Below are 56,675 nucleotides of genomic sequence, written 5' to 3' on the forward strand. Positions count from 1 at the left end.
GGTGATCAGAACGGCAAGAGCCGTGTAACGGGAGACTGTTACGCACGGATCTGTGAGAGCCGAGGGGTGAGATCCCCCTCGGCTACTCGGCGGTGTTTGCCCTGGCTGATCTTCTTGTCGTAGTAGGCCCGGGAGACCGGGTCGGCCAGGGCCGCGAACGCGGAGAGGAAGAAGGCCCGTTTGAGCTGCTTGTTTCCGCGTCTGGAGGGTTGTTCGCCGCGGATCGAGGTGCCCGAGTTGCGGGTCGCCGGGGCGAGGCCGGCATAGGCAGCGAGGTGGGCGGCGGACGGGAAGCTGGATCCGTCGCCGACGTCGATGAGGATGCGTGCTCCGGTCCTGACGCCGATCCCCGGCATGGACGTCAGGACCTTGGAAAGAGGGTGGGACTCCAGCAGTTCCTCGATCCTCGTGGCGAGGAGCTTGCGCTGGTCAAGCACTGCTTGGAGCGATCCGGCGAGGCTGGGAACGATCAGGGCGGCCGCGTCCGTGCCCGGGACGACGACGGTCTGCTCGTCCAGTGCGGTGAAGATGTCCTCGACCAGCCGTTCGGCCATCCGCGGTGCCTTCGGACGTATCAGCGTCACGAGCCGGCGCCGTCCGGCCTTGCGGATCTGGGCGGGCGAGCCGAACTGCTCGAGGAGCTTGAGCACGGCCGGATGCTGCACTCGCGGACCCAGGACGCGTTCCAGCGACGGATGGATCTGCGTCAGCAGGCCGCGCAGGCGGTTGCTGATGCGGGTGGCCTCCCCGGCCAGGTCGTCGTCGAAGCCGACGATCATCTCCAGCTCGGCGATGGTCTCGTCCTCGAGATCGACCGAGCGGAGGGTGTGCGGCATGACGCGGGCTGCGTCGGCGATGACGAACGCGTCGCGAGCATCGGTCTTGGCCTCACCGGGATAGAGATCGGCGATGCGCCGCATCGTGAGTCCGGGCAGATAGGCGACCGGGCAGCCCATGTCCCTCGCGACTGCCAGCGGCAGGGCGCCGATCGAGGCCGGCTGGTCGACCACGACGAGCACGTTCCCGTGCTTGGCCTGCAGTTTTCCGAAGACCTCGCGGAGCTTCGGTTCGCTGTTGGGCAGCCGTTTGTCGAAGGCTTTCTTCCCGGCCGGGGTGACGGCGGTGGCGTGGTGTTCGCCCTTGCCGACGTCCAGGCCGAGGAAGACGGCGATGTCGCTGACGTCGATCACGTGCTTCCTCCGGTTGTCCCCGCCCGGCCGTCCCACGGCACCGATCGCCACATCCACATTACGAAGAGCCTCCCGACCTGCGGAAAGGCCGGTGGTCATGCCCCTAATCAGCGGTCTGTCGATGCCTCCGGAGCCGGTGACACCACCCCCCAGGCCATACGTTCGACAGGGGGAGAAAGTCATGCCAACTCCGAAGGCCAGGCGCCCCATTGCGGGGCCACCAAGAAGGTAATGGGGGGGCGACGGCCTGCGGCTCGAATCCCTGTGGGGGCAGGCTGCACTGGCCTACGGTGAACTTTCCAGGATTCACCCGGAGACGTATCCGTATCCGGTTCATCCCGCGCCCGGGGGATGTGTCGCCGTTGCGCGATCGATCTCAGGCAATCATGTGTTCCTCATGCCCCCGTCGGACGGTGTGCCGGAGTGGCGGGTCGTGGTGGAGATGGGCCAGTGGTTCGTGCTGGACATGCAGTTCACGGAATTCCTCCGACAGGCGTTGAACGGTGAACTGTTCCTGCCCGTGATCGAGGGCGACCCCTCGTTCGAGTCCCTCGGCTCCGTGGAACTGTGAACATGACTGGTTATACGGCACGCCTCTTGACGGTGCTGGGCGAGCCGCCCATGCGCTACCGCAATGAGGTGGCCTGGAGTCGGTTGGAGCGCGACCTCGGGGTGGCCCTCCCGACGGAGTACAAGGAGATCGTCGACGGCTATGCGCCCGTGGAGATCAACGGGCACCTGCATCTGATGCACCCGGCGACGAGGCGATGGAACCTCGCGGAGAAGATCTGCAGCACGTCGGAGGCTTGGTCTCAGGTCGAATGGGACGAGGACGAACCCGAAGGGGACCCCCGCGAGTCTCTTGGAGTGTCCGAGTTGCGCTTCGGTGATGCGGACGGATTGATTCCGATCGCCTCCACCAATCGAGGAGAGACGATCTTCTATGCGCCCAAGGGCGGGCAGGGGGCGGGAACCCTGTTCGTCGAGAACGGGGAGGGCGAGTTCTTCGAGTACTCCATGGGGTTCGCCGAGTGGCTGTGGCGCTGGCTCAACGGTGAGGAGGTCACAGGGCCGGGCGGTGCTGCCTACTATCCCGGTCCCGTGGCACTTCGGGATCTCCCCATGACTCCGGAGGAGAGGCCGGAGGTGCGGTACGGGCCCTCACGTGACGTGTGACGTAGGTCAAGACCAGGGGGCTGTCGGTCCCCGGCTGTACGGTCCTCCCTCGCAACGGAGTATGGGACGTGGCCGAGATGGTGGCTGTGATGAACGAAGCGTTTGGTCCGGCGGAGAGATTCCGGCCGGCGAAGGCTGAGTCCTGGCGCGAGATCGAGGAGTGGGCCGGGCTTGAGCTTCCTCGTGACTACAAGCAGTTCGTCGACGGGTACGGGGACGCCGTGGTCTTCAGGCATCTCTGCATCGCGCATCCCGAGGGGAGCGAACCTCTACTCAAGGTCATGCAGGAGGAGCGCCAGATCTTCCTCGCACATGTGGAAGGCGTATTCGACAAGGCGCCCAGCGAGAGCTCCGGACTCGGCAGGTTTCTGCCGTGGGCCTATCACAACTTCAATGGCGACTTCTGTCTGCTTGTTCCACCGTCGGCCGACGAGCCTGAGTGGACTGTAGCCGTCGCGTTCCGGCAATGCCCGGAGGTGCAGATCTTCCCGGGCGGAGTCGTTGACTTCCTGCGGGCCCTCACCAGGCGGGAGTTCCCCCGTGGATGGCCACAGGTGGGGTTTGAGTGGGAGAGCGTTGAAGGGTCGCCCTTGATCTGAGCCCTGTGTCGGCGGTGGCGATTGGAGCGTTTCTCCAGGTTTCGGCCCTTGTTCGTGGCCGTGTTGGTGGAGAAACGCTCCAAACAGTCATGCCGACGCCGCGCGCTCCGACGGTACGGGCAGGAAGGCCGCCCAGACCCTCGGGGTGACGGTGAGGTGGGGGGCGTCCGGGGTCTTGGAGTCGCGGATGTGGATGGCGGTGGGGCGAGTGGCGACTTCGAGGCAGTTGCCGCCTTCGTCGCCGCTGTAGCTCGACTTGAACCACCGAAGTGCGGTGCTGCTCATTGCTCTCCCAGGAGACGGTCCAGTAAATCCCTCGTGTCCTCGGGCGTGAGGGCCTGTGACCGCAGCATCGCACACTTCTGCGTGAGGATCGCCACCTCATCGGGGTCGGCGATCAGTTGGCTGCCGCGTTGGTTCTCCGTGTAGGCGAGCCGTTGATGTTCGGGGGTCTCCAGCAGCACGAATGGGCCGTTGAGCCCTGCGTGACTGGCTCGGCTCAGAGGCAACACCTGGAGCATGAGGCCCGGTAGCTCGGAGCACTCGCGTAGGTGCTGGAGCTGCTCGGCCCAGACTTCGTTACCGCCGATGGGTGCCCGTACCACCGGCTCCCAGACCACGAAACAGGTGATGGGCGCTTCTTTGTCGTGCAAGATCTTCTGGCGCTGGATGCGTGCTGCCGTCAGCCGGGCGATCGTGTCCCCGTCGTACACCGGTACACGACTTCGGAACACTGCCCTCGCGTACGCCTCCGTCTGAAGCAATCCGGGCAGCACCTGGTTCTCGTACGACGAGATCGCGATGGCCTCCCGCTCCCTGTCCAGGAACTCCTCCGCCCACAGCGGAATCAGATCCACCTCCGGCATCCGGCTCAGCGCGACCGACAACGCACCCTTGGTGCAGAGGAGTTCGTCGAGCTGCTCGGCGAGGTCCGGCTTCAACGGGCGTCTGCCCTGTTCGATCGACGCGATCTGCTGTTCACTGATGACGAACCGTTCGCCCAGCGACCTCTGTGTGTGACCGGCGGCCTGGCGGTACAGGGCGAGCAGCGCGCCCACCATCTTCATCGCGGAGGCGTTCCGCCGTGTCGTGGTGCTCATGAGGTCGAACTCCCCACCCGTGCGCGTACGTTCACCGTCGCGTACGCGTACGGTCGAGCCGTACGGGTGCGCGGACTGTTCCATGGTGGGTACGGAGCGTCACTCTCGTCCCGTGAATCAGGAAACTTCACCCCCGACCTCAGCCCCCTCCCCCCGTGAGCGTTTCTTCGGTCGTGAGCGTCGTTCCGTGCCCGGTGCACGGGTGTTCGCGCGCCGGGCGCTGGAGGACTGGGGTGTGCGCGGACGCACGGACGATGTGCTGCTGTGCGTCAGTGAATTGGCGACCAATGCGCTGCTGCACGGCGTGCCGCCCGGCCGTGGATTCCTCCTGCGTCTCCTGCCGTATGCCGACGGCGTGCGCGTCGAGGTGCACGACAGTGGGGGTGGCGTACCCGCCGTGCCGCAGGACGAGCCCGACGAGAGTGGGCGCGGGCTGCTGCTCGTGGCCGGGCTGGCGGACAAGTGGGGCGTGGGGGAGCGGGACCCCGGCAAAGTCGTGTGGTGCGAGTTCGCTACGGGGCCCGCAGCGCCGACGCCACCGACGCGATCGTCTCCGGTCCCACCCGGCAGCACCCTCCGATCAGCCGGGCCCCCGAGTCACGCCAGCCCTTCACCCGCCCGGCACTGAACGTCGACCGCCCGGTCCACGCCCGCGCCCCGGCGTCCCACGTCTCGCCGCTGTTGGGGTAGACCACGACCGGTTTGCCGGTGGCCCGGGTCGCGAGGGTCACCGCGCGGTCCGCGTCCTCCGGGGTGCAGCAGTTCACGCCGACCGCGATCACCTCGTCCGCCCGCGCCGCCAGTGCGAAGGCTTCTTCCAGCGGCTGGCCGGCGCGGGTGCGGTCGCCGGACGCCGAGTACGACAGCCAGGCCGGTACACCCAGGCCGCGCAGCGCGCGCAGCAGGGCCCGGGCCTCGTCCGTGTCGGGGACCGTCTCCAGGGCGAGGATGTCCGGGGCGGCCCCCGCCAGGACCTCCATGCGCGGGCGGTGGAATCGCTCCAGTTCCGCCACGCTCAGCCCGTACCGGCCCCGGTACTCCGAGCCGTCCGCGAGCATCGCGCCGTACGGGCCGACCGAGGCCGCGACCCAGAGGGGGCGGGACGCCCGGGCCCGCCGGGCCGCCGTACGGGCGCACTCCACGCCCAGGGCCAGCAGCCGGCCCGCCTCCTCCCGCTCGATCCCGCGCCGCGCGAACCCCTCGAACGTCGCCTGGTAGCTCGCCGTGATCGCCACATCCGCGCCCGCCTCGAAGTACGCGAGGTGGGCCGCCGTCACCGCTTCGGGGTCCTCGGCGAGCAGCCGGGCCGACCACAGCTCGTCGCTCAGGTCGTGTCCGGCCGCCGCGAGCTGGTTGGACATGCCGCCGTCGAGTACGACCGTGCCGTCCGCGAGTGCCTCTGCGAGGGCGGGATGGGTGCTCATACCGACGAGGCTAGAGGGCGCTCGCACCGGGTCCGCCGAGCCTCGCCTGTCCTCGACGTGGACGATGTGGAGTCCGGTGCCCGCTGGAAAGCGGGGCCGGTCCTCGACGGACCCGGCCCCGCCGACCCGGCGGCGTGTCAGCCCGCCCAGACCTCGGCCTCGTCGGCCGGGACGGTGGTGGCCAGGCCCAGTTCCTTGCGGGCGGCGACCGACTTGTTCGGGTCGATGTCGGTGAACGCCGGGTCGTAGGCGACGTAGAACGCGTCGGCGTCGGCGGCGTTCGCGGCCTTCTTCCAGTTCCCGGCCGCCTTCGTCAGCGTCGCGCGGAGCTTGCCGACCTCGGTGCCCTCGATGCCGTCCAGGCCCTTGAGGTGTCCGTCGAGGGCGGCGGCGACGGCCTTGGCCTGTGCCTTGTAGCCGGCCAGGTCGGCCTCGACGGTGTCCTGCTCGGGCTGGTTCGCCCACAGTGCGTTGTAGACCGCGTTCGAACCCGTGAGGTACGTGGTCTGCTCGGGCTCGAGGGACTTCGTGGTGTCCAGCGAGCCGTTGAGCTTGTCACCCTCCGCGGTGTAGGTGCAGCTCACCGAGCGGTCGCCGGTCGCCCAGCTCTCCTGGGTCGGGGTGTAGTAGAAGAGGGCGGCACCCTTGGGGAGCGCCCAGGTGTCCGGGACGTACTTCTGTGCCTCGACCGGGCAGCGCTCGTCCGCGATCGCCGAGATCTCGTCGTCGCCGGGGTACTCCGCGCCCTTCTTCTGGATCGCGAACTCGCCGATGACCTGGCCCTCGTGCGCCTCGTCGCAGGGGACGATCTCGACGGAGTACGCCTCCCCCTCGGCCTTGCCGTTCGGGTTGTAGCAGTCACCGGTGTCCAGCGAGAACACCGAGCGCTGGCGGGCGACCTTCTTCGCGCCGTCCTTGGCGCTGTCGACGGCGTCGGAGACCTCCGAGCATCCCACCGCGCCGATCGCGAGCAGGGCGACGACGGCGGATATGCCGCGAAGGGAACGATGGGGGGCACGGATTGCCATGGCGTGTGCATCCTCTTATGTGATCTTTATGAGGGTCGCGCGCATCGTATGCCATTCCTGTGGCCCGGTCGCGCGGAGGCCCTCACCCCGTTGTGACGTCTACGACCAGCGAGGGGCCGTAACGGTTGTATCCGGGCCGCTCGCAGGTGGGAACCGGCACGGTCACCGAGGCAGCGGTCACAGCGCGCTCTCCGCCCCCGGTGCTGGGATGCTGAGAGGAAGCCACAGCCGAACAGGGGCGGTGAGCGCCATGACCGGGCTTGAAGGGGACGATTCGTCCGCCGTGGAACCCCTCGCCGACCCGCACGGGGATCCCTTCCTGCGGACCAGGTTCGCCGTGCCGGCGAGACCGGTGACGTACCTGCGGCGGGAGCGGCTGACCAGGCGTCTCGACCAGGGGCTGGAGACTCCGCTGACCATGGTCAACGGCGCGGCGGGCGCGGGGAAGACCCTGCTCGTCGCGGACTGGGCGGAGCGTCTGGACGGGCTGCCCGTCGCCTGGTTCACCACCGAGGCGGCCGGGACCGGGCCCGGGATGTTCTGGGCGTACCTGCTGCGCGCGCTGCACGCCGTCGGTGTCCCGCCGCCCGCCGGCGTCGGGTTCCCGGCGGACGCGAACCGTGTGAGCCCCACCCTGGGAGCCCGGCTCGCCGCCGAGCTGAGCGCCCGGGAACGGCCCGTGGTGCTGGTGCTCGACGAGTTCGACCGGGTCACCTCCCCGGAGATCGCCGAGCAGCTGGAGTTCGTGCTGCGTCACGCCGGGCCGGGGCTGCGGCTGGTCCTCGTCACCCGTACCGAGCCGCTGCTGCCCCTGCACCGCTACCGGGCCGCGGGCGAGCTGACGGAGATCAGGGGCGCCGAGCTGGCCCTCACCCCGGACGAGGCCGCCGAGCTGCTGGAGCTGCACGGGCTGCGGCTGCCCCCGGCCGCGGTGTCCGCCCTGGTGGAGCGCACCCGGGGGTGGGCCGCCGGGCTGCGGCTGTGCGCGCTGGCGGCGGGGGAGAGCCCGGATCCGGAGGTGTACCTCAAGGAGTTCGAGGCGGACCGCAGCACGATCGCCGACTTCCTGCTGGCGGAGGTGCTCAAGCGGCAGAACGCCGAGACCCAGGACCTGCTGCTGCGGGTGAGCGTGCTCGACCGGTTCTGTCCCGGCCTGGCGAACGCGGTCACGGGGCGTGACGACGCCGAGGCCATCCTGGCCCGGCTGAGCCGGGACAACGCCTTCGTCGAGCACCTCGGGCACGGTCTGTACCGGCTCCACCCCCTGTTCGCCGAGATCCTCCGCGCCCATCTGCGGACGCGTCTGCCCGGACTGGAACCCGAGCTGCACCGGCGGGCCGCCGAGTGGCTGCGGCGGTCCGGGCGCCTTCCGGAGGCGCTCGGGCACGGGGCCGCCGCCGACGACTGGGAGTTCACCGCGAACGCCCTGGTCGACGATCTCGCCATCGGCCAGTTCTTCACCGGGCCGCGCTCCGACGCGGTGGCCGGGCTGTTCTCCCGTATGGGGCGGGAGGGCACGGGAGCGGCCCCGGAGCTGGTGCGGGCGGCCGGCCGGCTGGCCCGGTGCGAGATCGACGGCGGGCTGACCCATCTGCACCGCGCACGGCACGAGCTGGCGGAGTACGACGGCACGGCGGACGAGGCGGCGGCCCGGCTGAGCTGCGCCCTGCTGGAGGCGCTGGCCGCCCGGCTGGCCGGCGCGCCGGAGCGGGCGGAGGACGCGGCGCGGGCGGCCGGGAGGCTGCGGGAGGCGGTCCCCGCCGAACTGCTGGACCGGCATCCCGAACTCACCGCGCTGCTGCTGGACCACCTCGGCTCCGCACGGCTGTGGGCCGGGCGCTTCGAGGAGGCGCGGGCCGCCCTGTCCACCGTGGCGAACTCCGCCCCGGGAGCGGCCACGGCCCTCCCGCGCGAGGACTCGCTCGGCCGGCTCGCCCTGATCGACTATCTGGACGGCTGGCTCGGCAGGGCCGAACGCAGGGCCCGCGAGGCCCTCGCCGAGACGGAGAGGTTCGGGCTGCCCCGGCCGTCCGGCTCCGGTGTCGAACGGCTCGTCCTGGCCGCCGTCGCCGTGGACCGCGACGAGCTGGAGCAGGCCCAGGCCCTGCTCGACACGTCGGCCGAGGCGCACCCCGCGATGCGGGACCCCGTACTGGAGGCCGGACGCGCCCTGACGGCCGCGCGCCTGCATCTGGCGCGCGGCGATCCGGGGGCCGCGCTGGAGGCGGTGGGACCGGAGGTGCCCGCCGACGCCGTCTCGCCGTGGGCGCGCGGGCAGACGGCGCTCGTCGCGGCCGACGCCCACCTCGCCGAGGGACGTCCGGAGACGGCCGCCGGGCTGCTGCGGGAGGTGCCCGACGAACAGCCGGCCTGCGCGGTGGGGGCCGCGCGGGTCCGGCTCGCCACCGGCGGGGCCGCCGAGGCCGTACGACTGCTCGACCGGGCGCGCCCGGAGGGGCGCGCCGGTCCTGCCGTGACCGTCCGGGCCGTGCTGGTGCGGGCGCAGGCCGCGGACGAGGAGGGGGACGCGGTGGCCGCGCGCGTGCTCGTGGCGCGGGCGCTGGCGGAGGCGCGCCGGGAGCGGCTGAGGCGGCCCTTCACCGAGGCCGGGCCGTGGATCCGGCGCTACCTGGGCGCGGGCCGGCCGCCCCGGCCGGTGACCGGCCGGCCCGTGCCCGGCAACGGCGCGTCCCCGCGCGGGCAGGAGCCGCCCCCCGTCGTCGAGGAGCTGAGCGGACGCGAGTGCGACGTGCTGCGGCGCCTGGCCCTGATGATGTCCACCGAGGAGATCGCCGCCGACCTGTACGTGTCCGTGAACACGGTCAAGACCCACCTCAAGAGCGTCTACCGGAAGCTGTCCGTCAACCGCCGCAACGAGGCGGTACGCCGCGCCCGCGAGCTGGACCTGCTGTGACGAGGGAGAAGCCATGGCCCACTGGCGGCCGCTGATCGTCCTGGGGACCGCGCAGTTCCTGATGGTCCTCGACACGTCGGTCATGAACGTCTCCATCAGCCGGCTGGTCGACGACTTCGACACCGAGGTCACCGCCATCCAGGCCGTCATCACCCTGTACGCGCTGGTCATGGCGGCCTTCATGATCATCGGGGGGCGGCTGGGGGACATCCTCGGACGGCGGCGCGTCTTCCTCGGCGGCCTCGTCGTCTACGCCACGGGCTCGGCCCTGACCGCCGTGGCGCCCACCCTGTGGGTGCTGGTCCTCGGCTGGTCGGTGATCGAGGGCCTCGGCGCCGCGCTGGTGCTGCCCGCCATGGCGGCCCTCGTCGCCGAGTCCTACCGGGGCCGCGACCGGGCCGTCGCGTACGGCGTCGTCGGCGGACTCGCCGGTGCCGGGATCGCCGTCGGCCCCCTGCTGGGCGGCTGGGTGACGACGTACCTCACGTGGCGGCTGGTCTTCGCGGGCGAGGTCGTGGTCGTCCTGGCCGTCCTCCTCCTGCGCCGCGCGATCACCGAGGCACCGAGGACCGGGGCGCGGCCCCGGCTGGACGGCGTCGGCGCCGTCCTCTCCGCGGCGGGCCTGGCCCTCGGGGTGCTCGGTGTGCTGCAGAGCGGCAGTTGGGGCTGGGTCCAGCCGCGCAACCCGCCCTTCACCGTCCTCGGGTTCGCGCCGACGCTGTTCGTGATCGGCGCCGGGGTGGCCGTCCTCGCGGCCTTCCACCGGTGGGAACGGCGCCGGGACGAGCACGGCGACGAGCCGCTCGTGCACCTGTCCCTGCTGCGCCGGCCCGCCCTGGGCTCCGGCCTGATGTCGCTGGTGAGCCAGAACCTGATCCTGCTGGGACTGTTCTTCACCATCCCGCTGTACCTCCAGGTCGTGCAGGGCTTCGACGCCTTCGAGACGGGGCTCAGGCTGCTGCCGGTGTCCGCGACGATGCTGGTGACCTCGCTGGGCGCGGCCCGGCTGGGGCGCACGGCCGGGCCCCGACGGGTCGTCCGGCTGGCCCTGGTCACCGTCGCGGCGGCCGTCCTGTGGCTGCTGGCCACCATCGAGCCGGTCATCGACGACGCGAACTTCGCCGGGGCGATGGCCCTGCTCGGCGTGGGCATGGGCCTGTTCGCCTCCCAGCTCGGCAACGTCGTCCAGTCCGGCGCGGGCGAGGACGAACGCAGTGAGGCCGGCGGGCTCCAGTACACCGCGCAGAACCTGGGCTCGGCCCTGGGCACCGCGCTCATCGGCTCCCTGCTCATCGGCTCCCTGGCACACGCCTTCACCGCGCACGTGGAGGACGATCCCCGGCTGTCTCAGGAGGCCCGGCAGCAGGTCGGTGTCGCCCTGGAGGCCGGGGTCACCTTCGTGCCCACCGACCAGGTGCGCGCGGCGGCCACCCGCGCCGGGCTTCCGCCGTCCGAGGTGGACGCCGTGACGGACTCCTACGCGTCCGCGCAGCTCGACGGCCTGAGAGCGGCGATCCTCGCCACCGGCGGCATCACCCTCGCGAGCTTCCTGGTCACACCCCGGCTTCCGGGCCCGCCGCCCGGGCACGCCAGGACCGGCGGGCGGGACGGGGCCGGCCGGAGGAGGCCGTGATGTCCGGCACCGGGCACGCCACCGGGCGCAGGGCGCACGCCGACTACACGGGCGGCGTCTACGGATCCATGCTCGCGGCCTCGGTGATCGTCGGGGCCGGCACGCTCGGCTCGTTCCCGCGGCTGGAGATGGTGCTGCTCCTGCTGCTCACCGGCGGGGTGTTCTGGATCGCGCACGTGCACGCGCAGCTGTTCGGGGCGCGGCTGGCGCAGCACCGCCCGGACCGGCACGTCGTACTGCGGGCGTGCCGCGAGGAGTGGACGATCGTCAAGGCCGCCGTGCCGCCGGCGGCCGCCGTGGCCGTCAGCCCCGTGCTCGGCCTCGGTGTGCAGGGCACCCAGTGGTTCGCGCTGTCCGTCGCCGTGGCGGGGCAGGTGGGCTGGTCGGTGGCGGCGGCCCGCAGGGCCGGTGCCGGCCGGCGCCTGATGGCCCTGTCGGCGGCGGTGAACCTCGTGCTCGGCCTGGTGATCCTCTCGTGCAAGCTCTGGCTGAAGCACTGAGCCGGACGGCCTCTCACCTGTACGGGGTGAGCCGGGCCGCCGCCCGGCGGGGGAGGATCGCAGGGTACGGGCACGGCCCGCCTGTCCCAGGCCACCCGGGGAGCGGCTCATGCGCTACGAGATCCGTGTCGACGGACATCTCTCGGAACCGCTGATCAAGGTTTTTCCGGAACTCGACCACGTGACGATGTCCGGCCAGACCCTGCTGTTCGGGCACGTCGTCGACGAAGCACACCTGTACGGACTACTGGCCCGCTGCCAGTCGCTGGGCCTGCGCGTCCTGGAGATGCGCCAGGTGCCGGAGTAGCGCCCCGGCCGGCGGGTCACGGGCTCCCGGCGCGCACCCTGCCGGACCGCACGGCCTCGCCCAGCGCCTCGAAGTCCCGCTGGTTCCGGTCGGCGTAGACCTGCGCGAACCCGGCGAGCGCCCGGTCGAAGCGGTCGCCGCGCCCCAGGTAGGCGGCGATGGCGACCGGATCGCCGGACCGGGCGTGGGCCCGCGCCAGGCTCGCCCCGCACAGCCGCGCGAACAGCCGCAGCAGTCCCGGGTCCATGGTCTCCGGGCGGGCGATGCCCTTCCAGTCGCGCAGCTGCCGTACGTAGAAGTCCCGGGGGCGTCCGTCGAGGCCCACGGCGTGCGTCCAGCCGAGCAGGATGTCGCTGGTCGTCTGGATCAGCCGCTGACCCGCCACGACCCGGCGGCCCTGGTTGTCGTACCGCTCGCCGTCCGTGTGCGGCGCGAGCACCGACTCCTGCGCCTCCTTGGCCTGCAGCAGCAGGGGGTCGTCGTCGTCCCGGCCGAGCAGGAGCACGATCCAGCAGCGGGTGCCGACACTGCCGACGCCCACCACCTTCCGGGCCACGTCGGCCAGGTGGTAGCGCCCCAGCAGATGCCGGCGCTCCGACGACAGCGAGCGCGCGTAGCCGTCCAGGACCCCGCGCAGGGCCTCCTCCTCGGTGGAGGGGTCGTCCATCAGGTCGCGCAGCGGCGTGATCAGCGGCGGGTCCGGGGTGATGCGCCGTCCGTCCGCCGACAGGCGGGTGAGCTTCGCGAAGGCCTGGAGATGCGTGCGGGTCCGGGCGCGTTCCGTCGCCCCGGCGGTACGGCGCCGGGCCTCACGGCTCATCGACGAGGCCATGAGCTCCCGCAGCCGGTCGGCGTCGTCCTGCGCGTACCAGACGTCCAGGGTGCGCATCCCGGCGAACTCCCGCATGCGCAGGCGGTACGCCTCCACGCAGGCGCGCACCGCGCCGTTCTGCTTCTCGACCGGGAAGCCGTTCGCCCGGCCGGCGATGGCGAAGCTCGCCGCCAGCCGCTTGACGTCCCACTCGAAGGGACCGGTGTGCGTCTCGTCGAAGTCGTTGATGTCGAAGACGAGATGGCGCTCCGGGGAGGCCAGCAGACGAAAGTTGAGCAGGTGGGCGTCGCCGCACAGCTGCACGGTCAGACCGGTGTCCGGGGCCGGCCCGAGGTCCGCCGCCATGATCGCCGCCGCACCCCGGTAGAACCGGAAGGGGGATTCGAGCATGCGGCCGTGGCGGATCGGTACCAGCTCGGGCAGCCGGGTCGCCGACTGCCGCTCGATCACGTCGACGGGGTCGGGCCGGTCCCCGGCCGCCTCGAACCGGCCGTGGGACGAGCGCGGCGCACGGCCGCGCGCCTCCTTCCCGTACGCGGCCCGCTCGGCCGGGGAGAGGGGGGCGCTGAACGGACTCGGTACGGCCATCGCTGTCTCCCGCCTGCACCGTGGACGACGACTGCCCGCCGGACGACGACTGGCCGCCGGACGACGACTGTTCGCCGCCATCCCACCGTGCCCGCGCCCCGACCGGATCACCCGCCGTGGGTGACCCGTCGGCGGCGGCCGGGCGGAAGGCTGGTCCTGCGCTCGCGCCGCGGTCCGAGCGCGCTTCGCGGGAGGAGGAGCCATGAACGCGACACCCGGTCCGGCACCCGGCCCCGGACGGACGCACACGCCCGACGGCGCGGCCCCCGGCCTGCCGGACGGCCCCGCCGAGATCCTGGGGGCACTCGGGCGCTCGTGGCAGTGGATCCTCGCCTCCGCGGTCGCCACCCTCGTGCCGGGCGTCATCGTGCTGGTGTGGCCGGACACCACACTGCACGTCCTCGCGGTGCTCATCGGCCTGTACCTGCTGGTGGCCGGGGTGTTCCGGTTCGTCGGCGTCCTCGGCCGGGAGGAGCAGGGCGCACGGCTGCCCGAACTCCTGCTGGCGGTGCTGTACGTCCTGGCCGGAGTGCTCTGTCTGCGCAACCCGCTGCAGACCATCGCCGCCCTCTCCCTGATCGTCGGAGTGGTCTGGCTGGTGTCGGGGATGCTCACCCTCTTCACGGCGATCGCCTCACGGGACCTGCCGCACCGCGGTGTCGTCCTCGGTGCGGCGCTGCTCGCCGTCGTCGCGGGGATCGTCGTCCTGGCCCTCCCCGCGGAATCGGCCCGGGCGCTGACCCGGCTCCTCGGCCTGTGGCTCGTCCTCCTCGGCCTGGTAGAGGCCGCCGTCGCCCTGGCCTGGCGGGCCGCGCTGCGCAGGTCGGGCATCACGGGGGCGCCCCGCCGTACCGCGGGGACCGGCTGAGACGCCCGGCCGGGGCGGCGTTTCACCCGTCCCGGGTGAGGCGGACGGTCCTTCGTCGCGGACACGCTGAAGTCGGCACACAACGGCATGTCGGGCACGGGCGGCCCGGAACGGAGGACCGAGATGAGTGGTGCGACGTACCTCGCGTACGACTATCCGCTGCTGAGCGCCTTCTGGACCATGCTGGTCTTCTTCCTGTGGATCATGTGGTTCGTCCTGCTTTTCCGGGTCGTCATGGACATCTTCCGCGACGACGACCTGAGCGGCTGGGCCAAGGCCGGCTGGCTGGTGTTCACGGTCGTCCTGCCCTTCCTGGGCGTCTTCGTCTACGTGATCGCCCGCGGCAAGAACATGGGGCGCCGCGAGGTCGCCCAGGCGCGCGCACAGCAGGACGCCTTCGACAGCTACGTCCGCGAGACCGCCAAGGGCGCCGGCGGCCGCACCAGCAGCGTCGACGAACTCGCCCGGCTGTCCGAGATCAAGGCCCGCGGCGACATCTCGGACGACGAGTTCCGCAGGGCGAAGGAACTGGTCCTGAGCGGCCACGGCCCGGCGGAACACGCGGGCCGGTTCGCTTCGCCCGCCGGGCGCTGACCGCACGACACCGAATCGAGGCATCGGAATGACAGCGACACACCCGACGCACGGCGCACGTGGCGCCACCGGCGCGCACGCGCCGTCGGCCAAGCGGCAGTGGGCCGAAGGCCTGACGGTCTTCGCCGCCGTCTCCCTCATGATCGTGTCGGTGCTCGACATCCTCCGGGGCATCATGGGCATCGCCGAGGACGACGTGTTCGTCACCACGCAGGACTACGTCTTCCAGTTCGACCTCAGCGCGTGGGGCTGGACCCACCTGGTGCTCGGCGCCATCGGGGTGCTCGTCAGCCTCGGCCTGGTCCGGGGGGCCATGTGGGCCCGCGTCGCCGGCGTGGTGATCGCCGGTCTCCTCATCATCGCCAACTTCCTGTCCCTGCCCTACTACCCGGTCTGGTCCGTCGTGATGATCGCCTTCTCCGGGTTCATCATCTGGGCGCTGTGCGTGTCGCGTGCGCACGCCGGCGCGGACCGCTGAGCCGGGTTCCGTGCGGACCGCCGGCCGCCGGGGTACCGGGTGGGCGCGACTGGCGCTCCTCGCCCTCGCGGCCGGCGTCCTGGTCCCGCTCGTGGCCGTCGGCCTGCGCGGCGTGCTCTGGGTGCTGCTCGGTCTCGCCGGACTGGCCCTGGCGGCCGTGGGACTGTGGTGGACGCTCGCCCACTTCGGGGTGGTGCGGATCGTCGGCGCGGTGCTGTGCGTGACGGCACCGCTGACGGTCCTCGCCCTGTACGCCGCGGGCGGGATGCTGGCGCCGGCCGCGGTGTCCCTGGCGCTGTGGGCGCTGGCCGTGGGCGCGGCGCGGAACGCGGTGGCGCCCGAGACCGCCGAGCCGGTGCCCGCCCCGCCGCCGCGCCGTCCCTGGGCCCTGATGAACCCGCGCTCCGGCGGCGGCAAGGTGGACCGCTTCCGGCTGGCGGACCGGGCGCGTGCGGCGGGTGTCCGGGTGGTGCTCCTCGGCGCCGGGCACCAGGACGTGGCCGCGCTCGCCGAGGACGCCGTACGCGACGGAGCCGATCTGCTGGCGGTGGCCGGAGGGGACGGCACCCAGGCGCTGGTGGCGGAGGTGGCCGCCCGCCACGACCTGCCGTTCCTGGTGATCCCGGCCGGCACCCGCAACCACTTCGCGCTCGACCTCCGTCTCGACCGGGACGACCCGGCGAAGGCCCTCGACGCCCTGACGGACGGCGTCGAACTCAGGGTCGACCTCGGTTTCGCCGCCGGCCGGGTCTTCGTCAACAACGCCTCCTTCGGCACGTACGCGGCGGTCGTGGGCGATCCCGCGTACCGGGAGGAGAAGCGGCAGACCACGCTCCGGATGCTGCCCGGTCTGCTGTCCGGCCCGTCGGCACCCCGGCTGCGGATGCGGGCCGACGGGACGCGGGCGGACGGGCTGCAGGCACTGCTCGTCAGCAACAACCCGTATCTGCGGGCGGTCGACGCCTCCCGGCCGGGGCGCCGGGAGCGGCTGGACTCCGGACGGCTCGGGGTGCTGGGAGTGCGGGTCGAGAGCGCGGTGCGGGCCGCCGGGATGGCGCGCGGCCCCCGCGCGGCCGGCCTGCTGCGGCTCACCGCCGACGAGGTCGTCGTGGAGGCGGACACCCCGACCGTCCCGGCCGGCGTGGACGGGGAGCACGTGCTGCTGCCGGTTCCCGTGGTGTGCCGGATCGTGCCCGGAGCGCTGCGGGTGCGCGTCCCGCGGGGTGCGGTGGGTACGCGGCCGGGGAACGGGGCACCCGACTGGCTGCGGGTGACGAGGCTCGCGCTGGGCCGGCCCGACGACGGTCCGTGGAACGACGGTCGTGGCCGTTGACCGGGAAGGCGGTGGACGATGTGCCGTTGGCTCGCCTATTGGGGCACTCCCATCCTGCTCGACAGCATCCTCTACAAGCCGGTCCACTCACTGATCGACCAGAGCCTGCACGCCAAGATGGGCGTCGAGACGACCAACGGTGACGGGTTCGGCGTGGGCTGGTACGTGCCGGACAAGGACAGCCCCGCGGTCGTCCGGGACATCGGACCGGCCTGGAGCGACCGCAACCTGCGGGAGATCGCCGGGCACGTCGTCTCCCCGCTCTTCTTCGCCCACATCCGGGCCTCGACCGGAACGGCGGTGCAGCAGACCAACTGCCATCCGTTCCGGCACGGCCGCTGGATGTGGATGCACAACGGGGCGATCGCCGAGTTCCACCTGCTCAGACGCGACCTCGCGCTGGCCGTCGAGCCGGACCTGTTCCCGTACGTCGAGGGGTCCACGGACTCGGAGATGATGTTCTACCTCTCGCTGACCCTCGGCCTGGAGGAGGACCCGCCCGGTGCCGTCGCCCGGATGGCCGGCCTGGTGGAACGCGTCGGCCACGAGCACGGCGTGGAGTTCCCGCTGCAGATGACGGTCGCGGTGACCGACGGCGTGCGCCTGTGGGCGTTCCGCTACTCCAGCCAGAAGGAGTCGCGCTCGCTCTTCTACAGCACCCGCGTGGACACCCTGCGCTCCCTCCACCCGGACCTGGCCTTCCTGCGCGAGATGTCCGACGACGCCCGCCTCATCGTCTCCGAACCCCTGGGCGACCTGCCCGGCGCCTGGAACGAGGTCCCGGAGGGGACGTACGGCGTCGTCCAGCCGGAGGGAGACCGGATGGGGACCTTCACGCCCGCCGTGGCCCGGGGGTTCTGAAGCCTGCGGTACGGGTGCCCGGCCGTCGCCGCCCCGGCGGACACGGCTTCCGGGACACGAGGGGAAACCGGGTGTCCCGCATTCATCCCGCCGGTACCGGCCCGGGCCTGGCCGCCACCGGCTGGACCGTCATGCCCGTACAACCCTGACTGTCACGTCCCGCCGGACCCGTTGACCTCTCCGTGACACACCCTTACCTTTTCGACGTTCGTCATCTCAGATGACGTTCGACATATCGAAAGAGCGAGTGCATGTCATCTTCCCCACGAGAGGCAGACCGCATGAGCCGCGCCGCCGACGACCGCCTGCCCGACCCGTCCCCGCCCCCCGCCCGCAGACTCCTGCTGAAGGGCGCCCTCGCCGCGGGCGCCCTGGCCGCCGCGACACCCGCCGTGGCCGGCGCCGCCGCACACCCGAAGGCAGCCCCGTACGTGAACCCGCTCGTCCCCCAACGCGCCGACCCGCACATCACCCGGCACACCGACGGCTTCTACTACTTCACCGCCACCGCCCCCGAGTACGACCGGATCGTCCTGCGCCGCTCCCGCACCCTGGGCGGGCTGGGCCGCGCCGCCGAGTCGGTGATCTGGCGGGCGCACCCCACCGGGGACATGGGCGCCCACATCTGGGCGCCGGAGATGCACCGCGTCGCCGGCAAGTGGTACGTCTACTTCGCCGCCGCGCCCGCCGAGGACGTGTGGGCCATCCGCATCTGGGTGCTGGAGAACGCCCACCCCGACCCCTTCAAGGGCACCTGGACCGAGAAGGGGCAGATCAAGACCGCGTGGGAGACCTTCTCCCTGGACGCCACCACCTTCGCCCACCGCGGCACCCGCTACCTCGCCTGGGCCCAGCACGAACCCGGCCTGGACAACAACACCGCCGTCTGGCTCTCCGAGATGGCCGACCCCTGGACCCTGACCGGACCCCAGGTGCGGCTCTCCACACCCGAGTACGACTGGGAGCGCATCGGCTTCGCGGTCAACGAGGGCCCCTACGTGTTGCACCGCAACGGCCGGCTGTTCATGACGTACTCGGCCAGTGCCACCGACCACCACTACTGCGTGGGGCTGCTGACCGCCGACGAGGACAGCGACCTCATGGACCCGGCGAGCTGGGCCAAGTCACCCGTCCCCGTCTTCACCAGCAACGACACGACCGGGCAGTACGGTCCCGGCCACAACTGCTTCACCGTCGCCGAGGACGGCCGTACCGACGTGCTCGTCTACCACGCCCGCCAGTACAAGGAGATCACCGGCGACCCGCTGCACGACCCCAACCGGCACACCCGCATCCAGAAGCTCGGCTGGAAGCCGGACGGCACCCCCGACTTCGGCGTCCCCGTGGCCGACACCGAGGGGGCGTGACATGAGACGTGCGTACGCCGTACTGCTCGCCCTCTGTCTCGCACTCGCCGGCGCTCTGGCCACCGCCGGGCCCGCGCAGGCCGCCCCGCAGACCATCGCCAACGGCACGCAGTTCACCGACGGTCCGGGCAGCCCCGTACACGCCCACGGCGGTGGCGTCCTCAAGGTCGGCGCGTACTACTACTGGTTCGGCGAGCACCGCAACGCCGACAACACCTTCCGCTACGTGGACGCCTACCGCTCCACCGACCTGAAGAACTGGGAGTTCCGCAACCACGTCCTCACCGAGGACAGCCACGCCGAACTCGCCACCGCCAACATCGAGCGGCCCAAGGTCATGTACAACGCGGCCACCGGCCAGTTCGTGATGTGGATGCACAAGGAGAACGGCAGCGACTACAGCGAGGCCCGCGCCGCCGTCGCCGTCTCCGACACCGTGGACGGCGACTACACCTGGCGGGGCAGCTTCCGGCCGCTGGACCGGCACATGTCCCGTGACATCACCGTCTTCACGGACACCGACGGCGCCGGCTACATGGTCTCCGCCGCCCGCGAGAACTACGACCTGCACATCTACCGGCTCACCACCGACTACACCGGCATCGCGAGCCTGGTCGCCAACCCCTGGCCCGGCGGCCACCGCGAGGCCCCCGCCCTGTTCAAGCGGGGCGGCGTCTACTTCATGCTGACTTCGGGCGCCACCGGCTGGAACCCCAACCAGCAGCAGTACGCCACCGCCACCAGCCTCTCCGGCCCCTGGTCGGCGATGCGCGACGTCGGCGACCTGACCGCCTACGGCTCGCAGACCGCGTACGTCCTGCCGGTGCAGGGCTCCTCCGGCACCTCGTACCTGTACCTGGGCGACCGCTGGGGCAACTCCTTCGGCGGGACCGTCAACGACTCCCGGTACGTGTGGCTGCCGCTGACCTTCCCCTCGTCCACGTCGATGTCCCTGTCCTGGTCGCCCGAGGTCACCGTCGACACGGCCGCCGGGACGGTCGACGGCGCCGCCGCCACGTACAACACGCTGATCGCCCGGCACAGCGGCAGGTGCGCCGACGTGACCGGCCAGTCGCTGTGGCAGGGCGCCCAGATCAAGCAGTACGACTGCAACGGCGGCAGCAACCAGAAGTACTGGTTCAAGTCCGTCGGCGGCGGCTACCACCAACTGGTGGTCCGGGGCAGCAGCCTGTGCGTGCGGGAGAACGCGAGCACCGTCTCGCAGGAGAACTGCGACGCCTCCGCGGCCGGCCAGCAGTGGTCGGTCACCACCACGGGCTCCTACGTCACCATCAGGTCCCGCGCCACCGGCGAGTGCCTGGACGTGAACGGCGCGTCCACCGTCAACTCCGCCGCGATCATCACATACACCTGCAACGGAGGGACCAACCAGCAGTGGACACGCGGGACATGAGAACGGGCCGCACACCCGTCCGGGCCGCCGTGACGGCGGCCGTGGCACTGGGCATCGGCCTGTCGGCCGCACCGGCCCAGGCACAGACCCGGCAGCACGAGGAGCGTCCGCCCGCTCCCGGCATCGAGAACTGCACGGCCACCGCCTGCCACTTCGACCTGCCGCCCGGCACCTACGACGTGCGGGTCACCCTCGGCGGCGACCGGGCGTCCAGCACCGCCCTCGGCGGCGAGACCCGGCGTGCCCTGCTCCCGGAGACCGCCGCACCGGCCGGGGAACGTGTCGTGCGGAGCTTCACCGTGAACGTCCGCACACCCGAGGGCGAGCCACTCGGTGCCGAGGGCACACCCGGACTCGACCTCACCGTCGGCGGAACCGCGCCCGCGCTCGCCGGCATCCGGGTCACCCCGGCCCGGCACGCCCGGCAGATCCTCCTGGTCGGCGACTCCACGGTCTGCGACCAGCCCGGTGACCCGTACTCCGGCTGGGGCCAGCAACTGCCCCAGTACCTGCGCAAGGGGCTGTCCGTGGCCAACTACGCGGATTCCGGGGAGAGTACGGTCAGCTATCTCGGGAACCCGCTCCTCTGGGACACCGTCCGGCCACTGATCCGGCGCGGCGACCTCGTCCTGATCCAGCTCGCCCACAACGACAAGACCACCGACGAGGCGACCTACCGGGCAGGCCTCGAGTCCCTGGTGGCGGGCGTGCGGGAGCGGGGCGGCGAGCCGGTCCTCGTGACCCCGATCGTGCGACGCTGGTTCAACACCGACGGCACCCTGGACAACGGCACGGCCCTGCTGGTCAACGGGCTCGGCGTCGACCACCCGGCCGTCATCCGCTCCGTCGCCGCCGACCGGGACGTCCCGCTGATCGACCTCACCGCACGGACCAGGGAACTGGTGGAGTCCCTCGGCGTGGAGGGCTCCAAGGCGCTGTACCTCTACAACGAGAAACGGGACAACACGCACACCTCCGTGCACGGCGCCACCGTGTACGCGGACCTGGTCCGCCAGGAACTGCTGAACCTGCGTCTGGTGCCCAGGGGCGCGGTCAGGGTGGGATGAAACCCCTGGGGCGCTCCGACCGGAACCGGGGCGCCCCAGGCCCACCGCCCCCGCGTGCCCGGACGGTTCGGCCGGCACCGAAGCGTCCCGCTTCTAGCGTTGCCGCATGAACGAGAACACGCAGACCTCCACCCCCGCCACGGCCGTCACCGGCATGGTCGACCACGTCCTCGCCCTGGCCGCCACCTGGACCCGCTGGGACGGCGAACCCGCGCACACCGACGGCCGCGTCTACACCCCGCACAAGGCGATCCGCCGTGTCGCCGACCACCTCGTCGACCATCTCGCGGAGATGGAGGCCCGCCTCGCCGGTGAGGAGCCCCAGCCCGACCACTGGCACGCCTCCCTGATCACCACCGAGGCCGACCTCGCCCCCTTCACCCCGCAGGACCTCGACGAGGCCCGCAGCCGCCTCACCCGGCTCGCCCGCGTCTGGGCCAACCGCCTCGACGCGCTCACCGACGAACAGCTCGACGACTCGCCCGGCGAGGGCTGGAGCTTCCGCGAACTCGCCCGCCACCTCACCGAGTCCGTCTACTACGCGGATGCCGTCGGAGACCTGTCATGAGCGCCTTCGCCGACCTCCACCACGCGGACGGACCCCTGCTGCTGCCCAACGCCTGGGACCACGCCTCCGCCCACCTCCTGGCCGCGCACGGCTTCCGGGCCGTCGGCACCACGAGCCTGGGCGTCGCCGCGGCGGCGGGGCTGCCCGACGGGGCGGCGACCACCCGCGAGGAGACACTGCGGCTCGCCCTCACCCTCGGCCCGGGACCGTTCCTGCTCTCCGTCGACGCGGAGGGCGGCTTCAGCGACGACCCGGACGAGGTGGCCGGCTTCGCCCGGGAGCTGCACGCCCTGGGCGCCGCCGGCATCAACCTGGAGGACGGACTCGGGCCCGCCGACCGGCACGCCGCGAAGATCGCCGCCGTCCGGGCGGCGGCCCCCGGCCTCTTCGTGAACGCCCGCACCGACACGTACTGGCTCGGCGACGGCGACGGCGAGGACACCACCCGCCGCCTCGACGCCTACGTCCGAGCGGGCGCGCACGGCGTCTTCGTGCCCGGCCTCACCGGCCCCCGGGAGATCGCCGCCCTGGTGCGCGGCCTGGACGGCGTCCCCCTCAACATCCTCTACTCGCCCACCGGCCCCTCCGTCCCCCACCTCACCGACCTCGGCGTCCGCCGGATCAGCCTCGGCTCGCTGCTGTACCGCCGGGCGCTCGGCGCCGCGGTGGAGACGGCGGCCGGGATCCGGTCGGGCCACCGGATCCCGGAGGGCACGACACCGTCGTACGAGGAGATCGGGGTGCTCAGCCGGTAGCGCCGAGGCCGGGACGCGTCCCCGCACCCGGGGGCGTACGCGCTCCCGGCGGTCGGCCGGCCTGTTCCCGGGGCCAGTTCTCCAAGGTGATGTGCAGGGCGTCGATCGCCCTGTTCCAGGATGCCTCGTGGTCACGGGGCGCCCCGAAGGCGCCGGAGGACTCCAGGGCGCAGTAGCCGTGGAAGGTGCTGCGCAGCAGGCGTACGGCGTCGGTGAGGTCGGGTTCGTCCAGGCCGTAGGCGCGGAGCAGGCCGTAGGTGACCTCGGCGGTGCGGCGCATCGCGGGGGAGTCGGAGACCAGGGACCGGTCCAGGCGGATCTGGGTGGCCGCGTAACGGCCGGGGTGGGTGAGGGCGTACTCCCGGTAGGCGCCCGCGAAGGCGGCCAGCGCCTCCTTGCCGGTCCGCCCGGCGACCGCCGCCGCGATCCGGTCGATCATCTCCCCGCCCGCCAGCAGGGCCATCCGGGTGCGCAGGTCCCGCAGGCCGCGCACATGCGCGTACAGGCTCGCGTCCCGCACACCGAAACGCCGGGCCAGCGCGGACAGGGTGACGTTCTCGTAACCCGCCTCGTCGGCGAGGTCGGCGGCGGCCGCGACGAGACGGTCGGTGGTGAGTCCGGCGCGGGGAATGGAGGCCTCCGAAGCAAACCCGACAGGAAGCGCCCAGCCTACCGAGCAGATGTGCGCGAGCCGCCGTGTCCGGGGCATGTGGCGCTCATCCGCAAGTTGTTCAACGTTCATGCGCTGCCTTGATCCTCCACACGCGGCGTCGTCGCGCCGCGGAATCGAGGAGGCACTCCATGGGTCACGGGCACACACACGGGCACCATCACCACCATCACGGACACGACCACCAGCACGAGACGACGGCTCCGCTGCCCGCCGCCTTCGACACCTCCGTGCCCGACGAGGCGCTGAACCCCGAACAGAAGTCCCGCCGTACGCTGCTGCGCCGGGCCGGGCTGCTCGGCGCGGGCCTCGCGGCCGGCACCGTGCTCTCCGCCGGCGCCGGCGCGGCCACGCCCGCGTACGCGGCGGGTGACAGCGGCCGCGGCAAGAGCAGGAGCAAGGGCTTCCTGTGGCTGGCGGGCGACCACCACATCCACACCCAGTACAGCAGCGACGGCAAGTACCGCGTCACCGACCAGGTCCGCCAGGGCGCCCGGCACGGCATGGACTGGCTGGTCATCACCGACCACGGCGGCAGCACCCACGCCAGGATCGGCGTGGACAAGGTCAACCCGGACATCCTCGAGGCCCGCGACGCGTACGAGGACACCCTCGTCTTCCAGGGCCTGGAGTGGAACATCCCGGCCGCCGAGCACGGCACCGTCTTCGTCCACCCCGGCCGCAACGAGGTCTCCGTCCTCAAGCAGTTCGAGACCGACTACGACGGCGGCGTCAAGGGCGCCACCGCCTCCACCCCGGCCAACGAGGCGCTCGCCGTCGCCGGACTGAACTTCCTCTCCGAGCAGGTCAGACGGCGCAAGGTCAAGGACGCCCTGATGCTCGCCAACCACCCGGCGCGCAAGGGCATCGACTCCCCGCACGAGATCCGCGCCTGGCGCGACGCCACCGGCACCGGCGACCGGCAGATCGCCGTCGGCTTCGAGGGCGCCCCCGGCCACCAGGCGGGCGGTCTGCCGGCGCCGCTCGGCCCGGGCGGGGCCCGCGGCATCTACGACGGCGGCCCGAGCGCCAACTCCTTCGCCGGCTACCCGCTGGAGAGCTACCGCACCTGGGGCGGCTTCGACTGGATGACCGCCACCGTCGGTGGCCTGTGGGACAGCCTCCTGGCCGAGGGCCGGCCCTGGTGGATCACCGCCAACTCCGACTCCCACCAGGTGTACGGCGACACCGGCGCCCGCGGCGGCGGCGACTTCAACGCCAACGGCCGCTACGACGACCCGGTCTACGCCGGACAGATCGACCTCACCGAGAACGACTACTGGCCCGGCCAGTACAGCCGCACCCACGTCGGCGCAGACGGCTTCTCCTACGCCGCCGTCATGGACGGCATCCGCGCCGGCCGCATCTGGGTCGACCACGGGCAACTGATCAGCGGCCTCGACGTCCGCGTCTCCGGCGGCAGCCGCTGGGCCACCCTCGGCGGCGCCCTGCACGTCCGCAAGGGCACCAAGGTCACGCTGACCGCCGACATCGCGCTCGCCGGCGGCCCCAACTGGGCCGGTTTCACCCCGAAGCTCGCCCGCGTGGACGTCGTCCAGGGCGATGTGACCGGCCCGGTCGCCGACAAGGACACGTTCACCGCGCCCACGGCGAAGGTCGCCCGGTCGTACGAGATCGACAAGTCGGCCGGCACCGTCCGCGTCACCTTCGACCTCGGCCGCGTCGACCGCCCGGTGTACGTCCGGCTGCGCGGCACCGACGGCAACCGGACCGCCGTCGGCGCCATGGGCGCGAAGGTCGACCCGGCGGGCCCCGCCCTCGACGTCGTCGGCGACGCCGACCCGTGGCGCGACCTGTGGTTCTACTCCAACCCGGTGTGGGTCCTGCCGTCGTGACGCGGTACGCCCTCACCGTGGACGCGGGCATCGGGGACCTGCTCGACGCCGACCGCCTGCTGCACCGGATGGCAGCCGAACTCGCCCTCCCCGAGGAGACGTTCGGCTGCACCCACTTCGTACGCGGCGACCGTCCGCGCGTCGCCGTGTCCCTGTCCCTGCCTTCGCGGCCGCTCCCGGACACCCTCCGGGAGCGGCTCGTGGGGTACGGTGCCGTCTCCCCGGGCCTGCCCGACGAGGTGGGACGCGCGGTGCTCTATCCGGGCGTCTGTGCGCTCACCGGCACGACGACCGTCGCGGAGCTGCTCGCCGGCTCCGCGATCGCCCGCGTGACGGTCCTGGGCACGCCCGGGTCCCCGGACCCGCAGACCCGTCTGGTGACCCGCGACCACGTGCGGCCGCAGTGGCAGCGGGACGAACTCGTCCTCGCCGCCACCCCGGCCCCGGGCGGCACCCTCGTGCCGTTCGAGGCCCCGGACCCCACGCCCTGCTGCGCGGACCACTGAGCTCCGTCAGTCGCGCGGCCGGGAGAACACGAAGGAGAACTCCGCGGGCTCGGGCCACAGGTGGTACCGGGGGAGCGGGCCCGGGCCGCAGGACTGGGAGCCGATGCCGTGCAGCCGGTGGTCGAGGTGGACTTGGACCGTGTCGCCGGGGACGAGGTCGGTGCGGTGCCGGGCGGCGTCCAGGTGTTCGGTGGTCCAGGGCCGGGCCGTGAACCAGAACTCCGGTTCGCCGTCGACCCGCAGACCGCCGATCTCCGCCCAGCGCACGTCGGCGTGGGCGCCGTTCTCCTGCGGGCGGACGTAAGGCGTCTGGAGCTCCCCGACGCTCGCGTGCCACAGCAGGTCCTTCGACGCGGCCCTGGTGTCCGGATACGACTCGTTCCCGCCGCCGAACCAGGACACGGCGTCCTCGGGGGTGCCCGCGAGGCCGAAGCGGATGCCGAGCCGGGGCAGTGGCGCCCGCCACTCGCCCTCCGGCACGACCGAGACGGTCAGCCGCACCCGCGTGCCGTCGGAGGTCCAGCGGTACGCCGTCCGCAGGCCCGTCTCCCGGCCGGCGGGAGCCACCCGGGTCCGTACGGTCAGCGCGTCACCGTCCGTCTCGACCGAGTCCAGCCGGTGCCGCATGCGGTGCAGGCCCAGTTCACGCCAGAGCGGCCCGTACCGGGTGTCCGTCTGCCAGGTCGCCCCGTCGTCGTTGTCGGTCGTCGCCCGCCACACGTCCAGCCGCAGACCGCTCACCGGCACACCGGAGAGCGTGCGCACCGCGCCGGTGCGGGCGTCGAAGACCGCCGGACCCAGGATGATCCGGTCGCCGTCGACGGCGGGCCGCGCACCGGTCGCCGCCGGCAGCGGGGCACGGCGGGCCACCGTCCCCTGGGCCCAGGCGACTTCGTGGCCCCTGCCGGCCCACGGTGTGTCCTCGACGAGCATCGCCCGCACCGTCCACTGCACCTCCTCGCCCCCGCCGTCCGGCGCCTCGGGCAGCTTGACCTCCGCCGACTCCCCGGGGGCCAGCGGCGGCACGGTGAGCCGGCGCGCCCCCGTCGGCACGCCGTCCACCTGGTGGGAGAACACGAACTCCAGAAGGGACAGGTCCGCGAAGTCGTACCGGTTGGTCACCCGTACGGTGCCGTCCGCGTCGCCCGCCTCGATCCGGACCGGCTCGATCACCTTCTTGTACTCGATCAGCCCCGGTGACGGCGTGCGGTCCGGGAACAGCAGCCCGTCGCAGACGAAGTTGGCGTCGTGCAGCTCCTCCCCGAAGTCACCGCCGTAGGCGTAGCCCAGCTCCGGGTGCTCGACGCCGTGGTCGATCCACTCCCAGACGAAGCCGCCCTGGAGCCGGTCGTACCGCTCGAACAGCTCCTGGTACTCGGTGAGTCCGCCGGGGCCGTTGCCCATGGCGTGCGCGTACTCGCAGAGGATCAGGGGCAGTTCGCGCCTGCGGTGGGTGCCGCCGTCCAGGCCCCGCGCGATCCGTTCGACCTCCTCGTGCGGCGGGTACATCCGCGAGTACACGTCCGTGTCACGGCAGCCGAGGTCACCCTCGTAGTGCACCGGGCGGGAGGGGTCCCGGTCGTGGATCCAGCCGGCCATCGCGGTGAGTCCGCGTCCGGTGCCGGCCTCGTTGCCGAGGGACCACATCACCACCGACGGGTGGTTCTTGTCCCGCTCCACCATGCGTTCGGCCCGGTCCAGCAGGGCCGGGGTCCAGCGCTCGTCGTCGACCGGGTTGTCCCGCCAGTCCTGCTCGACGAAACCGTGGGTCTCCAGGTCGCACTCGTCGATCACCCACAGCCCGTACTCGTCGCACAGGTCGAGGAAGGCCGGGTGCGGCGGATAGTGGGAGGTGCGGACCGCGTTGATGTTGTGCCGCTTCATCAGCAGCACGTCCTCGCGCATGGTGTCGAGGTCCAGCGCGCGGCCCCGGCGCGGGTGCCACTCGTGCCGGTTGACGCCCTTGAACAGCAGGGGGGTTCCGTTGACCTTGAGCAGGCCGTCCTCGACGGCGACCGTACGGAAGCCGATGCGCACCGGGACGCGCTCGCCCGCCGTGGCCAGCACCCCGTCGTACAGCCGGGGCGTCTCCGCCGTCCACGGCTCGACCGGGAGCGTCACCGGTTCGCCGGCCGCCACGTCGATGCCCAACTCCTCGACGGTCACCCGCCCTTCGACGTCGGAGTCGACGCGCAGGGTGCCCGCGCCGGTGACGTGGTCGTAGGAGGCGTGCACGAAGAAGTCGCCCACACCGCCTGCCGGGCGGTGCAGCAGGGTCACGTCACGGAAGATGCCGGGCAGCCACCACTGGTCCTGGTCCTCCAGGTACGACCCCGCCGACCACTGGTGGACCCGGACCGCGAGGACGTTCCCGGACGGCTTCAGCAGGTGCCCGACCGCGAACTCGTGCGGCAGGCGGGAGCCCTTGAACTCCCCGATGTCCGTGCCGTTCAGCCAGACCCGGGCGCAGGACTCCACCCCGTCGAAGCGGAGCACGGCCGTACCCTCGCCCGGCCAGTCCCCGGGCAGGTCGAAGACGCGCAGATGGTCGCCGGTGGGGTTCTCGGCGGGGACGTGCGGCGGGTCGACGGGGAAGGGATAGAGGTGGTTGGTGTAGATCGGCGCGCCGTGGCCCTGGAGCACCCAGTGGCCGGGCACGGTCACCTCCGGCCAGCTCCCGGCGTCGTACCCGGGCACGGCGAACGAGTCGTCCTCGGCGTCGGCGGTCGCGGACACCCGTAGGCGCCAGCTTCCGTTGAGGGACAGGGAGGCCGCGTCGGAGGACGCGTACCGGGCGCGCGGGGGCAGGGTCCCGCGTCCGGGAGAGACGTCCTCGACATAGCCGGTCGTCGGGGTGCGCGATGACATGGGTCTCCTGGATCGGTTCTGGCTCAGCCCTTGATCCCGGTCCGCGCGACGCCCTGCACCAGCCGGCGCTGGAGGAACAGGAAGACGCACACCAGGGGGAGGACGGGCATGGCCGTGGCGATGAAGATCGGATGGAAGTCGACGGTCTGGCGGGTCATCGGTAGGAGGGGAGGGTCATCCGGACCGCCCGGGCGCTCGGGTCCTGGCCGGTGACCAGCGGCCACAAGGAGGAATTCCAGCCGTCGATGAAGGCGATCGTGGCGATGGCGACGTCCTTGTCTCGAGTGCGGCTGTCGGCGGGATGGCGGTCAAGGACTTGCGGTGCGCGGGACGTACGGCGCGCAGGACGTTAACCTTCCGCCAATACTTCGGCAAGGGGTTGGACGAAGTCCGTTCGAAGCGTTCTGACTCGTTCGTGATGACGAACGGGACGGGAGTCACCGGCGACTGCCGGCGGTACGGTTCCCGGCGCGCTTCCCGGCCGACTGCAACGCCCCCTCCAGCGCGAACGTCGCCGCTCCCAGGCACACCGGATCGGTCGGGACCGGGGAGAGGACGATCCGGGTGGCGGCCAGCGGGCGGCGCAGCGCGTGCCGGGCGACGGCCGTACGCACCTCGTCGAGCAGCGGCTCGCCGAACGCGGCAGCGACCCAGCTGCTGAGCACGACCACCTCCGGGTTGAAGAGGTTGACCAGACCGGCGATCCCGGCCCCGAGGTAGCGGGCGGTGTGCCCGAGCACCTCCACCGCCACCGGATCGCCCGCGCTCACACCCCGGGCGAGCGCGTCGATGGTGGCCGTCTGGTCGTCGGCCCGCAGCAGCGGGCTGTCCGGGCTCAGCTCCCGCAGGTTGAGCATGATCCCGGGCGCGCCGGTGTACGTCTCCACACAGCCGCGGTTGCCGCAGTGGCAGGGGCGGCCGTCCAGGACGAGGGTGGTGTGCCCCCACTCACCGGCGCTGTTGCTCACCCCCCGGTGCACCCCGCCGCCCAGCACCAGCCCGGCGCCCACCCCGGTCCCGAGGTTGACCACCACCGCGTCCCCGTACCCGCGCGCCGCCCCGAACCACAGCTCGGCCACCGCGCAGGCCCGCAACGGGTTGTCCAGGTACAGGGGGTGGGCGATGCGGTCGGTGAGCAGGTCGAGCAGGGGGACGCCGTGCCAGTCCCAGTTCGGCGCGTACTCGGAGATCCCGGTGTCCCGGTCCACCTGACCCGGCACGCTCACCCCGACCCCGAGCACCCGCGCGCCCTCCACCCCGGCCCGCGCCACCACCGACCCCACCGCCGTGGCCACATGCCCCACGACCTGCTCGGGCCGGCTCTCGCCGGGGCGCATGCTCTCCTCGGCGCGGGCCAGCACGTTCAGCGCGAGGTCGAACAGCTCGACCCGGACGTAGGTCTCGGCGAGATCCACGCCGATCAGCGCGCCCCCCGACGCGTTGACGGCCACCAGGCCCCGGGGACGGCCGCCGGCCGAGTCCTCGAAACCGACCTCGGTGATCATGCCGAGGTCGAGCAGCTCCCCGACCAGCGTGGCGACGGTGGCGAGACTGAGCCCCGTGGCGGCCGCCAGCTCCTGCCGGGAGGTCGGCGACGCGGCGATGATCTGGCGCAGCACCTGGTAGCGGTTGGCCGTGCGGATGTCCCGCGATGTGCGCTTCACCGAGCTGTCCCCATCCCTGCCGGGCCGGGCCGACCGGGCACCGGCGCGCGGCAAGGCTATGGGGAGGCGGACCTTTCGACAAGGAGTTCGGAAAGGGGCTTGACGAAGGCCGGTCGGGGCCGGCGGGCGTCCTCGGCGTCAGCCGCCCAGGACGTCCCGGACGAAGGCGTTGGTGAACTTGCCCGCCGGGTCCAGGTCGCGGACGAGGGCCCGGAAGTCGTGCAGGCGCGGGTAGCGGGCGTGCAGCTCCGCCGCCGGCGTGGTGAACACCTTCCCCCAGTGCGGTCGCGCCCCGAACGGAGCAAGGGCCTCCTCCACCCGCCCCACCACGGGCAGCACCGCCCGCGTGTCCTCGACCCAGGTGAAGTGGGCGGCCACCGTGTCCCGGCCGTAGGAGGGGCTGAGCCACTGGTCGTCGGCGGCGACGGTGCGCACCTCGCAGGTCTGCAGCAGCGGGGCGACCGTCTCCCGGATCCCGTCCAGCGCGTGCAGCGCGGCGACGGCCGACTCCCTCGGCATCAGGTACTCCGACTGCAGCTCCGCCCCGCTGCTCGGCGTGAACTCCGCGCGGAAGTGCGGCAGCCGCTCGTGCCAGGGCCCGGCCGCACCGAACTGCTCGGTGCAGTTCACCGCCGGCATCCCCGGCACCGGGTGCATCTTCTCGGCCGCCGGGGGCGCCCAGGGGAAGTCCGGCAGCGGCTGGTCGGTGCGCCGCTTCACCCACACCTGACGGAAGCCCGGCGCCCGCCAGTCGGTGAACAGGCTCACGCTGTACGCCGCCGACATCACCTTCTCGAACGTGGCGGAATCCAGCCCCTCCAGCGGCATCTCGGTGAACACGCGCTGCTCCACCTCGAAGGCCGGCTCCAGGTCCAGGGTGAGCGCGGTGACGACACCGAGCGCGCCCAGCGAGGTGACCGCGCCGCCGAACCGCTCGTCGCCGCGCGCCACGGTCACCGTCGAGCCGTCCGCCGTGACCAGTTCCACCGCGCGCACGGACGAGGCGAGCGGGCCGTTGCCGACCCCGGAGCCGTGGGTGCCGGTGGCGACCGAGCCGGCCACCGAGATGTGCGGGAGCGACGCCATGTTCGCCAGCGCCAGCCCGTGCCGGTGCACCTCGCGGGCCAGCTCCGCGTAGCGCACCCCGCCCCCGACCCGTACCGTCCGGGCCGCCGTATCCACGTCGACCTGCGGGGGCAGCGCGTCCAGGGACAGCAGGACGCCGTCCGCGCCGGGCTCGGCGATCTCGTTGAAGGAGTGCCCGCTGCCCAGGGCCCGCACCCGCGCGCTCCCGGCGACCAGTGTGCGCAGCGCGTCCAGGCTGTGCGGGCGGTGCAGCTCCTCGGCGGCGTACGTGATGTTGCCCGCCCAGTTGGTCACGGTCTCGGCCATCGCTCGTCCTTCCTGACGCTCGGGACCGAAAAGGTCCCCGCCGGAACCTACCTCGCGAGTGATCCACGCCCTGTGGGGGGACCCGGCACCCCGGACGTCCGAGCGGGGGCATACCGTGAGGAGTCGTACGTCCGAACCGGGAGGAGAACAACGGGATGGGCAGCCGTACCGCGCTGGTCGAGGATCTGATGGAGCGGTTCCCGCACGTGCCGCGCGAAGCCGTCTTCAAGGAGGACCTGCTGCGCGGCGGTGTGGCCTTCGACCCGTCCGCGCTCAGCGACAACGAGAGCGGTGAGGTCAAACCGAAGTCGTACTTCATCTTCTCCTTCGACCACGGCACCCTGCCCGAACTGGGCGAGGCCGCGCTGCGCCGCCCGCCGGAGGAGATCATCCTCACCGGCGGCCCGTACGACCTGCGCCGCACGGTCGTGTCGGTGCGGGTGAACCCGGCCTCCCCCTACCGCGTCGCCGCCGACGAGCACGGCGTGCTCGGCCTCTACCTCGACGGCAGGCGGATCTCGGACGTCGGCGTGCCGCCCATGCCCGAGTACTACCGGCACACCCTCTCCAACGGGAAGTCGGTCATGGAGGTCGCCCCCACCATCCAGTGGGGCTACCTGATCTATCTGACCGTCTTCCGGGTCTGCCAGTACTTCGGCGCCAAGGAGGAGTGCCAGTACTGCGACATCAATCACAACTGGCGCCAGCACAAGGCGGCAGGCCGGCCCTACACCGGGGTGAAGGACGTCGAGGAGGTCCTGGAGGCCCTCGAGATCATCGACCGGTACGACACCGCGAAGACGTCCACCGCCTACACCCTCACCGGCGGCGCCATCACCAAGACGGTCTCCGGACGCGACGAGGCCGACTTCTACGGCCACTACGCCAAGGCCATCGAGGAGCGCTTCCCCGGCCGCTGGATCGGCAAGGTCGTCGCCCAGGCGCTGCCCAGGGACGACGTGCAGCGCTTCAAGGACTACGGCGTGCAGATCTACCACCCCAACTACGAGGTGTGGGACGAGTACCTGTTCAAGATGTACTGCCCCGGCAAGGAGCGCTACGTCGGCCGCGACGAGTGGCACAGGCGCATCCTCGACTCCGCGGAGATCTTCGGCGCGCGCAACGTGATCCCCAACTTCGTGGCCGGCGTGGAGATGGCCGAGCCCTTCGGCTTCAAGACGGTCGACGAGGCCATCGCCTCCACCACCGAGGGCCTGCGCTTCTTCATGTCGCACGGCATCACGCCCCGCTTCACCACCTGGTGCCCGGAGCCGACCACCCCGCTCGGCAAGGCCAACCCGCAGGGCGCCCCGCTGGAGTACCACATCCGTCTCCTCCAGGCCTACCGGCAGACCATGGAGGACTTCGGCCTCTCCTCGCCCCCCGGCTACGGCCCGCCCGGCCCCGGCAACGCGGTCTTCTCGGTCAGCTCCTTCATGGACAGCCTCCCGGCACAGGAGTCCGCCGAGGAGGTCTGAGGCACCGGGCTCCCCGCGCCCGCTCCCGCGAGAGATCCGGAAGGCCGGAACCGAGACGTTCCGGCCTTCCGTGCGTATCGTCCCTGCGAGGGGTGGCCGCGCCGCCACGCAAAGTGAGGGAAGCGCTTGTCAGTTGTGGCGGGAACGTGAAAAGCTCGGCCACTGCCGCGAGGTTTCCCCAACTCCACTGCCCTTATGGCGAGTTGCCTCGCTCGTGATGCGGGAGTCTCATGCCCGACCTGCCGAGCCCCCAGGACGCCGCCGAGACGGCGCTGTTCTCCGAGTGCTGGGACGCCGCACTCTCCTACGCCGACCTGTGCACGGCCGGGTCCGCCGCCGCGGCGGAACTGGCCCGCGAGGCCTTCTCGCAGGGCATACGGGAGCTGCGCGAGGCCGAGTCGGGCACCGTCCGAGGCCACGGCCGCCGTTCCACCCGGCTGCCCCGGATACCCGTGCTGCTGACGGCGGTCCGCAGCACGGCGGCCGCCTGGGAGGAGGCGGGACAGGGGCACAAGCTCGACCCGGATCTGCGGCTGTGGCTCCACTCCGGCCAGGCCGCCCGCTACACCGGCCCGCCACTGGACCGCCCGGTCGCCCTGCGCGGACTGCGCGATCTGCAGCCGGCGGACGCCGAACTGCTCTGGCTGGCCGAGGCGGAGGCCCTGCCGCTGCCCCTGGTGGCCCGCCGGCTCGGCCTCGACCCCGCCACCGCCGCCGGTGAACTCGCCCAGGTCGGCCGCCTGTTCCGGGACCGCTGTCACCGCAACCACCTCGACTCGCCCCTGGACGCCGAGTGCCGCAGCTACGCCCGGCTCCTCGACGCCGTCACCCGCTCGCCCGCCGCGGACACCCCCGACGACCTCTCCCGCCACCTCGCCACCTGCCACCGGTGCGCCGAGGCAGCCGCCTGTCTGCGGCTGCACGGCGGGGGACTGCCCGGCGCGCTGGCCGGCGGGGTGATCGGCTGGGGCGGCCTCGCCTATCTGGAACGCCGCCGCCGCGCCGCCGAGGTACGGCTCGGGGCCGGACGCCCGGACCGGCCCGACCCGGACGGCGGCGACCCGGCGGACGGCACGGCCAGGACGCGCGTCGCCCGGCACGGTCTGCTGGTCGCCGCCCTCCTGGTCTCCCTCCTCGCGCTCGCGGTCTCCCTGATGCCGTTCGGCGACACGGCCGACGAGAGCGCCGAACGCCCCGACGCCGACCGGCAGCCGGTGGCCGACCCCGGCCCCTCCCTGCCCGCCGCACCCACGGCCTCCCCGGACACCCCGTCCCCGTCCTCGTCCCCGTCCGCTGAGCCGTCCGCCGGGCGCACCCCGGAGCGGGAGGACCCCGACCCCGAACCGCAGGGCACCTCCTCCGCCACCGCCACCGCCGACATCGAACCGGCGGCCTGCCACGCCGACTACGACCTGGTCAACCAGTGGCCCGACGGCTTCCAGGCCACCGTCACCGTCACCACACGCGACCCCCTCGACTCCTGGCGCGTCGGCTTCGCCTTCCCCGACGGCCAGCGGATCACCCAGATGTGGGACGCCTCGCTCGACCAGGACGGCTCCCGGGTCACCGCCACCGCCGCCGACTACAACAAGTCGGTCGCCGCCGGCGGGAAACTCGCCTTCGGCTTCCTCGCGTCCCGCGACGGCACGAACCGCCCGCCGTCCGGCTTCACGCTCAACGGCCGCACCTGCGCGACCGTGTGACACGGGAGCCCGGAAAACAAGTTGACGGGCCGGGGAGGCGGCGGGCTACTGTGACCGCGGATCACACGGTGGCCGTACGCCGCCGTACCGGACCGTTCGTGGAGTGAGGAGGTGTCGACCGATGGCTGTCACTGCGCCGGGCGCTGCCCGCATTCAGGAATCCATCACGTCCACCTCCGTGGCCACCGGCTGACCTCACCCTTTTCCCGTCCGCGTACGGATGCGTACGCGCGGCCGCCGGGGCCACCCACCTGAAGGGTCACCCCCTTGAGCTCCAGTTCCACCTCCGTCTCCTCCGCGCTCGCCCCCTACGGCTGGGACGACGCCTGGGCGGACGAGTTCGCCCCCTACGACGCGGAAGGGCTGCTGCCCGGCCGTGTGATCCGGGTCGACCGCGGCCAGTGCGACGTCGTCACCGCCGGCGGCACCCTGCGCGCCGACACCGCCTTCGTCACCCCGCACGACCCCCTGCGGGTCGTCTGCACGGGCGACTGGGTCGCCGTCGAACCCGGCGGGAACCCCCGCTACGTACGCGCGTATCTGCCGCGCCGTACCGCCTTCGTGCGCTCCACCTCCTCCAAGCGGTCCGAGGGGCAGATCCTCGCCGCCAACGTCGACCACGCCGTCGTCGCCGTCCCCCTCGCCGCCGAACTCGACCTGGCCCGGATCGAACGCTTCCTCGCGCTTGCCTGGGAGTCCGGGGCGCAGCCGGTGGTCGTCCTCACCAAGGCCGACCTGGTGCCGGACGCGGTGACCCGGGCGCACCTCGTCCAGGACGTGGAGACCAGCGCGCCGGGAGTGCCGGTGCTCACCGTCAGCGCCAGGGACGGGGACGGGCTCGACGTCCTCACCGCGATCACGGCCGGCGGTACGTCGGTGCTGCTCGGGCAGTCCGGCGCCGGCAAGTCCACCCTGGCCAACGCGCTCCTCGGCGAGGACGTGATGGACGTCCAGGCCATCCGGGACGTCGACGGCAAGGGACGACACACCACGACCACCCGCAACCTGCTGGCGCTGCCCGGCGGGGGAGTCCTCATCGACACACCGGGCCTCAGGGGCGTCGGCCTGTGGGACGCCTCCACCGGCGTCGGCCAGGTGTTCGCCGAGATCGAGGAGCTCGCCGAGGACTGCCGGTTCCAGGACTGCGCCCACGAGAGCGAACCGGGCTGCGCCGTCCTCGACGCCATCGAGACCGGTGACCTGCCCCAGCGCCGCCTGGAGAGCTACCGCAAGCTGCTCCGGGAGAACCAGTACATCGTCGCCAAGACCGACGCCAGGCTCCGCGCGGAGATCCGCAAGGACTGGAAGCGCAAGGGCGCCATCGGCAAGGCGGCGATGGAGGCCAAGCGGGGCCGCCTGCGGTAGCGGCACCTCCATGTCCGATTTCCGCCAGCCGGGGCTCCCCGGCCGGCGGAGACTGGACGGTATGAAGGACGAGGACAGCAGGTACGAGGCGGTGCGCAGCCGGGACGCCCGGTTCGACGGGGCGTTCTTCTTCGCCGTGGAGACGACCGGCATCTACTGCCGGCCCAGCTGCCCCGCCGTCACCCCGAAGCGGCGCAACGTGCGGTTCTTCGCGACCGCCGCCGCCGCGCAGGGGTCCGGGTTCCGCGCCTGCCGGCGCTGCCGCCCGGACGCCGTGCCCGGCTCCGCCGAGTGGAACGTGCGGGCCGACGTCGTCGGCCGGGCCATGCGGATGATCGCCGACGGAGTCGTCGACCGCGAGGGCGTCGCCGGGCTCGCCGCACGGCTCGGCTACAGCGCCCGCCAGGTGCAGCGCCAGCTCACCGGCGAGCTCGGCGCCGGGCCCGTCGCGCTCGCCCGCGCCCAGCGGGCGCACGCCGCGCGCGTGCTCCTGCAGACCACCGGGCTGCCGGTCACCGAGATCGCCTTCGCCGCCGGATTCGCCAGCGTGCGGCAGTTCAACGACACCGTACGGGCCGTGTACGCCACCACCCCCAGCGAGCTGCGCGCCTCCGCACCCCACCGGGGCCGGGCGCGCACCGCCACCCCGTCCGCCGGAATCCCCCTGCGGCTCGCCCACCGCGGCCCCTACCGGGCGGAACCCGTCTTCGACCTGCTGGAACGCGAGGCCGTCCCCGGCGTCGAGGACGTGAGCGGCACCCCGGGCACCCGCACCTACCGGCGGACGCTCCGCCTGCCCTACGGCACGGGCATCGCCGCCGTCGACGAGCCACGCGGCCGGCCCGGCGGCTGGCTCGACGCCCGCGTCCACCTCACCGACCCCCGCGATCTGACCACCGCCGTACAACGCCTGCGACGGCTGTTCGACCTGGACGCCGACCCGTACGCCGTCGACGAACGACTCGGTGCCGACACCCGCCTCGCCCCACTGGTCGCCGCCCGGCCCGGACTGCGCTCACCGGGAGCAGCCGACCCGGACGAACTGGCGGTGCGCGCGCTGGTGGGCCGCGACGAGGCCGCACGGCTCGTCCAGCGGTACGGCAAGCGGCTCGACGCCCCCTGCGACACCCTCACCCACCTGTTCCCCGAAGCCGCCGTCCTCGCCGGGGCCGAACCCGACGGCACCCTGGGCGCGCTCACCACCGCCCTCGCCGACGGCACCGTACGCCTCGGCCCCGGCGCCGACCGGGACGAGGCCCGGACCGCCCTGGCCGCCGTCCCCGGCCTCGACGCCCGTACGATCGCCGGGATCCGCACCCGCGCGCTCGGCGACCCGGACGTGGCCCCGCCCGGACCCGGCGTTCCCGAAAGCTGGCGCCCCTGGCGCTCGTACGCCCTGAACCACCTGCGCGCCGCAGGGGAGTTGGAGTAACCATGACGACCATGACCACGACCACGTACTGGACGCGTGTGGAGAGCCCCGTCGGACCGCTGCTGCTCACCGCCGCCCCGACCGGCGAGCTGACCTCGCTGTCCGTGCCCGGGCAGAAGGGCGGACGCACGCCGGCGGACGACTGGCGGCGGGACACCGGACCGTTCCGTGAGGCCGAGCGGCAGCTCACCGCGTACTTCGCCGGCGACCTCAAGGAGTTCCGGCTGGCCGTGAGCGCCACCGGCACCCCGTTCCGGGAGAAGGTGTGGGCCGCGCTCGACGACGTCCCCTACGGGGAGACCGTCTCCTACGGCGCGATCGCGGCCCGGATCGGCGCGCCGAGGGCCGCCGTACGGGCCGTCGGCGGCGCGATCGGCGCGAACCCGCTGCTCATCGTCCGCCCCTGCCACCGGGTGATCGGCGCCGACGGCTCGCTGACCGGATACGCCGGCGGGCTGGAGCGCAAGGTGCGGCTGCTCACCCACGAGGGCGTGCCGCTGCCGTGAGCCGGGGGCTCAGCCCCAGAACACCGCGCCCAGCCACGCCGCCGTGATCAGCTGGCAGGTGAACAGCTCCGTCAGCACGCTCCAGCCGCCCGAGCGCAGCGCCGTGCGCAGTGCCGCGACCGCCTCGCCGTGGCGGCCGAGACGCAGCCGCTCGAAGACGTAGATCCCGGCGAGGAAGCCCGGAACCGCGCCGATCACGGGCAGCAGCACGAAACCCAGGAACGAGCCGCAGCCCGCGTACGCCAGCATCCGGGCGTCGTCCCCGCCCGCCCGCAGCCGGCGCGGCGGCAGCGCCCAGCGCACCACCTGGGACAGGAACAGCAGGACGGTCGCCCCCACGCACACCCACCACGCGACGGGCCGCGGGTCCTTCAGCGCCCACCACAGGACCCCGGCCCACACCAGCCACGACCCGGGCACCCCTGGCAGCAGCACTCCGCACAGTCCGAGCAGGAGCACCAGTCCGGCGAGCAGGAGGTCCCACGCTCCCATCCTTCCAGGGTGCGGGAGTCCGGGGAGCGGCGCAGGACGGAAACGGGCCGCGGCGCCCCCTGTCGCACAGCCGTCCCGGGTGTGGTGCGGGACGGGGGATTTTCCCGATGCCCCGTTTCCATCCGGCCCGCGCGGTGGACAATCGGTGACATGAGCCAGCAGGGGGGAAGGCCCACCGGTCCGGAGGACGACTGGTGGGGGCAGCTGTACGACGACGCCACCGATGACACGGGCCCCGTACCGGCGCCCGATTCCCTGGACGACCGCTTCGCCTCGGCGTCCGGCACACTGAACGCGGGCGGTCCCGCGCCGGCGGGCGGTCCCGGCCCGGCGGGCGGTTCCGCCCCGGCGGATGGTCCCGCCCCGGACGGCTTACGTTCCACGCCGACGGTCCCGGACCCCCGCCCGGCCCCCGACGCGCCGGCGGACCTCCCGCCGCGACCTGCCGGCGCCCCGCCCCGCACCCCCTGGGGACCCCCGCCCGCCGCGTCCGCGGGCCCGGTGGCCTTCCCCCCGCCCGAGCCGCACCCTTCGCCGCCTCCGGCCTCCCCCACCTCCGGCACGGCCTACGGCCCCTGGACCCCCTCCACCGCGCCCCCGCCACCCCCCACGGCCCCACCGGCCCCGGAGTCCGCGGACGGCTCCGTCCCCCGCCCCTCCCGTCTCGGACCACTCCCGGACCCGCTCCCGTCCCGCGCCCACGTGGGATCCCGGCCGCCCACCTACGACCCCGAGCCCACCGCCCTCCCGCCGGCCGACCCCGACGAACTGGACGGCCTGGTCCCGGACACCGTGCTGGACGGGGCCCGCTACGGGGCCTGCACCCTGCGCGCCGCCTCCGTGCGCGGGGACTCCGCGCGCTACCGGGGCGAACCCCGCCGCGACGCCCTGCTGACCGCCCGGTTCGGAAAGGGGGAGCGGGCCCTCGTCCTCGTGGCGCTGGCGACCGGCGCCCGGAGCGCGCCCGGCGCCCACCGGGCCGCCGCCGAGGCCTGCCGGTGGATCGGCGAGGCGGTGGGCCGCAGCCACGCCCGCCTCGTCGACGACATCAGGGCCGCCCGGCGCGGCGACCTCAAGTCCGGCCTGCACCGCCTCACCGACCGCAGCCTCGGCAGGCTCCGCGCCGCCGCGGCCGAGCAGGGACTCGAACCCGACGCCCACACGGCCACCCTGCGCTGCCTCCTGCTGCCCGCCGACCCCGAGTGCCGCACCCGGGTCTTCTTCGGCGTCGGCCCCGGCGGACTGTTCCGGCTGCGGGACGGCGCGTGGCAGGACATCGAACCCGAGGTCACCGAGGCCAAGGGCGAACCCGTGGTCGGTTTCGGCTCGCCGCCCGCCGAGACCCCCGACGGCGACCGCCTCACCATGGACCTGGGCATCCCCACACCCCCGAGCCCGTACGAGCCCGCCCCCGAACCGCCCCGCGAGCCCTTCCGCTTCCGCACCTCCATAGCCCGCCCGGGTGACACCCTGCTGATGTGCGGGACCGGCCTCGCCGACCCCCTGCGCGGCGAGCGGGAGCTCCGCGCCCATCTCGCCGACCGGTGGTCCCGCCCCGGAGCGCCCGGCCTCGCCGCGTTCCTCGCCGACACCCAGGTGCGGGTCAAGGGGTACGCGGACGACCGTACGGCCGTCGCCGTTTGGGAGGCGTGAGCGCGCGCCGTGTGAATTCATGGAACCCGTCAGGCATCTTCGACACCCGAGGGGCAGACGGAAGCCATGGCCAAACAGAACGTAGCGGAGCAGTTCGTCGACATCCTCACCCGCGCGGGGGTCAAACGCCTCTACGGCGTCGTCGGCGACAGCCTCAACCCCGTCGTCGACGCCGTGCGCCGCAACTCCGCCATCGACTGGATCCACGTACGGCACGAGGAGACCGCCGCCTTCGCCGCCGGCGCCGAGGCCCAGGTCACCGGCAGACTGGGCGCCTGCGCCGGCTCCTGCGGGCCCGGCAACCTCCACCTCATCAACGGCCTGTACGACGCCCACCGCTCCATGGCCCCGGTCCTCGCCCTCGCCTCCCACATCCCGTCCAGCGAGATCGGCCTCGGCTACTTCCAGGAGACCCATCCCGACCAGCTGTTCCGCGAGTGCAGCCACTACAGCGAGATGATCTCCAGCCCGCAGCAGATGCCCCGGCTGCTGCAGACCGCCATCCAGCACGCCGTCGGCCGCTCCGGCGTCAGCGTCGTCACCCTCCCGGGTGACATCGCCGACCACGCCGCCCCCGAGAAGCCCCTGGAGACCGCCCTCGTCACCTCCCGGCCCACGGTCCGCCCCGGCGACGCCGAGATCGACCGGCTCGTCGACATGATCGACGAGGCCGGGAAGGTCACCCTGTTCTGCGGCGCCGGCACCAAGGGCGCGCACGCCGAGGTCATGGAGTTCGCCCAGAAGATCAAGTCCCCGGTCGGGCACGCCCTGCGCGGCAAGGAGTGGATCCAGTACGACAACCCGTACGACGTCGGCATGAGCGGACTGCTCGGCTACGGCGCCGCCTACGAGGCCACCCACGAGTGCGACCTGCTGATCCTGCTCGGCACCGACTTCCCGTACAACGCCTTCCTGCCCGACGACGTGAAGATCGTCCAGGTCGACGTGCGGCCCGAGAACCTCGGCAGGCGCTCCAGGCTCGACCTGGCGGTGTGGGGCGATGTGAAGGAGACACTGCGCTGTCTGACGCCGCGGGTCCGCACCAAGGACAGCCGGAAGTTCCTCGACCGGATGCTGAAGAAGCACGCGGACGCGCTGGAGGGGGTGGTGAAGGCGTACACGCGGAAGGTGGACAAGCACGTGCCGATCCACCCCGAGTACGTGGCGTCCGTACTGGACGAGATGGCCGACGACGACGCCGTGTTCACCGTCGACACCGGCATGTGCAACGTCTGGGCGGCCCGCTACATCTCGCCCAACGGCCGCCGCAGGGTGATCGGTTCCTTCTCCCACGGCTCGATGGCGAACGCGCTGCCGATGGCGATCGGGGCGCAGTTCACCGACCGCGGCCGGCAGGTCGTGTCGATGTCCGGCGACGGCGGGTTCACCATGATGATGGGGGACTTCCTCACCCTGGTGCAGTACGACCTGCCGGTGAAGGTGGTCCTGTTCAACAACTCCTCGCTGAGCATGGTCGAGTTGGAGATGCTGGTCGCCGGGCTGCCTTCGCACGGCACCGCCATGAAGAACCCCGATTTCGCCGCCGTCGCCCGCGCGTGCGGCGCCCACGGGGTACGGGTGGAGAAGCCGAAGGAGCTCGCCGGGGCGCTGAAGTCCGCGTTCAGGCACAAGGGTCCGGCCCTCGTCGACATCGTCACCGACCCCAACGCGCTGTCCATTCCGCCGAGGATCAGCAAGGAGATGGTGACCGGTTTCGCCCTGTCCGCCTCCAAGATGGTGCTGGACGGCGGGGTCGGCCGGATGGTGCAGATGGCCCGCTCCAACCTGCGCAACGTGCCCCGGCCGTGAGGGGATTCACCGGATGCGGGGCTTCCAGCCGCGTGCCGAGGTGTCGTACTCGTAGTGGGGCAGGCCCCCGACGCCGCTGGTGCGGAACGGGCGGCCGTGGTCGTCGACGCGGACCGTGCCGGTGCGGCCCTGCGAGGACCAGTCCAGCTCCAGGTACCAGCGGCAGTCGCAGTCCGCGGTACGGGCGGTGACCCGCAGCACCTCCGGGTCGGTCGCGGAGACCCGGTAGGGCATGCGTACGGCCGGGATCGGCGTACCGGCGTCGTTCCCGGCGACCGCGCGGGCGATGGGCCGGTCCTTGTCCAGGTCCACGTCGAAGGAGCGCGGGGTGAGCGCGCCGCCGCAGCCCTGGTCCATGGCGTACGCGTTCCCCGGCGCGGGACCGGAGCGGCCGGCCACGCGGACCCGCAGCGCGGTGAGGACGACGGCCGTGCCGGAGGTCCCCTGCACCGACAGCTCCACCAGCGTCTCGCCCCCGTGCACGGCAGACTGCGCCGCCGCCCAGGTCCCGGCGTCCTGCGGGGCCGGTGGCGGCGGGACCCGCTCCGGCGGTTCGGCGACGACGTAGTCGTGGCCGCAGCCGTACGCCCAGACATGGGAGTCGGCGGACCAGGTGAGGGGCGGGGCCCCGACGGGGGCGTCCGACTCGGCCGGGGCGGAGGGGGCACCGGGTTCGCGCCGCGCCTTTGGGGAGGACGGGCCGCTCTTCACGGTCGCGGAGCCGGAGGGGGAGGGGGAAGGGGACGAGGTGCGGCCCCGAGGGGCCTCGGCGGAACCGCTCGCCGCGGAGGTGACGGGCGGCGCGTCGACGGGTCCGCTCCCGCTGCCGGACGTCTGCCGGTCGTCCGGCAGCGCGGACAGACTCCCCACGGTGGCCAGCAGCGCACAGGCGGCGGCCAGCGCGACGGCGACCCGCTTGCGCCGCCGGTACCAGGGCCGCCGGCCGCGCGCCTCGCCGGCCGAGGGCCCGCTCACCACGTCGCTTCCGACCACCGGGCCGCCCGCGTACCCGGACCCCCCGGCACCCGGCCCGCTCCGGTCGACGGTGTCCGGGTCCGGGGCGGAGCCGGGGACCGGGTCCGTGGCCGGGGGCGTCCCCGGTGCGGCCGGGCCGTCGGGCCCGCGCGGGCGCCGGCGTGTCTCCACCGCGCGGAGCCAGCGGTGGTGGAGGTCCAGGCGTTCCGCCCTCGACGCGCCGCACAGGGCGGCGAACCGTTCCACCGGCGCGAAGTCGACGGGGACCGCGTCGCCCGCGCAGTAGCGGTGCAGCGTCGAGGTGTTCATGTTCAGCCGGCGGGCGAGCGAGCCGTAACTGCGGTCCGTACGTTCCTTCAGCTCGCGCAGCAGCGCCGCGAACTCCGCCACATCGTCCTGTGCCGACACCGTCACCCCGCACTCGTCAGGACCCGACCGGGCCCCGGGACGGCATCCCAGGCACCCCATGTACCTGCACGTCGGACGGGCTGGGATGGTTCCATGCCGGCGGATCCGGCGCCGACGCTTGCGCCCGCCTCCCGGGGCGGCCGATGCTCCTGGTACCGCGAACCGCCTGACACGGCGTACCGCCCCGCCCTTCCATCACACACACCTCACGGGGGACACCCATGCCCATGCGCACCCGCGCCGCCACCCTCGCGGCGCTCACCGTCGCCGCCCTCGCCGTCGGTACGGCACTCACCGCGCCGGCCGGCGCCGCGCCGGAGGAGGCCGCACCGCCCAGGTTCCTCGCGGCCTCCGAGCTGCCCCCGCACCCTTCGTCCGCCTGGACCGCGGGCCCGGTCACCGACGGCTTCCCGGTGGAGCTCGCCCACTGTCTCGGCGAGGGCGTGCCGGCGTACGACTACCGGCACCGCGTCTTCCGCACCGATCTGGACACCGGCGCCGTACAGACCACCGTCGTCACCGGCTCCGCCGCCAAGGGCAAGGCGCTGGCCGCCCTGCTGGACAAGGAGATCCGTTCCTGCGCCGACCGGATCGAGCGGTCCTACCCGGACGTCGAGGCCGAAGGCCGGTACTACGGTTCGCTGCCGGTCGAGGAGGGCGCGCAGGTGCACGGGCTGCACACCGAGACCTCCTGGGGCGCCACGGACATCCACCTGCTCTCCGTGGGACGCGACGGGAAGACCGTGACCGTCGTCGGATGGGGGCAGCTGGGCGACTTCGACGACGCCCCGGTGGGCGCGTTCAGGAAGACGACGAAGAAGGCCGTCGACAAGCTGTACTGAGGCCGCACGGCCGCCACGACCACCATGGGAAGCCGGGGTCGTCCTCTCGCCGCGGGGGTCGGGAGGACGGCCCCGCGTGTGCGTGTGTCCATCTGCGTGGCCATCGCACTTCGGCCAACTACCGTTCGTGACCGCCCGGCATGACTGGCGCGTGGTCGACCGGGCAAGGATTCCCGTGAAGGTGTTCGAGTACAGGGGGAACCGACATCGGCACGCGGGCGGGGGCCATGAAGAGTCAGGCTTCGGCGGATCGGCTGAGGCGCACACTGGGGCGTGCGGATCTGCGGGCGGTGCCCGAGTCCCGCAGGGCGTTGCGGGAACTGCTCAGACACTGGGGGACACCGGAGCGCTCCGAGGTCGCGGAACTGCTCACCAGTGAGCTCGTCACCAACGCGCTCGTCCACACCGGCTACGAGGCGGTCCTCACGGCCACCGTCGGGCCGCGTGGATTACGGGTGGAGGTAAGGGACTTCGTGGACGGGGAGCCCCGGCCGCGGGTGCCGAGCGTGGACGACGGCACGCACGGGAGGGGCCTGGTGCTGGTCGAGTCCCTCGCCGACGGATGGGGCGTCAGGAAGCACCGGGTGGGCAAGTCCGTCTGGTTCGAACTCGACGCGGACGCGGCCTGAACGGTGCGGACCGCACCCTTCAGGCCGCGTCGGGGCGTCAGCCGAACTGCTGCTCCAGGTCCTTGAGCTTGCGCTCCAGGGAGTCCAGGCGCGGCAGGGCCTGGGTGTCGTCCTCGGCGGTGAGGTCGACGGTCTTCGGGTCAGCGCCGGTGCGCACCGGCTGCAGGGAGGGACGCGCGCGGACGGGCAGGGCCTCCGGCGCCGGTATGGCAGGCTCCGCGGAGACCACGTCGGAGTCGCGCTCCACCGTGGGCGCCTCCAGTTCGCGTCCGCCGCCCCGGCCCACGAAACCGCGGTGGCCACGGCTGATCGCCTTCAGCCGGGCCCGCTCCACGCGCTGCTGGTCCCGCCTGCGCTGCTTCGCCGTCTCCTTGCGGGCCTTGTCCTCGCGCACTTCCTCGACCGCCTCGTCGAGGCTGCGCACGCCCTCCAGCAGCATCAGCGACCAGGCCCCGTACGTCTCCCGGGGGGCGCGCAGCCAGCGGACGATACGGATCTGCGGCAACGGGCGCGGCACCAGGCCCTGTTCGCGCAGGGCGGCCCGGCGGGTCTGCTTCAGCGCGCGGTCGAACAGGACCGCCGCCGACAGGGACATGCCCGCGAAGAAGTGCGGGGCGCCGTCGTGTCCGATGCCCCGGGGAGCGTGCACCCAGTTGAACCAGGCCGCGGCGAAGGCGAACGTCCACACCAGTATCCGCGAGCCGAGGGCCGCGTCACCGTGGCTGGCCTCGCGCACGGCGAGCACCGAGCAGAACATCGCCGCGCCGTCCAGGCCGAAGGGGACGAGGTACTGCCAGCCGCCGGACAGGCCGAGGTTCTGTTCGCCGAAGCCGACCAGGCCGTGGAAGGAGAGCGCGGCGGCCACCGCCGCACAGCAGAACAGCAGGACGTAGGAGACGGTGCCGTAGAGGGCCTCCTTGCGCCTGCGCCGTTCCTCGCTGCGCTCCCACGAGTCGTCCGCGCTCGTGCTCTTGACCGAGGAGCGCTTCCCGCGCGCCAGCACCGCCACCGCCGTCAGCATGCCCAGGAGCAGCACGGCGCCCGGAAGCAGCCAGTTCAGCGATATGTCGGTCAGTCTCATCTAGGGGTCCCTTGCATTGGGATAGGGCGTAACGCCCGCCATAGTGGCCCAACTCCAGTGGCCCTCAGGGGGTTTCGGGGCAAGAGGCCGCCAAGGAGGTGCGAGGGGGGTGCCCAGGGCGGCGTTCTGCTCGAACTGCCGCGTGAAAGGCAGGAGTTGAGTTCGAATAAGACTACCCGTACGGGTGGTTCCGCGGATAGTTCCCGTGACGGGTGAGGGAATTGTGAATCCCCTGTGACCTCTGCGGCCCGCCGACCGGATGATCTTACGTGCCGGGCGGGGGTGCCGGCGCCCGGCGTGGCGTCAACTCGCCTGCGCGACCAGCTCGGTGGCCCGCTTTTCGGTCCCTCCGGCGGCGCAGGTGCGCGGGCAGGTGGCGCAGATGTCCGCGGGGCGCAGGGTGTAGAACATGCAGCAGCTCACCCGGTCCCGGGTGACGGGCGCCGGCTCCCCGTCGGGCCCGGTCGGCCGGCGGAAGGCCGCCGCGCCGACGTACGGCTTGGTCGCGCCCGGCAGCAGCAGCTCCAGCTCCCGCAGCCCCCGCTCCTCCTCGCCGAGCAGCTGGGAGACGTACCGCAGGCTCTCGACGATCTCGTCGGTCGCCATGCCCCACAGGGCCCGGCCGCGACGCCGCATCCGGGGGCCGAAACCGGCCAGCACGGGTTCGAGGTGCTGGGCGACCGCCTCGCGCACCGCCGCCCGCAGCGCCTCCTCGTCGGGCACCACGCGGGCGCCGGGCAGCGCGGCGGCGGGGTCGCCGGGCAGGCAGGCGAAGCCGTCGGGCCGCACGGCCATGCGGCCCACGGCGAGGCCGGCGGCGGTACGGTCGAACGAGACGTGCGTCACGGGGTAGTACGGCACGCGGCGGTGCAGGAACCACGGCACGGTGATCAGCAGGCAGGCGGGCCAGGCGTAGCGGTGCAGGCCGAAGCTGGCGATCACGTCCGGGCGGCCCTGCTGCCCGTAGTCCCGCAGCACCTGGGTGTCGTCCCAGGTGAGGAAATGCTCCAGCTCGGACCCGCCCTCGGCGAGACCGGACGCGGTGACCCAGCCGCCGCCCGTGGGTGCCGCCTCGCCGGTGCCGAGTTCGGTGACGGCCAGGGCGGGGAGGGCCTCCGCCAGGCGGGCGTACGCGTCCGCGACGGCCGAACCGGGCACGGGCATGGGACCACCCCTTCACGTCTCGAGAAGCAGGTCAATAAAGGTAAGGCTCACCTTACCGAACATCGTGGCGATGTGAACCGGCGCCCCCGTGCGCTTATGGTGCTTGACGGACAGGTGACAACCCGCCGTAATGACCTCAAGTACCGAAACGTCCGCAGGAGGACCTTGTGAAGCAGGGCACGCGGGGCTCCGCCGTGACGGGGGACGCGGTGACCGGGCCCGCCGCCATGGGGCGGTTCCGGGTTCCCGTCCAGCCGGCGGCGCAGGACGTGGAGCCGGAGCGTGACCGGCCGGGCCGGGCCGAGGGGAGTGCCGCGCGCGGTGAGCACACGCACGGTGAGACCGCCCTTCCGCGGCCCCGGGCCGTCGTCCGGCGGTCCTCCGTGCGCGGACAGATCCTCGACGCCCTGCGCACCGCGCTGGTGACGGGCGACCTGCGGCCCGGTGAGGTGTACTCGGCCCCTGTGCTGGCGGAGCGGTTCGGGGTTTCCGCGACGCCGGTCCGGGAGGCGATGCAGCAGCTCACGCTGGAGGGCGCGGTCGAGGTCGTGCCCAACCGGGGGTTCCGGGTCGTCGAGCGGGGGGCGCGGGAGCTGGCCGAGCTCGCCGAGGTCCGGGCGTTGATCGAGGTGCCGGTGATGATGCGGCTGGCGCGGACGGTGTCCGTCGAGCGGTGGGCCGAGTTGCGGCCGCTGGCGGAGGCCACGGTGCGTGCGGCGTCGTCCGGGTGCCGGGCCACGTACGCGGAGGCCGACCGGGCCTTCCACGGCGCGGTGCTCGCCCTCGCCGGTAACGAGCAGCTGGTCCGGATCGCGGAGGATCTGCACCGGCGTGCGCAGTGGCCCCTGGTGGGGGGTGCTCCCGGTGGCCGCGGGCGGGCGGAGCTGGTGGCCGACGCCCATGAGCACACGGCCCTGCTGGACGCGTTGATCGCGGGGGATCTCGATGTGGTGCGGTCGCTGGTGGGGGAGCATTTCAACGGGGCGGTGTGAGGGGACGGGGTCGGTTCGCCCCCGCCGCCCCTTCCCGTCCCGTCCCCGAGGGCTGCGCCCCCGGACCCCATCGGCCCTGAACGGGCCTCGTCCTCAAACGCCGGACGGGCTGACTTCCAGCCCCTCCGGCGTTTGAGGAGCGGGGTCTGGGGCGGAGCCCCGGTTTCGGGACGGGAAGGGGCGGCGGGGGCGAGAACCCCTACGCCGTCGCCGCCCCCGGCGGTGCCAGCTGGTGGGCGAGCCACGTAGGGACGCCTCCCAGGAGGCGGAAGAGGCGGCGGGCCTCCTCGCGGAGGCGGGAGGCCTCCGGTTCGGTCTCCGTGTCGGCGAGGGAGACCAGGGCGGGGGCCGTGCCGACGAGGTAGCCCAACTCCTCGCGGATGCGCAGGGATTCGGCGAAGCCGTGCCGGGCTTCGGCCAACTCCCCTTCGCGCAGAGCCAGTCCGGCCAGGTGGCGCCAAGTGGCCGACAGCAGCAGCGGGTCGGCGTGTGCGGTGGCGCCCGCGTGGGCGCGACGGTACGCGGCCCGTGCCGCCTGCGGCGACCGGGTGAGGTTCTCGGCGATCAGACCGCGCCGGAAGTCCAGCAGGGCCCGCCCCACCGCCCCCGGAGCGATCAGCGCCGCCGCCCGGCCGAGCGCGGCCCGCGCCTCGTCCGCCCGGTCGCGTACGGCGAACAGGGTGGCGGCGTAGGCCAAGTACCCGCGTTCACAAGCGGCCGCCCCCCGCTCGTCGTCCGTGTGCGCCAGCGCCTCGGCCGTGCGCAGCGCGTCCTCGGCCTCCTCCCACCCCGCCTCGGTGTACAGACACCGCTCCACCAGCAGCGACGCCCGCTGCAGCGCCGCGTCCGGGCCGGCGGGTTCGAGCAGGGCGGCGGCGTCGGCCCAGCAGGCGCGGGAGCGCAGGCGCCACACCGCCGTCTGGAGGGGATCGTCATCGGCGGTCGTTCCGTCACCGGACATGGCGGTATGCGCCACGTTGCCCTCCCCGAGCACGCCATCGAGCTGTTGAGTGGTGGCCGCATCTCAGCACGAACCACCGGGCCCGGCCAAGAGGGTGGGTGAAGGATTTCACAAAGTCCTGGATCACGGGCCCGAATCGCGGGCCCGGGGCCGGACGGGTTCAGCTCATCCGCAGCGCGAGGAAGAAGTCCAGCTTGTCCTCCAGCCGTGACAGGTCACGGCCCGTCAGCTGTTCGATGCGGCCGACGCGGTAGCGCAGCGTGTTGACGTGCAGGTGGAGACGGGACGCGCAGCGGGTCCAGGAACCGTCGCAGTCGAGGAACGCCTCCAGGGTGGGGATCAGCTCGGCGCGGTGCCGGCGGTCGTAGTCCCGCAGCGGGTCGAGGAGACGGGCGGTGAAGGCACGCCGTACGTCGTCGGGGACGAAGGGCAGCAGCAGGACGTGCGAGGCCAGCTCCTGGTGGCCGGCCGCGCAGACCCGGCCCTGGCGGGCCGCGGCCACGCGCCGGGCGTGCCGTGCCTCCTCCAGCGCCCCGCGCAGCCCCTCCGCCGAGTGCACGGCGGCGGAGACGCCGAGGGTGAGCCGGCCGTCGTCGCCGAGCCCGGCGGTGAGCGGGTCACGTACGGACGCGAGGAGCGCGTCGGCGTGGATGCCGGTACCGGAGTCGTCGTGCTCGCCGGTCACCGAGGGCAGCGGCACGAGGGCGATCGCCTCGTCGCCGGTGTGGGCCACCGCGATGCGGTCGGAGTGCTCGGGTCCCGTCGACGCCGGGTCGACCAGGATCTCCTCCAGCAGCGCCTGGGCCGCCGGCCCGCCGTCGGCCTCCCCGCCGTCCCAGTCGACGCGGGCCACCACGACCTGCCAGTGCGGCGCGGTCCCCAGCCCGGGCAGCAGCACCGGCGCGGCCACCCGCAGCCGCGCCGCGATCTCGGCGGGCGCGGCGCCGGTCTGCACCAGCTCCAGCACCTCCTGCGCGAGCCGCCGCCGCACCGTGCGCGCCGCGTCCCTGCGGTCCCGCTCGACGGCGATCAGCTGGGTGACGCCGTGCAGCAGGTCCAGCCGCTCCCCGGCCCAGTCCCCGGCGTCCGCCTCGACCGCCAGCACCCAGTCCGACAGCACCGTCTCGCGCACGTCGCGCGACGTCGGCGCGGAACGCCCGCCGCCGCGCACCGGGAAGAGGCTGTAGGTCGTCTGGCCCAGCGTGACCCGGTGCGGGCCGGGCCGGCCGGTGCGGGAGGCCGCGAGCTGTTCCGCGGCGAGCCGTGCGCACACGTCGGCGGGCAGCGCCGGCTCCGCCTCCCGCGCCCCGGCGGCCTTCGAGCCCGCGATCAGGCGGCCGGCGGGCGACAGCAGCCAGGCCCGCAGGTCCAGGTCGGAACCGAGCAGATCCAGTACGACATCGGGGCCGCCGCCCGCCGGACCGGCGGTCATCATCCGCCGGTGCCGGTCCACCACGGCCGCCAGGTCCCCGGCGCGCTCGCCGGACACCTGCCGCACGACGTGCTCGGTGATGGTCGCGAACGCCACCGACTCGTGCACCGCGAACAGCGGCAGCCGGTGCCGTGCGCAGGCCACGACCAGGTCGTCCGGCACGTCGCCCAGCTCCGCCGTACCGGCCGCGACGGCGGCCACCCCGGCCTGCGCCAGGATCCGTACGAACGGCTCGGAGTCCGCCGCGTCCCGGCGCCAGGCCAGGCCGGTGAGCACCAGTTCCCCGCCGGAGAGATAGCGGCTGGGGTCCCGCAGATCGGTGGTCATCACCCCGCGCACCCCGCGTTCCAGCTCGTCCTCGCCGCCGAGCAGCTTCAGGCCCAGCGCGTCGGTGTCCAGCAGTGCGCGCAGCCGCATTCTCGTCTCCGTCGTTTCTTGTCTCGATAGCTGTGGTGGCCCGTGGAGGGATCTTCCGGAGAGGGCCCGTCGGGTGGCTGATCAGCGGTGTCGGCCGTGTCCTGGACCGTGTCCCCTGTTTCCGGAGGAAGGTGGGGAGGTTACAGAGGACCTCCGTTCATACGAATCTACAAGATGCCTGCGCTGGCCAGCCAACTCCTTCATGGTTTCCGTGACTGACCCCCGCGGAGCGCACGGCGGTGTACTGGCCGCACTCCGAGTGAACCGCACAGGAACGAGCCGGGCCCGCCGCACACGGATTGGCTTGATCCGTACGCCCCACGAGACGAAGAAGAGAGCCGGTCATGGACTTCCTTCGCCCCGCCAGCTGGGAGGAGGCGCTCGCCGCGAAGGCCGAGCACCCCGCCGCTGTGCCGATCGCGGGTGGCACCGACGTGATGGTCGAGATCAACTTCGACCACCGCCGGCCCGAGTACCTGATGGACCTGAACCGCGTCGGCGACCTGTACGAGTGGGAGGTCGGCGAGGACAGCGTACGGCTCGGCGCCTCCGTCCCGTACGCGCGGATCATGGAGCACCTGCGCGCCGAGCTGCCGGGCCTCGCCCTCGCCTCCCACACGGTCGCCTCCCCGCAGATCCGCAACCGCGGCGGTGTCGGCGGCAACCTCGGCACCGCCTCCCCGGCCGGCGACGCCCACCCTGCGCTGCTCGCCGCCGGCGCCGAGGTCGAGGCCGAGTCGGTGCGCGGGTCGCGCCGCATCCCCATCGACGCGTTCTACACCGGTGTGAAGCGCAACGCGCTGGCGCCCGACGAGCTGATCCGCGCCGTCCACATCAAGAAGGCCGAAGGCCCCCAGCAGTACTCCAAGGTCGGCACCCGCAACGCCATGGTCATCGCCGTGTGCGCCTTCGGCCTTGCCCTGCACCCCGGGACGCGGACGGTGCGTACGGGAATCGGTTCGGCCGCTCCCACCCCCGTCCGGGCGCAGGCCGCCGAGGAGTTCCTGAACGCGGCGCTGGAGGAGGGCGGCCTCTGGGACAACGGGAAGACCATCACACCGTCCGTCGCCAAGCGGTTCGCGGACCTGTGCGCCGGCGCCTGCAACCCGATCGACGACGTGCGCGGCACCGCGAGCTACCGCCGGCACGCGGTCGGTGTCATGGCCCGCCGCACCCTGACCTGGACCTGGGAGTCGTACCGCGGCGCCCGCCGCATCACGGAGGGAGCCGCGTAATGCGCATCGACTTCACCGTCAACGGACGCCCCCAGGAGGCCGACGACGTCTGGGAGGGCGAGTCCCTGCTGTACGTGCTGCGCGAGCGGCTCGGCCTGCCCGGTTCCAAGAACGCCTGCGAGCAGGGCGAGTGCGGGTCGTGCACCGTCCGGCTCGACGGCGTGCCCGTGTGCTCCTGCCTCGTCGCCGCCGGTCAGGTCCAGGGCCGCGAGGTCGTCACCGTGGAGGGCCTGGCGGACTTCGCCGAGCGGCGCTCCCGCAGTACCGGCACGTGCGGCACCTCACTGGACGAGGCCAAGGGGTGGCAGGCCGAGGGCACCGGCTCGCAGACCGGCGAGGGCGCCGGACTCTCGCCCGTCCAGCAGGCGTTCATCGACGCCGGCGCCGTCCAGTGCGGCTTCTGCACGCCGGGCCTGCTGGTCGCCGCCGACGAGATGCTGGAGCGCAACCCCGACCCGACCGACGCGGACATCCGCGAGGCCCTGTCGGGCAACCTGTGCCGCTGCACCGGCTACGAGAAGATCATGGACGCGGTCCGCCTGGCGGCCGCCCGCCAGGCCGAGGGGGTCTGAGCATGCCGACGAACGGTGTTCCCACCAGGATCACGCAGGGCTCGGGCACCAAGGGCGGCATCGGCGAGTCCACCCTCCGCCCCGACGGCACCCTCAAGGTCACCGGTGAATTCGCGTACTCCTCCGACATGTGGCACGAGGACATGCTGTGGGGCCACATCCTGCGCTCCACCGTCGCCCACGCCGAGATCGTGTCGATCGACACCGGTGAGGCCCTCGCCACCCCCGGCGTCCACGCCGTGATGACGTACGACGACCTGCCGACCGGCGTGAGGAACTACGGTCTGGAGATCCAGGACACCCCCGTCCTCGCGCACCGCAAGGTCCGCCACCACGGCGAACCGGTCGCGATCGTCGCCGCCGACCACCCGGAGACCGCCCGCCGCGCCGCCGCGAAGATCAAGGTGGAGTACCGCGAGCTGCCGGTGATCACCGACGAGGCCTCCGCGACCGCCCCGGACGCCGTCCTGGTCCACGAGAACCGCGACGATCACCACATCGGCCATGTCCCGCACCCCAACATCGTCCACCGCCAGCCGATCGTCCGCGGCGACGTGGCGGCGGCCCGGGAGCGGGCCGACGTGATCGTCGAGGGCGAGTACACCTTCGGCATGCAGGACCAGGCCTTCCTCGGCCCCGAGTCCGGCCTCGCCGTCCCCGAGGAGGACGGTGGCGTCCACCTCTACATCGCCACCCAGTGGCTCCACTCCGACCTGCGCCAGATCGCGCCCGTGCTCGGCCTGCCCGAGGACAAGGTACGGATGACCCTGGCCGGCGTCGGCGGCGCGTTCGGCGGACGCGAGGACCTGTCGATGCAGATCCACGCCTGCCTGCTCGCCCTGCGCACCGGCAAGCCCGTCAAGATCGTCTACAACCGCTTCGAGTCCTTCTTCGGCCACGTCCACCGCCACCCGGCCAAGCTGTTCTACGAGCACGGCGCCACGGCGGACGGCAGGCTGACCCACGTCAAGTGCCGCATCGTCCTCGACGGCGGCGCGTACGCCTCCGCCTCCCCGGCCGTGGTCGGCAACGCCTCCTCGCTCGGCGTCGGACCGTACGCCGTCGACGACGTCGACATCGAGGCGATCGCCCTCTACACCAACAACCCGCCCTGCGGAGCCATGCGCGGCTTCGGCGCGGTCCAGGCGTGCTTCGCGTACGAGGCGCAGATGGACAAGCTGGCGGCGCGGCTCGGCATCGACCCGGTGGAGCTGCGGCAGCGCAACGCCATGGAGCAGGGCACGCTCATGCCCACCGGGCAGCCCGTCGACTCCCCGGCGCCGGTCGCCGAACTCCTGCGCCGCGTCAAGGCGATGCCCATGCCGCCGGAGCGCCAGTGGGAGTCCAGCGAGGGCGCCGACGTGCGCCAGCTCCCGGGCGGCCTGTCCAACACCACCCACGGCGAAGGCGTCGTACGGGGTGTCGGCTACGCGGTCGGCATCAAGAACGTCGGCTTCTCCGAGGGCTTCGACGACTACTCCACCGCGCGGGTGCGGATGGAGGTGGCCGGCGGGGAGCCGGTCGCCACCGTGCACACCGCGATGGCGGAGGTCGGCCAGGGCGGTGTCACCGTCCACGCGCAGATCGCCCGCACCGAGCTGGGCGTCGGCCAGGTGACCATCCACCCGGCCGACACCCGGGTGGGATCGGCCGGTTCGACCTCCGCGTCGAGGCAGACGTACGTCACCGGCGGCGCGGTCAGGAACGCCTGCGAACTGGTCCGTGAGCGGGTGCTGGAACTCGGCCGGCGCAGGTTCGGGTCCTACCACCCGGCCTGGGCGAGTGCCGAACTCCTCCTGGAGGGCGGCAAGGTCGTCACCGACGGCGGCGAGGTCCTCGCCGACCTGGTGGACGTCCTCGGCGACGAGGCCGTCGAGGTCGAGGAGGAGTGGCGGCACCGGCCGACCGAACCCTTCGACCTGCGCACCGGCCAGGGCAACGGCCACGTCCAGTACTCCTTCGCCGCGCACCGCGCCGTCGTCGAGGTCGACACCGAACTCGGCCTGGTGAAGGTCGTCGAACTGGCCTGCGCGCAGGACGTCGGCAAGGCGCTCAACCCGCTGTCCGTCATCGGCCAGATCCAGGGTGGCACCACCCAGGGCCTGGGCATGGCGGTCATGGAGGAGATCGTCGTCGACCCGAGGACCGCGAAGGTACGCAACCCGTCCTTCACGGACTACCTCATCCCCACCATCCTCGACACCCCGACCATCCCCGTCGACGTCCTGGAACTCGCCGACGACCACGCCCCCTACGGCCTGCGCGGCGTCGGCGAGGCCCCCACCCTGTCCTCGACCCCCGCGGTCCTGGCAGCCATCCGCAACGCCACGGGCCTGGAGCTGAACAGAACCCCGGTACGCCCGGAACACCTCACCGGGACCGTGTAACTCCGGTGCCACTGCGGGCAATCGCACGGCACCCCGCAACAACCCCGCCGCCGCTGCGGGCAGTCGTGCCGCTGGGGCGGCACGGGTGGGCGCAGCGGCACCCAGCGCCGGGCAGGCGACCTCACCGCCGGTCACCCTCCCCGGCGCAGGGCACCCCCGGCGCCGGGCAGGCGACCACACCCCACGGTCACCCTCCCCGGCGCCGTACACCCTGTTCGTCTCGGGCCGTCCCCCGGGTCGTGCACCTCCCCAAATCCCGGCCCCGCCCCGAGCGGCGGCGTCCGGGTGCCCCTATGAACCTTGGGAGCAGGCCCACATGACCCAGCAGTCACTCGAGCCGGCGACGACCGCCGACGGCGCGGGCGCGGGAACCCGCGTCCCCGCCGGCCGTTCCTGGCTCGACCGGTACTTCCACATCACCCACAGAGGATCCACCGTCGCCCGTGAAGTGCGCGGCGGGGTCACCACCTTCATGGCGATGGCGTACATCCTCCTCCTGAACCCGCTGATCCTGTCCGGCCAGGACGCCGCCGGGAACACGCTCGGCCGCACCGCCCTGATCACGGCGACCGCCTTCGCCGCCGCCCTCACCACGCTCCTGATGGGCTTCCTCGGCAAGGTGCCGCTCGCCCTCGCCGCCGGCCTCTCCGTCTCGGGAGTGCTCGCCTCGCAGGTCGCGCCCGTGATGACCTGGCCGCAGGCCATGGGCATGTGCGTGATGTACGGCGTGGTCATCATGCTGCTCGTGGTCACCGGCCTCCGCGAGATGATCATGAACGCGATCCCGCTCGCGCTCAAGCACGCGATCACCATGGGCATCGGCCTGTTCGTCGCCCTGATCGGCTTCTACAAGGCCGGCTTCGTGCACCAGGGCGAGGCGACCCCGGTCGTCCTCGGTCCGGCGGGCGAACTGGCCGGCTGGCCGGTCCTGCTGTTCGCCGTCACCCTCCTCGCCGTCTTCATGCTCCAGGCGCGCGGCGTCCCCGGCGCCATCCTGATCGGCATCGTCGGCGGCACCGTACTCGCCGTCACGCTCAACGCGTTCGGGGTCGTCGACCCGGAGCAGTGGGCGAGCGACGCACCCGAACTGCACGGCGGCGCGGTCTCGATGCCCGACTTCTCGGTCTTCGGGGACGTCGAGTTCGGCGGCTGGGGCGAGGTCGGCGCGATGACGGTCGGCATGATCGTGTTCACGCTCGTCCTCGCCGGCTTCTTCGACGCGATGGCGACGATCATCGGCGTCGGCACCGAGGCGGAGCTCGCCGACGACAAGGGCCGGATGCCGGGCCTGTCCAAGGCGCTGTTCATCGACGGCGCCGGCGGCGCGATCGGCGGTGTCTCCGGCGCCTCCGGGCAGACGGTGTTCGTCGAGTCGGCGACCGGCGTCGGTGAGGGGGCCCGTACCGGCCTGTCCTCCGTCGTCACCGGGCTCCTCTTCGCCGCCTGCCTGTTCTTCACCCCGCTGACGGCGATCGTGCCGGGCGAGGTCGCCGCCGCCGCGCTGGTGGTGATCGGCGCGATGATGATGATGAACGCCCGTCATGTCGACTGGGCCGACCGCGCCACCGCGATCCCGGTGTTCCTGACGGT

At 72.8% G+C, this 56,675-nt stretch carries 49 protein-coding genes and 2 pseudogenes (1 of these 51 running past the window's edge); 34 read left to right on the plus strand and 17 right to left on the minus strand.

The features are described 5' to 3' along the window. Positions 1–80: 80 nt before the first annotated feature. Positions 81–1,190: pseudogene (locus ACFV5H_RS15635) on the minus strand (IS110 family transposase); the annotation flags it as partial. 397 nt (positions 1,191–1,587) lie between these two features. Here ACFV5H_RS15635 and ACFV5H_RS15640 point away from each other — a divergent pair. The 3 genes from ACFV5H_RS15640 to ACFV5H_RS15650 all read left to right on the plus strand — a co-directional run bounded on the left by ACFV5H_RS15640 (position 1,588) and on the right by ACFV5H_RS15650 (position 2,965). After that, on the plus strand, positions 1,588–1,761 hold the full coding sequence (locus ACFV5H_RS15640; protein WP_385195153.1) for a hypothetical protein: 174 nt from the start codon (positions 1,588–1,590) through the stop codon (positions 1,759–1,761). Between the two features lie 32 nt (positions 1,762–1,793). Then, positions 1,794–2,366: an SMI1/KNR4 family protein gene (locus tag ACFV5H_RS15645; RefSeq protein WP_385195372.1), complete on the plus strand. Its 573-nt coding sequence runs from the start codon at positions 1,794–1,796 to the stop codon at positions 2,364–2,366. 77 nt (positions 2,367–2,443) lie between these two features. Next, positions 2,444–2,965 carry a hypothetical protein gene (locus ACFV5H_RS15650; RefSeq protein WP_385195374.1) on the plus strand — a complete coding sequence of 174 codons (522 nt, stop codon included), beginning with the start codon at positions 2,444–2,446 and terminating at the stop codon, positions 2,963–2,965. A gap of 87 nt (positions 2,966–3,052) precedes the next feature. Here ACFV5H_RS15650 and ACFV5H_RS15655 read toward each other — a convergent pair whose 3' ends face one another. Beyond that, entirely contained in the window at positions 3,053–3,250 is a 198-nt protein-coding gene (locus ACFV5H_RS15655; protein ID WP_385195156.1) for a DUF397 domain-containing protein, read from the minus strand. After that, positions 3,247–4,065: a helix-turn-helix domain-containing protein gene (locus ACFV5H_RS15660; RefSeq protein ID WP_385195159.1), complete on the minus strand. Its 819-nt coding sequence runs from the start codon at positions 4,063–4,065 to the stop codon at positions 3,247–3,249. Before ACFV5H_RS15660 ends, ACFV5H_RS15655 begins: the two co-directional genes overlap by 4 nt. Positions 4,066–4,147: 82 nt before the next feature. On the opposite strand from ACFV5H_RS15660, the gene ACFV5H_RS15665 reads away from it, so the two are divergent. Continuing rightward, positions 4,148–4,693, plus strand: a complete 546-nt coding sequence (locus ACFV5H_RS15665; protein WP_385195162.1) for an ATP-binding protein — start codon at positions 4,148–4,150, stop codon at positions 4,691–4,693. Here the strand turns inward: ACFV5H_RS15665 and mmuM are convergent. Beyond that, positions 4,578–5,489 (minus strand): homocysteine S-methyltransferase, encoded by a 912-nt coding sequence (mmuM, locus tag ACFV5H_RS15670; RefSeq protein ID WP_385195165.1) that lies wholly within the window; start codon positions 5,487–5,489, stop codon positions 4,578–4,580. The two genes, ACFV5H_RS15665 and mmuM, sit on opposite strands and share 116 nt — an antisense overlap. A 137-nt stretch (positions 5,490–5,626) precedes the next feature. Then, the gene (locus ACFV5H_RS15675) at positions 5,627–6,517 is read right to left on the minus strand and encodes a septum formation family protein (protein WP_385050641.1); all 891 of its coding nucleotides are present in this window, start codon (positions 6,515–6,517) and stop codon (positions 5,627–5,629) included. 250 nt (positions 6,518–6,767) lie between these two features. Between ACFV5H_RS15675 and ACFV5H_RS15680 the strand changes: the two genes are divergently transcribed. The 4 genes from ACFV5H_RS15680 to ACFV5H_RS15695 all read left to right on the plus strand — a co-directional run bounded on the left by ACFV5H_RS15680 (position 6,768) and on the right by ACFV5H_RS15695 (position 11,871). Then, positions 6,768–9,431 (plus strand): LuxR C-terminal-related transcriptional regulator, encoded by a 2,664-nt coding sequence (locus ACFV5H_RS15680; RefSeq protein ID WP_385050643.1) that lies wholly within the window; start codon positions 6,768–6,770, stop codon positions 9,429–9,431. Between the two features lie 13 nt (positions 9,432–9,444). Further along, positions 9,445–11,064, plus strand: a complete 1,620-nt coding sequence (locus ACFV5H_RS15685; RefSeq protein WP_385195167.1) for an MFS transporter — start codon at positions 9,445–9,447, stop codon at positions 11,062–11,064. Continuing rightward, complete coding sequence (locus ACFV5H_RS15690) at positions 11,064–11,564, plus strand: hypothetical protein (protein ID WP_385195170.1); 501 nt, start codon at positions 11,064–11,066, stop codon at positions 11,562–11,564. The genes ACFV5H_RS15685 and ACFV5H_RS15690 overlap by 1 nt, the downstream gene beginning before the upstream one ends. A gap of 109 nt (positions 11,565–11,673) precedes the next feature. Continuing rightward, on the plus strand, positions 11,674–11,871 hold the full coding sequence (locus ACFV5H_RS15695) for a hypothetical protein (protein WP_085575256.1): 198 nt from the start codon (positions 11,674–11,676) through the stop codon (positions 11,869–11,871). Between the two features lie 16 nt (positions 11,872–11,887). On the opposite strand, the gene ACFV5H_RS15700 is transcribed toward ACFV5H_RS15695, so the two are convergent. Continuing rightward, positions 11,888–13,291, minus strand: coding sequence for a DUF2252 domain-containing protein (locus tag ACFV5H_RS15700; protein WP_385195173.1), 1,404 nt, complete (start codon positions 13,289–13,291; stop codon positions 11,888–11,890). 202 nt (positions 13,292–13,493) lie between these two features. Here ACFV5H_RS15700 and ACFV5H_RS15705 point away from each other — a divergent pair, with 202 nt between their 5' ends. The 10 genes from ACFV5H_RS15705 (at position 13,494) to ACFV5H_RS15750 (ending at position 22,596) form a co-directional block, all read left to right on the plus strand. Then, positions 13,494–14,159, plus strand: a complete 666-nt coding sequence (locus tag ACFV5H_RS15705; protein ID WP_385050651.1) for an HdeD family acid-resistance protein — start codon at positions 13,494–13,496, stop codon at positions 14,157–14,159. Positions 14,160–14,282: 123 nt separating this feature from the next. After that, entirely contained in the window at positions 14,283–14,753 is a 471-nt protein-coding gene (locus ACFV5H_RS15710; protein ID WP_385195176.1) for an SHOCT domain-containing protein, read from the plus strand. Between the two features lie 28 nt (positions 14,754–14,781). After that, the gene (locus ACFV5H_RS15715) at positions 14,782–15,231 is read left to right on the plus strand and encodes a hypothetical protein (RefSeq protein WP_385050655.1); all 450 of its coding nucleotides are present in this window, start codon (positions 14,782–14,784) and stop codon (positions 15,229–15,231) included. A gap of 10 nt (positions 15,232–15,241) precedes the next feature. Beyond that, positions 15,242–16,564, plus strand: coding sequence for a diacylglycerol/lipid kinase family protein (locus tag ACFV5H_RS15720; protein ID WP_385195178.1), 1,323 nt, complete (start codon positions 15,242–15,244; stop codon positions 16,562–16,564). An 18-nt stretch (positions 16,565–16,582) separates the two neighbouring features. After that, positions 16,583–17,425, plus strand: a complete 843-nt coding sequence (locus ACFV5H_RS15725) for a class II glutamine amidotransferase (RefSeq protein WP_385050658.1) — start codon at positions 16,583–16,585, stop codon at positions 17,423–17,425. Positions 17,426–17,706: 281 nt separating this feature from the next. Further along, entirely contained in the window at positions 17,707–18,792 is a 1,086-nt protein-coding gene (locus tag ACFV5H_RS15730) for a family 43 glycosylhydrolase (RefSeq protein ID WP_385050660.1), read from the plus strand. A 1-nt stretch (position 18,793) separates the two neighbouring features. Beyond that, a complete protein-coding gene (locus tag ACFV5H_RS15735) occupies positions 18,794–20,206 on the plus strand; it encodes an RICIN domain-containing protein (protein WP_385195181.1) in 1,413 nt (470 codons plus the stop codon). Further along, positions 20,203–21,273, plus strand: coding sequence for a rhamnogalacturonan acetylesterase (locus tag ACFV5H_RS15740; protein ID WP_385195184.1), 1,071 nt, complete (start codon positions 20,203–20,205; stop codon positions 21,271–21,273). Before ACFV5H_RS15735 ends, ACFV5H_RS15740 begins: the two co-directional genes overlap by 4 nt. A gap of 106 nt (positions 21,274–21,379) precedes the next feature. Beyond that, complete coding sequence (locus ACFV5H_RS15745; RefSeq protein WP_385050666.1) at positions 21,380–21,841, plus strand: hypothetical protein; 462 nt, start codon at positions 21,380–21,382, stop codon at positions 21,839–21,841. Further along, a complete protein-coding gene (locus ACFV5H_RS15750; RefSeq protein ID WP_385050667.1) occupies positions 21,838–22,596 on the plus strand; it encodes an isocitrate lyase/phosphoenolpyruvate mutase family protein in 759 nt (252 codons plus the stop codon). The genes ACFV5H_RS15745 and ACFV5H_RS15750 overlap by 4 nt, the downstream gene beginning before the upstream one ends. On the opposite strand, the gene ACFV5H_RS15755 is transcribed toward ACFV5H_RS15750, so the two are convergent. Further along, the gene (locus ACFV5H_RS15755) at positions 22,586–23,227 is read right to left on the minus strand and encodes a TetR/AcrR family transcriptional regulator (RefSeq protein ID WP_385050735.1); all 642 of its coding nucleotides are present in this window, start codon (positions 23,225–23,227) and stop codon (positions 22,586–22,588) included. The genes ACFV5H_RS15750 and ACFV5H_RS15755 overlap by 11 nt on opposite strands. Positions 23,228–23,397: 170 nt before the next feature. Here ACFV5H_RS15755 and ACFV5H_RS15760 point away from each other — a divergent pair, with 170 nt between their 5' ends. Beyond that, the gene (locus ACFV5H_RS15760; protein ID WP_385050669.1) at positions 23,398–25,122 is read left to right on the plus strand and encodes a PHP domain-containing protein; all 1,725 of its coding nucleotides are present in this window, start codon (positions 23,398–23,400) and stop codon (positions 25,120–25,122) included. Then, complete coding sequence (locus tag ACFV5H_RS15765) at positions 25,119–25,628, plus strand: hypothetical protein (RefSeq protein WP_385050671.1); 510 nt, start codon at positions 25,119–25,121, stop codon at positions 25,626–25,628. The genes ACFV5H_RS15760 and ACFV5H_RS15765 overlap by 4 nt, the downstream gene beginning before the upstream one ends. A 6-nt stretch (positions 25,629–25,634) precedes the next feature. On the opposite strand, the gene ACFV5H_RS15770 is transcribed toward ACFV5H_RS15765, so the two are convergent. The 4 genes and pseudogenes from ACFV5H_RS15770 to ACFV5H_RS15785 form a co-directional block, all read right to left on the minus strand. Beyond that, on the minus strand, positions 25,635–28,496 hold the full coding sequence (locus ACFV5H_RS15770; RefSeq protein ID WP_385195186.1) for a glycoside hydrolase family 2 TIM barrel-domain containing protein: 2,862 nt from the start codon (positions 28,494–28,496) through the stop codon (positions 25,635–25,637). Positions 28,497–28,519: 23 nt separating this feature from the next. Next, positions 28,520–28,764 (minus strand): annotated as a pseudogene (locus ACFV5H_RS15775) (carbohydrate ABC transporter permease); the annotation flags it as partial. Positions 28,765–28,933: 169 nt separating this feature from the next. After that, positions 28,934–30,160, minus strand: a complete 1,227-nt coding sequence (locus ACFV5H_RS15780) for an ROK family transcriptional regulator (RefSeq protein WP_385195189.1) — start codon at positions 30,158–30,160, stop codon at positions 28,934–28,936. A 138-nt stretch (positions 30,161–30,298) separates the two neighbouring features. Continuing rightward, complete coding sequence (locus ACFV5H_RS15785) at positions 30,299–31,552, minus strand: D-arabinono-1,4-lactone oxidase (protein ID WP_385050675.1); 1,254 nt, start codon at positions 31,550–31,552, stop codon at positions 30,299–30,301. A 155-nt stretch (positions 31,553–31,707) separates the two neighbouring features. Here ACFV5H_RS15785 and ACFV5H_RS15790 point away from each other — a divergent pair, with 155 nt between their 5' ends. From ACFV5H_RS15790 to ACFV5H_RS15810, 5 genes are all read left to right on the plus strand, one after another. After that, positions 31,708–33,030: a radical SAM protein gene (locus ACFV5H_RS15790; protein WP_385050677.1), complete on the plus strand. Its 1,323-nt coding sequence runs from the start codon at positions 31,708–31,710 to the stop codon at positions 33,028–33,030. 230 nt (positions 33,031–33,260) lie between these two features. After that, positions 33,261–34,733, plus strand: a complete 1,473-nt coding sequence (locus ACFV5H_RS15795; RefSeq protein ID WP_385195191.1) for a cellulose binding domain-containing protein — start codon at positions 33,261–33,263, stop codon at positions 34,731–34,733. A gap of 267 nt (positions 34,734–35,000) precedes the next feature. Continuing rightward, the gene (gene rsgA, locus ACFV5H_RS15800) at positions 35,001–36,098 is read left to right on the plus strand and encodes a ribosome small subunit-dependent GTPase A (protein ID WP_385050681.1); all 1,098 of its coding nucleotides are present in this window, start codon (positions 35,001–35,003) and stop codon (positions 36,096–36,098) included. A gap of 61 nt (positions 36,099–36,159) precedes the next feature. Next, on the plus strand, positions 36,160–37,530 hold the full coding sequence (locus tag ACFV5H_RS15805) for a DNA-3-methyladenine glycosylase 2 family protein (RefSeq protein WP_385195193.1): 1,371 nt from the start codon (positions 36,160–36,162) through the stop codon (positions 37,528–37,530). A gap of 2 nt (positions 37,531–37,532) precedes the next feature. After that, on the plus strand, positions 37,533–38,036 hold the full coding sequence (locus tag ACFV5H_RS15810) for a methylated-DNA--[protein]-cysteine S-methyltransferase (RefSeq protein ID WP_385050685.1): 504 nt from the start codon (positions 37,533–37,535) through the stop codon (positions 38,034–38,036). A 9-nt stretch (positions 38,037–38,045) separates the two neighbouring features. On the opposite strand, the gene ACFV5H_RS15815 is transcribed toward ACFV5H_RS15810, so the two are convergent. Further along, the gene (locus ACFV5H_RS15815) at positions 38,046–38,528 is read right to left on the minus strand and encodes a DUF456 domain-containing protein (protein WP_385050687.1); all 483 of its coding nucleotides are present in this window, start codon (positions 38,526–38,528) and stop codon (positions 38,046–38,048) included. Positions 38,529–38,678: 150 nt separating this feature from the next. Between ACFV5H_RS15815 and ACFV5H_RS15820 the strand changes: the two genes are divergently transcribed. Together ACFV5H_RS15820 and ACFV5H_RS15825 are read left to right on the plus strand one after the other, a co-directional pair. Beyond that, complete coding sequence (locus ACFV5H_RS15820; protein WP_385195195.1) at positions 38,679–40,181, plus strand: protein phosphatase 2C domain-containing protein; 1,503 nt, start codon at positions 38,679–38,681, stop codon at positions 40,179–40,181. 66 nt (positions 40,182–40,247) lie between these two features. Beyond that, positions 40,248–41,990: a pyruvate dehydrogenase gene (locus ACFV5H_RS15825; protein WP_385050691.1), complete on the plus strand. Its 1,743-nt coding sequence runs from the start codon at positions 40,248–40,250 to the stop codon at positions 41,988–41,990. A gap of 6 nt (positions 41,991–41,996) precedes the next feature. Here the strand turns inward: ACFV5H_RS15825 and ACFV5H_RS15830 are convergent, their stop codons facing one another. Further along, complete coding sequence (locus ACFV5H_RS15830; RefSeq protein WP_385195377.1) at positions 41,997–43,373, minus strand: helix-turn-helix domain-containing protein; 1,377 nt, start codon at positions 43,371–43,373, stop codon at positions 41,997–41,999. Between the two features lie 221 nt (positions 43,374–43,594). On the opposite strand from ACFV5H_RS15830, the gene ACFV5H_RS15835 reads away from it, so the two are divergent. Both ACFV5H_RS15835 and ACFV5H_RS15840 read left to right on the plus strand, forming a co-directional pair. Then, positions 43,595–44,215, plus strand: coding sequence for a hypothetical protein (locus ACFV5H_RS15835; RefSeq protein ID WP_385195197.1), 621 nt, complete (start codon positions 43,595–43,597; stop codon positions 44,213–44,215). Positions 44,216–44,442: 227 nt separating this feature from the next. Further along, positions 44,443–44,844, plus strand: coding sequence for an ATP-binding protein (locus ACFV5H_RS15840; RefSeq protein ID WP_385050695.1), 402 nt, complete (start codon positions 44,443–44,445; stop codon positions 44,842–44,844). A gap of 37 nt (positions 44,845–44,881) precedes the next feature. Here ACFV5H_RS15840 and ACFV5H_RS15845 read toward each other — a convergent pair whose 3' ends face one another. Then, entirely contained in the window at positions 44,882–45,925 is a 1,044-nt protein-coding gene (locus ACFV5H_RS15845; RefSeq protein WP_385050697.1) for a DUF2637 domain-containing protein, read from the minus strand. Between the two features lie 303 nt (positions 45,926–46,228). Further along, a complete protein-coding gene (locus ACFV5H_RS15850; RefSeq protein ID WP_385195199.1) occupies positions 46,229–47,089 on the minus strand; it encodes a (2Fe-2S)-binding protein in 861 nt (286 codons plus the stop codon). A gap of 167 nt (positions 47,090–47,256) precedes the next feature. On the opposite strand from ACFV5H_RS15850, the gene ACFV5H_RS15855 reads away from it, so the two are divergent. After that, positions 47,257–48,081: a GntR family transcriptional regulator gene (locus ACFV5H_RS15855; protein WP_385050701.1), complete on the plus strand. Its 825-nt coding sequence runs from the start codon at positions 47,257–47,259 to the stop codon at positions 48,079–48,081. 199 nt (positions 48,082–48,280) lie between these two features. On the opposite strand, the gene ACFV5H_RS15860 is transcribed toward ACFV5H_RS15855, so the two are convergent. After that, positions 48,281–49,042, minus strand: a complete 762-nt coding sequence (locus tag ACFV5H_RS15860) for a hypothetical protein (RefSeq protein WP_385050739.1) — start codon at positions 49,040–49,042, stop codon at positions 48,281–48,283. A 160-nt stretch (positions 49,043–49,202) separates the two neighbouring features. Beyond that, positions 49,203–50,891 carry a PucR family transcriptional regulator gene (locus ACFV5H_RS15865; protein WP_385050703.1) on the minus strand — a complete coding sequence of 563 codons (1,689 nt, stop codon included), beginning with the start codon at positions 50,889–50,891 and terminating at the stop codon, positions 49,203–49,205. Between the two features lie 344 nt (positions 50,892–51,235). Here ACFV5H_RS15865 and ACFV5H_RS15870 point away from each other — a divergent pair, with 344 nt between their 5' ends. From ACFV5H_RS15870 to ACFV5H_RS15885, 4 genes are all read left to right on the plus strand, one after another. Continuing rightward, complete coding sequence (locus ACFV5H_RS15870; protein WP_385195201.1) at positions 51,236–52,126, plus strand: FAD binding domain-containing protein; 891 nt, start codon at positions 51,236–51,238, stop codon at positions 52,124–52,126. Further along, complete coding sequence (locus ACFV5H_RS15875) at positions 52,126–52,698, plus strand: (2Fe-2S)-binding protein (protein ID WP_385195204.1); 573 nt, start codon at positions 52,126–52,128, stop codon at positions 52,696–52,698. The genes ACFV5H_RS15870 and ACFV5H_RS15875 overlap by 1 nt, the downstream gene beginning before the upstream one ends. A gap of 2 nt (positions 52,699–52,700) precedes the next feature. Continuing rightward, positions 52,701–55,085, plus strand: coding sequence for a xanthine dehydrogenase subunit D (pucD, locus tag ACFV5H_RS15880; RefSeq protein ID WP_385195207.1), 2,385 nt, complete (start codon positions 52,701–52,703; stop codon positions 55,083–55,085). 316 nt (positions 55,086–55,401) lie between these two features. After that, positions 55,402–56,675: the 5' portion of an NCS2 family permease gene (locus tag ACFV5H_RS15885; RefSeq protein ID WP_385195210.1), read on the plus strand. It continues 184 nt past the right edge of the window; only the first 1,274 of its 1,458 coding nucleotides appear in the window; it begins with the start codon at positions 55,402–55,404; its stop codon lies off the right edge, out of view.

This window comes from Streptomyces sp. NPDC059787 (assembly GCF_042732315.1).
GTDB classification, from domain to species: domain Bacteria; phylum Actinomycetota; class Actinomycetes; order Streptomycetales; family Streptomycetaceae; genus Streptomyces; species Streptomyces atrovirens.

Coding starts and splice junctions, on each gene's coding strand:
- ACFV5H_RS15640 (WP_385195153.1), top strand. CDS start 1,588: ATGCCCCCGTCGGACGGTGTGCCGGAGTGGCGGGTCGTGGTGGAGATG.
- ACFV5H_RS15650 (WP_385195374.1), top strand. CDS start 2,444: ATGGTGGCTGTGATGAACGAAGCGTTTGGTCCGGCGGAGAGATTCCGG.
- ACFV5H_RS15655 (WP_385195156.1), bottom strand. CDS start 3,250: ATGAGCAGCACCGCACTTCGGTGGTTCAAGTCGAGCTACAGCGGCGAC.
- ACFV5H_RS15660 (WP_385195159.1), bottom strand. CDS start 4,065: ATGAGCACCACGACACGGCGGAACGCCTCCGCGATGAAGATGGTGGGC.
- ACFV5H_RS15665 (WP_385195162.1), top strand. CDS start 4,148: ATGGTGGGTACGGAGCGTCACTCTCGTCCCGTGAATCAGGAAACTTCA.
- mmuM (WP_385195165.1), bottom strand. CDS start 5,489: ATGAGCACCCATCCCGCCCTCGCAGAGGCACTCGCGGACGGCACGGTC.
- ACFV5H_RS15675 (WP_385050641.1), bottom strand. CDS start 6,517: ATGGCAATCCGTGCCCCCCATCGTTCCCTTCGCGGCATATCCGCCGTC.
- ACFV5H_RS15680 (WP_385050643.1), top strand. CDS start 6,768: ATGACCGGGCTTGAAGGGGACGATTCGTCCGCCGTGGAACCCCTCGCC.
- ACFV5H_RS15685 (WP_385195167.1), top strand. CDS start 9,445: ATGGCCCACTGGCGGCCGCTGATCGTCCTGGGGACCGCGCAGTTCCTG.
- ACFV5H_RS15690 (WP_385195170.1), top strand. CDS start 11,064: ATGTCCGGCACCGGGCACGCCACCGGGCGCAGGGCGCACGCCGACTAC.
- ACFV5H_RS15695 (WP_085575256.1), top strand. CDS start 11,674: ATGCGCTACGAGATCCGTGTCGACGGACATCTCTCGGAACCGCTGATC.
- ACFV5H_RS15700 (WP_385195173.1), bottom strand. CDS start 13,291: ATGGCCGTACCGAGTCCGTTCAGCGCCCCCCTCTCCCCGGCCGAGCGG.
- ACFV5H_RS15705 (WP_385050651.1), top strand. CDS start 13,494: ATGAACGCGACACCCGGTCCGGCACCCGGCCCCGGACGGACGCACACG.
- ACFV5H_RS15710 (WP_385195176.1), top strand. CDS start 14,283: ATGAGTGGTGCGACGTACCTCGCGTACGACTATCCGCTGCTGAGCGCC.
- ACFV5H_RS15715 (WP_385050655.1), top strand. CDS start 14,782: ATGACAGCGACACACCCGACGCACGGCGCACGTGGCGCCACCGGCGCG.
- ACFV5H_RS15725 (WP_385050658.1), top strand. CDS start 16,583: ATGTGCCGTTGGCTCGCCTATTGGGGCACTCCCATCCTGCTCGACAGC.
- ACFV5H_RS15730 (WP_385050660.1), top strand. CDS start 17,707: ATGAGCCGCGCCGCCGACGACCGCCTGCCCGACCCGTCCCCGCCCCCC.
- ACFV5H_RS15735 (WP_385195181.1), top strand. CDS start 18,794: ATGAGACGTGCGTACGCCGTACTGCTCGCCCTCTGTCTCGCACTCGCC.
- ACFV5H_RS15740 (WP_385195184.1), top strand. CDS start 20,203: ATGAGAACGGGCCGCACACCCGTCCGGGCCGCCGTGACGGCGGCCGTG.
- ACFV5H_RS15745 (WP_385050666.1), top strand. CDS start 21,380: ATGAACGAGAACACGCAGACCTCCACCCCCGCCACGGCCGTCACCGGC.
- ACFV5H_RS15750 (WP_385050667.1), top strand. CDS start 21,838: ATGAGCGCCTTCGCCGACCTCCACCACGCGGACGGACCCCTGCTGCTG.
- ACFV5H_RS15760 (WP_385050669.1), top strand. CDS start 23,398: ATGGGTCACGGGCACACACACGGGCACCATCACCACCATCACGGACAC.
- ACFV5H_RS15770 (WP_385195186.1), bottom strand. CDS start 28,496: ATGTCATCGCGCACCCCGACGACCGGCTATGTCGAGGACGTCTCTCCC.
- ACFV5H_RS15785 (WP_385050675.1), bottom strand. CDS start 31,552: ATGGCCGAGACCGTGACCAACTGGGCGGGCAACATCACGTACGCCGCC.
- ACFV5H_RS15790 (WP_385050677.1), top strand. CDS start 31,708: ATGGGCAGCCGTACCGCGCTGGTCGAGGATCTGATGGAGCGGTTCCCG.
- ACFV5H_RS15795 (WP_385195191.1), top strand. CDS start 33,261: ATGCCCGACCTGCCGAGCCCCCAGGACGCCGCCGAGACGGCGCTGTTC.
- ACFV5H_RS15805 (WP_385195193.1), top strand. CDS start 36,160: ATGAAGGACGAGGACAGCAGGTACGAGGCGGTGCGCAGCCGGGACGCC.
- ACFV5H_RS15810 (WP_385050685.1), top strand. CDS start 37,533: ATGACGACCATGACCACGACCACGTACTGGACGCGTGTGGAGAGCCCC.
- ACFV5H_RS15815 (WP_385050687.1), bottom strand. CDS start 38,528: ATGGGAGCGTGGGACCTCCTGCTCGCCGGACTGGTGCTCCTGCTCGGA.
- ACFV5H_RS15820 (WP_385195195.1), top strand. CDS start 38,679: ATGAGCCAGCAGGGGGGAAGGCCCACCGGTCCGGAGGACGACTGGTGG.
- ACFV5H_RS15825 (WP_385050691.1), top strand. CDS start 40,248: ATGGCCAAACAGAACGTAGCGGAGCAGTTCGTCGACATCCTCACCCGC.
- ACFV5H_RS15835 (WP_385195197.1), top strand. CDS start 43,595: ATGCCCATGCGCACCCGCGCCGCCACCCTCGCGGCGCTCACCGTCGCC.
- ACFV5H_RS15840 (WP_385050695.1), top strand. CDS start 44,443: ATGAAGAGTCAGGCTTCGGCGGATCGGCTGAGGCGCACACTGGGGCGT.
- ACFV5H_RS15845 (WP_385050697.1), bottom strand. CDS start 45,925: ATGAGACTGACCGACATATCGCTGAACTGGCTGCTTCCGGGCGCCGTG.
- ACFV5H_RS15850 (WP_385195199.1), bottom strand. CDS start 47,089: ATGCCCGTGCCCGGTTCGGCCGTCGCGGACGCGTACGCCCGCCTGGCG.
- ACFV5H_RS15860 (WP_385050739.1), bottom strand. CDS start 49,042: ATGTCCGGTGACGGAACGACCGCCGATGACGATCCCCTCCAGACGGCG.
- ACFV5H_RS15865 (WP_385050703.1), bottom strand. CDS start 50,891: ATGCGGCTGCGCGCACTGCTGGACACCGACGCGCTGGGCCTGAAGCTG.
- ACFV5H_RS15870 (WP_385195201.1), top strand. CDS start 51,236: ATGGACTTCCTTCGCCCCGCCAGCTGGGAGGAGGCGCTCGCCGCGAAG.
- ACFV5H_RS15875 (WP_385195204.1), top strand. CDS start 52,126: ATGCGCATCGACTTCACCGTCAACGGACGCCCCCAGGAGGCCGACGAC.
- pucD (WP_385195207.1), top strand. CDS start 52,701: ATGCCGACGAACGGTGTTCCCACCAGGATCACGCAGGGCTCGGGCACC.